Genomic DNA, 57671 nt, shown 5'->3' with positions numbered 1-57671 from the left:
ATTGGGGCATTTGTCATGACCATGCTGGCCTCAGCAGTGTTGTTTTTATTCGCTTCTTTAAAGCAATTCGCCGCCGCTACTTTGATACTAGTGGGCATTGCCCTGTTGTTTATTTTTCAATCGCTGTTATCGCTGGTGCAATTTATCGCCTCCCCTGAAGTATCCCAGCAAGTTCTATTTTGGTTATTTGGTAACCTTAACAAAGCCACGTGGACAAATCTTGCTGTGGTTGCGGTGGTCAGTACGGTTTGCATTACCTTGTTGATGCGAGATGGTTGGCAATTAACCGCTTTACGTCTAGGCGAAGACAGAGCCGCTGCCCTCGGCGTGAATTTAACAAGATTACGTATTAGAACGCTAATTTTGGTCGCTATGATGACGGCAACGGCGATTAGTTTTGTGGGGGTCATTGGCTTTATTGGCTTGGTTGCCCCGCATGTTGCTCGGCTATTGGTGGGAGAAGACCAACGCTATTTTTTACCCGCAACCATGCTCGCTGGAGCGGCTTTTTTATCATTTTCATCGGTGTTGTCAAAGGTCATTATTCCCGGGGCATTATTTCCTGTGGGGATTGTGACCTCATTTGTGGGCGTGCCCTTTCTATTTTGGATTATTTGGAGTAAACGATGAGATCGGTTATTCGTGCCACATTTGCGACAGCAGTATTAATGACCGCGATGAGTGCACAAGCTGAAATAAAGACGATTCATGATGTGTTAGGGCGTGACGTTAAAGTTGACGTGCCGGCCAAACGGGTAGTGTTGGGGTTTTATTATCCGGATTATATTGCGGCAACGGGCGCTGAAAATTTTGGACATGTGGTGGGTATTTCCCGAGAGTTCTGGGAAAGTTTTAACCCTGGTAGCTGGCAATTATATAGTCAAAAACTAGCCAATTTACAAGGCATTGGCGATATTGGAAATATCGATAGGGGCACATTCTCGCTTGAAAAAACCTTGGCAATGAAACCTGATGTGGTGATATTGGCAAAGTGGCAATACGATACGCTAAAAGCCGAAATGCCGCGTTTTGAGGCGTCAAATATCCCTGTGGTGGTGGTCGATTATAATGACCAAAGTATCACAAATCATACCAATAGTACCAAAATATTTGGGCAAATTGCAGGGACAGAGGAGCGCGCTGACCAAGCCGCGCAAGAGTACGCTGATGGGATTGCCGATATCCAAAAACGGGTTCAAGCCGCAGGGTCAGCCAAGCCAAAAATCTATATTGAATTTGGTGATAAAGGACCAAAAGAGCATAGTTTTACCTTTGGCAAAAATATGTGGGGTGCGATTGCCGATACTGTGGGTGGTAATAATATTAGTAAACTGTTTGTCGAAAATTGGGGGCCTATCAACCCCGAGCAACTATTGGTAAGTAAACCGGATGTTATTATCATCTCGGGCACAGAAGTGGGTACGAAACAGACCGATGCTATGGCAATGGGTATTGATATCAGTGCCGATGAAGCCCAACGTCGGCTCAAAGGCTTTACTACCCGTAACGGCTGGGCAAATCTACCGGCGGTAAAAAATAACCGTGTGTATGGCATTTATCACACTGCTTCTCGCTCGTTGTCTGATTTGGCGTCGGCTCAGTTTATGGCAAAGGCCTTATATCCTCAAGCCTTTACCGATATCGATCCTGAAAAAACCTACATGGATTTTCATGAAAAATACTTGCCAGTCAAACCCAACGGTACGTTTTTTATCCAGCTAGGCTGCGGCGCAAGTGTTTGTAAAGACGACGTATCAACGACAGCCATAGCGCCCGACTCAGTAAAAGCTACAGCTGACTCTACGCCACCCACGTCAGCACCTGAAACGATGTCATGGTGGGATAAGCTAGGTAATTGGCTGCGTAACCTGTTTGCTTAATTTTTGCTATTAACCTTATAAAGATATAATAATGCTTGAACTTGATCATTTAACCGTACAGCGTGGCTCGCTCACCGTTGTCAAAGCTATCAATGCCCAGTTCCACGCAGGCAAAATATATACGTTGCTTGGGGCAAATGGGGCAGGCAAATCGAGCTTATTAAAGGCGATTTTTGGTGAATTAGCGTTTTCGGGCAATATCCGTTATCAAGATACCGTGCAACGTAAAGCCCATCTGATGGCATGGCGTAAGCCCATTGCCTATATGCCGCAAGATAGTCATACCGATTCCGAGCTTAACACGCTTGAGGTCGTGTTACTGGGGCGTATGGACGCGTTGGGTCGGCATATTAGCGATGACTTGATGCGTGAAGCCATTGACCTGATGGCACAATTAAATATTGCCGAACTGGCCCATCGCCCTATCCGTGCGTTAAGTGGGGGACAGCGTCAGCTTGCCATGTTTGCCCAAGCCTTGCTACGTCGTCCCAAAATTTTACTCCTTGATGAGCCGGTGTCGGCACTAGACATAGCACATCAAATTAATTTATTACAAAAGGTGAGCCATTATACTCAAGAACATCAACTTATCTGCTTGATGGTATTGCATGATTTAAGTCTTGCCGCTCAGTTTTCTGATGAATTATTGCTGTTGGCAGATGGTAAAATCCAAGCACAAGGTACGCCTCAAGAAGTGTTACAGCCGCAAATCTTACAGCAAGTATATCAAGTAGACATCGAGATTTTAACCAGTAGCCGAGGGTTGCCGGTTGTGCATCCTTACCGAAAAACTGCTTAAATTATTGATAATGATTAAGATAATTTCAATTCTTTTTTCTTCTCAGGCACGCTACTGGCTATCCCTGCCAAAATCACTGCCACAATACCTAAAATCTCTAATGAGCCGATGGTTTCGCCCGCAAAAACTACCCCATAAATGGACGCAAATACCACGGTTAAATAAGACAATGCTGCCACCGTAAATTTCTGTCCCACATGATACGCGTGGGTCATGGCCAGCTGTGCCAACAACCCAGCGCCACCAATACCGACGATATAAGGTAAGCTTGCCATAGTCAGTGGATGCCATCCCACCCACGTTGCCAATGCTGCCGAAATGACCGCCGCCACTGCCGAAAAGTAAAACACAATCCGCCAAGCAGGCTCGCCCATCAGCGATAACGCTCGCACTTGTAATAGGGCAAAAGCGGTAAAAATTCCGCCACTCAGCGTAATCAATGTTGGAATTAACCGGTCTGACTCAAAGGCAGGTTGCAACATCAAACAAATACCGCCCAAGCCCATTAACAGCGCTACCCATGTTTTTAACGAGGGCGTTTCTTTTAACCAAACAATGGATAAAATGGCAATGAATACGACTGAGGTATAGTTAAGAGTTACAGACGTTGCCAAAGGCAGCTGACTTAACCCATAAAACGCCAGTAATAAAGCGGTTGTGCCTGCGACGCTACGCTGCATATGACCCCAAAAAAATGGGGTTTTGAGGGTTTTCTGACGCACGAGCGTCCCACAAAAAATCATCAATGCTGGCAAAACTGACCGCCAAAATGCTAACTCATAAGGGTTCATATCAAGCTGGGTGACGGCATTTTTTACCAAAATGCTCATTAAGGCGAATAAAAATGCTGCCACAATCATCCACGCTGAACCTAAAGCATACTTTATTTTTATCATCTTAATTTATTGAATAATGAAAAAGCGCTATTGTAGCATTCTGTCTCCCTATAATAGGTATAATCCCTGCCGTCAATCACGCAAAAAATACTTGGTAGATTATGGGCTATGTTGAATGTCTACGGAATTGACAGTATAGATCAACCGTTTATACTTGTGATTAAAGATAACCAAATCGATGCGATATTGTTCCAACAGCAATGTGATAACCTTTGATTGGAAACCATTTAATTAGGGTATATTTTCCTCTGTTACATCTGATGTGATAATCAATTAGAATAATCTACTACTCTAATGATTCGTTGTATGACAATAAACTAAAAATTTATTAGTTTATGAATGATCTCCTGCTCAGTACTCAAATAGCTATGAACCCGTATCGAAACTTATTTAAAACGCTGCAACTTATTAATAATAATTGAACTAAATAAGGAGAGTAGTCGTGTTTAATTTACTTAAAAAATCAGCCTTCGCCAGTGTGCTTTTAGTTTTAGCATCAACAAGTTTTGCTACCACATGGACGGCAGGTAGCAATCATAAAGGCAAAGTGACCGTACCCATTGAAAGTGGCCCTGTTATTAGCTGGCAATGTAATGGAAAAAGTTGCCAGTTAACAGGTCCTTGGGGTAATAATTTATCTATGGATTCTTGCCAGAGTTTAGTGACACGTATTGGTAAAATTAGTTATTACAAAAATACAGCGGGTGAAGCATGGACAGCTAAGTCGAGCGAACTGGCTGAATGCAATAAAGCAGCACGTTAAGGTCTTTGCTCAGCTTCTAAACCTGAATGAATACTGTAATTGATTTTATAATGTACAAGCTGTATCCACTCTGGATGTTTGGTTTTAACTGCTCCTTGACTCATGTAAATCAGCTTCCAATGTACTCGAGGCAGTTCACGTTGCCTATTGGTTACGGTCTTGCAAACCGTAACCTAATGCCGCGGTATTCAACGGTGATGACTTCTCTATTTGTAGAACTATTATTTTTACCATTGATGCTAGAGATATTTATCTTACCGCTAATGGTTCGCTAATCTACGCTGAAAGTCAGTATTTTTTATTTCTACCGACTATTTAGATCCATGTGCTCATTGCCGTATCTAATGAGATGCAAGAGAGTTGCGTCAAATCATAAGGGGATTCAACGTTACGATGCTCATTTAAAAACTGCTGGCTTGTACAAGTGACTATACGCATACTGCCTAAAAGTCACTCTTCAAGCAAGAACTAGCCCTGAGGTGTAATTAAGTACTTCTCACCAGTGGCTTGTTTACCATAAGCGGCGATTGACTGTCCACGCAAAACCAAAGTTACGATTTAGGGTGATAGGGCCACGGTTTAATGCACCATAAATATACGCTTGTTTGAACGTGCTTGAGCCGTAAACGTTGTATTCTTCTACATCAGCAGTGATGGCCGCTTCCATACAGTTCAGAATATCGCTGGATAATTGACCGCCGCCGATAGGGTCGAATGAAATCGTGGCACCTGTTTCGACAATCGCTGCCGTTAAATCCGCAATAAACGTATCACTGCTTGAGTTGACCACATATTTTGCGCCCATATCACGCAACAGTTTTTCTTGTTCTTCCTTACGCACGATATTGATCAAATCAATACCATCAGCCATACAAATGCGGTTAAGCATTTGACCAAGGCTAGACGCCGCTGCTGCATGAATGATGGCTTTGTGACCCTCAGCACGCATGGTTTCAACCATTGCTAGTGCGGTAAGTGGATTCACAAAAGAAGAAGCGCCTTCTTTAGCGGTGGTACCTTCTTTTAATTCTAAGCAGCTTTTTACATTGACACAGTGGTATTGACGATACGTACCGCCGCCAATCACAGCAACCATTTTGCCCATTAGTGCTTGTGCGGCTGCCGATGAGCCCGCTGCGACCACGGTGCCAGCGCCTTCGTTACCCACGGGCGTGTCTTTATTAACACGTGTTTTTAGTGCTGGCATGAACTTTGCGGGAACATCAGCGGTAACGATAGGGTCTTGCTCAGTACCTGATTGTACGGCAGTTGACATATCAGCTGCGCTAAACATCACCCCAAAGTCAGAGGGGTTCAATGGTGCTGCTTCAATGCGAACGACGACTTCATCGGCACCAGGCTGTGGCATCTCGATATCTTGTAAGGATAGCGTTAATTTATTGTCGTCACTGATGGTTGAAACTAGTTGGATATTTTTATCGGTCATAGTTTTTGCTCCTGCAAATGATGCGTGGCATCACTGCTTTTATTGATATGGGCTGTATTTTATTCTTAGCTACATTATTTAGATTGGGTAGCTTGTATTTGAGCTTTCACGTGTTGCATAAATTTGGGCATATTTGCTAAGCGATCTGCCTCTATTTTTTGGGCAATGTCAGATTGACTCATCGTATCATTCCATTCTTTCATGCCGGGTATCTCTGCCAGCACATCCCAGTCAAGTTGGGTTGAGGCAAAGGCATTGACGATTGTGTTTACATAATGAACATAAATGTCAGCCATCGTGAACTGTTCGCCTGCAATCCAAGGTGAAAATTGACATAAGCGATTTAAAGCAATAATGCCTCGATTTAATAATTGGCGTACTTCTTCTTTGACGGCGTCAGGTGCGTTGGTACCTGAAAACACATAAGGAATCAGGCGGCGGCTTGGCAGTTCAAAATAGAGCTCCGATATTTTCATGATTTGACGGACAGTTGCACGCTCTGCCGCAGATTCAGGATAGAGCGGTATAGCAGGGTAGGTCTCTTCAATAAAATCACAAATAACACTCGATTCTGAAAGAGTAATGCCCTCATCTGTTGTGATAGCGGGTACTTTGCCCACTGGGCTGACGCGTAGTAATTCATCGCTACCAGCGAAAATAAGGTTTTCTTGGAATGGCAGTTCTTTATACAAAAGAGCATGTTTGACTATATTGTAATAGTTGCTCGCAGCAAAACCGTGCAAAGTAATCATAAATTATTATTCCGTTGTTAACGTGAAGGTTGTTTTTAGTTGTAATGCTCAAGCTAAACATATTATTCCTGTTTTTAATAGGGTGATATATAGCGTAAAATGTGGATCACTATTGCTTTTAAGACAATAATAGAGTCAAAATATCCAAATATTTATGTTTATATAATAATAATTGAATATTTATTGAATGGAGACAAGGATTGGATCAACTGCGTGCGATACGGTATTTTAGTAAAGTCGTCGAAACAGGCAGCTTTACTAAAGCGGCGAAGGTGTTCGATGTACCGCCATCCTCATTATCAAGACGCGTGTCGGATTTAGAAAAGAGTTTGGGTGCGACACTATTAAAGCGTTCGACTCGACTCGTTAAATTGACCGAAGTGGGTCAAGTTTACTATAACGATGTGCAGCACATATTGAATCAACTAGAGCAAAGCAAAGAGACGGTTCGTAGCTATCAGACAACACCAATAGGGCGTTTACGCATCAGCGCAATGGTGGGTTTTGGCGAGAAGATATTGCTGCCTTTGTTGGATGATTTTAGTGCGTTATATCCTCAAATTGTGCTCGATGTCAGTTTAAGTGATGAGCTATCAACACTTGGACGCGATGATGTCGATATTGCGATTCGCGGTGGCTACGCACCAAATGAGCGGGTAATTGCAAAACGTCTTATGGACAACAGTTTTATTCCTGTCGCGTCACCACATTATTTGGAAGCACATGGCGTGCCGAGTCATGCATTAGAATTAAGAGAACATAAGGGTCTTTATTTTAAGACGCCATTAGGAGTGACACCGTGGTTATGTCTTATGGATGATCAGTGGCATGACGTCTCAGGACCAGCGGTAGCGATTTCAAACAATGGACCATGGCTGGCAAGAAAAGCCTGCGCTGGCGACGGTATTTTAATGTCCACGAGATGGGCGTTGGCTGAATATCTTGAATCGGGCGCATTACAAGAGCTCAAGTTTGAGCATCCATTAGCAATCACTCAGAATTCTGACATGGCTGTTTATCTGTTATACCAAAAACAGCGTTACTCAGTGCCCAAAGTAAAAGCAGCAGTAGACTTTTTGTTAGAGAGAATAAAAGTAACCAATGAGTGTTAAAGGATAAAGTTATAAGATAGACCTTATTTAACATAATATACATTATGCGAAAACAAACCAGCGGTCTTAAGAGTTGAGTACGCAATATTTTTAATCTGTGAATCTTTCCATTCGTTTCTAGTAGAACTTAAATATCTATATCATTTATACCAACATTGAACCTCAATACTTTAAATATCAATACCAACATCTCAGATTTCAACTAACGACAATTCTTTAGCAAATACTCGCGTAAAGATTTGCCGTCTTCATCTAGAATGACATCTGTCACTTGGCAAGCCACTTCATTATCAATGCTCTTACATGACAATTCATAATATACAGCATTGCCTTGCGTTAAGCTGACTTGCACCAATCCTTGCGTGGTTACTGAAAACTGCTTATCTTGCTCATAGTCAGGATCTTGCGAACTCCATAACACATCATAACCAATGTGACATGACATTTGCTCTCTAGCAAAATAATCCTGCTCAAGTTGCATTGCCGCCTGTAACTCTTGGCTGCCATATTGCTGCAAAACCACCGGATAGTCCTGACCTTGATTATCCACATCTTGCTGGTACATATCAGCGATTGTCTTGACTTTCATGGCAAACGTCGTCTGCAAAGTCTCTGTTAGATTGGCGGTCGCAGCCATAGCAGAAAACCCTATGATTAATATCATGATAGAAAATACTGTTTTCTGCATGGCACTCTCCATCGGCTACGATATATTATGTATTATATTCACAAAAAGTCATATAAACTACTATCTTACTGCATAATTATGTGGATTAAGCTTTTCAAACAAAAAATCCGTTTACACAGCACCATTGTTAACTTTGAACAGTTATTAGTACTATTCATAAATAATCGCTATTTATAAGCAAACACCGATGTAAACCAGTAATTACCTAGGTTTCAAGTTATTCTAATTTTAATAAGCTACGATAAGGATATTTTTATGATGTCATCATCTCGTTTTAATATTTTTCAGTCAGGTTTGTATAAATTAACGACTGTTGCGTGCTTTGCTTCCATACTTGTTGCGACTGGCTGCTCATCTTCTGCTGATTCTAATGTCAGAATACCCAATCAGCAAAATGGTAGTACCTCAGCGCCCGTCATCTCTGACACCAGCCAGCAAACGCTCAGACAGCAGGCGTTGCGTATTCAGCGTGCGCTGGCAACTAATGACTTTGCTCGCATAACCAATGATATCCACCCGACTCGCGGCGTTCGTTTTTCCATGTATGCGTATGTGCGACCTGAGACTGATAAGGTCTTTAGCCGTGAACAATTCGCCCAATACCTACAACAGTCCAAAATCCGCTTTACTTGGGGTGATTTGGATGGTACTGGCGAGTTATTGGTCACGCCGCTACCGACGTATTTGGCGACTTGGGTTGATGCTAAAAAGTTTAACGATGCTCGCATAAAAACTAATGATTTTGAGTCTAGAGGTAATATGATTAATAACGTAAAGGATATTTACCCAAAGTCAGACGTGGTTGATTTTTATTATAAGGGTACGGACGAGTATGACGGTATGGATTGGCGTGGCATGCGCTTGGTATTTGATGACTATCAAGGCAAACGTTATTTAGTGGCTATCATCAATGACCAATGGACGGTTTAAAGCCATAAACAACTAGCACAGGGCAGTGTGATTAAATCGATACACTGCCCTTTTTATAACTTTTTTGCTTATATATTCATTATCTGACATAAATTATTAATATTGAAGCGTTTGATTAAAGTGGCGTTTGGCGAAAAAACTTCACCATTATGTCGTAAATATCAGGATAAGCATCGACCAGCTTTTGCGGCGTCTCAAAAAATACTTCACTGAGTACCGCAAAAAATTCCGCTGGATTGGTGGCACCATAACGATCAAGACCTGATTTATGATGGCTTTGAAAATCCTCAAAATCTCGCGTCATAATCTCTGTCCAGCGCGCCGGATCCATATCCGGTTGCAGCGGCGGAAAGCCATTGGCCCGACCATTTAGCATATCAAGCTTATGTACAAACTCATGAATGACAACGTTGTGACCATCGCGCTCACCTGAGTGTTTGGCATCCTTCCACGACAGAATGACGGGACCACGCAACCACGCTTCGCCGCTACGGTGCTGACTGCCCTCATGAACGATACCCAACTCATCCACGGTGGTGGTTTCGCTTTTGTAAGAACCCGGATAAATAATAATGGCCGACCAGCCAGCGTACCACTCAAGGCTTAAGTTTAAAATAGGCAGGCAAGCTTGTAAGGCGATAGATTGCTTGACCGCATCGGTAATCTCGAAACCCTGCGCGCCAGTAATCGACTTGTTAGCCAAAAATAACGTCGCCAGTTCAAACAGGCGTGTTAGCTCATTCTCGTTTAGTCTATCAAGTATCACAATACGCTCAGCGGCTTGCAGCCAGTCAGCCTGGGTAAATTCGCTGTTGTCCAATATGCGCTGCTCGCGCCAGTCTTTTATCATGCTAAACATATTGAATTTCCTTTAATTTTTTGTCGTTATACTGTGCTTTTTATTATTAGCGTTATGAGTATTACGTGGCACGGATGATAAGCCTACTTATTAACTCTCTAAAGACAGCATATTCATAATCAACTTAATCAAAGTTTCTTTTTGGTTGGGGTCAGATTCAGCGACCAATAAGGTTAATGCGGCAAGCCCCGTGTTATTAATAACCATGTCACCTTTATCATTGAGTAGTCGATTATTACGATGCAGAAAATCTACAAACAAAAAAGCGCCGCTGCGTTTATTGCCATCGGTAAAAGGATGGTTTTTGACCATAAAGTACAGCAGATGCGCCGCTTTACTCTCGATGGTTGGGTATGCAGGCTCGCCAAACACCGTTTGCTCTAAATTACCCAGTACACTGTCCAACCCATCACCGCGAGGCTTAGCAAATAGCTCGGTCGCCTCACCCCTATCTATCAGCTGTGCTTTCAAATCCGTCAGCGCTGCCATCGCCTCAGTCGGACTGGGTAAGATACCTCCGTCTTCCCCTGCAGGGTTATCAAGTAAACCTTCATCATAGCGCTGTAACCATAAGAATGTCTGTGTGTAACGGCTGATAATTTCAACCAAGCCGCGTCCTTCATCAGTTTTAAGCTCGGGACTTTGCGCGGTTTTTCTAATTAAATTTAACGCTTGTTGTAGCTCGCTTGAGTTTTTATCAAAGCGCTCTTGATTGAGCGTATAGCCTTGAACTAAGTATTCTCGTAAGCGCTGAGTTGCCCAGCGTCTAAACTGCACACCTTGGGGAGATTTAATGCGATACCCCACTGAGATAACCACATCTAAGTCATAAAAAGTCACAGGGCGATCAGAATTTGCAATATGCATTTTTTGCATATTGCTTTTTTCAGCGATCTCTTCATCATTGATGGCATTGGCAATATGACGCGAAATAACTGACTGGTCACGACCGAAAAGCTCGGTCATTTGTGCTTGTGACAGCCAAACAGTCTCTTGCTCAAAACGTACGTCTACCTGCGCCTTTCCATCAGCGCTTTCATATATCTCTACTTTTGCTGCTTTATCATTCGTAGCATCAGTCATCTTGGTTTTTCCTTAACTTAATATATACGCTTATGCTCACTTCATAAATCATACAGCGCCTGCATGACAGAGTACATAACAATAGCTACCCTGTGCTTGGAGTATCTCGCGGCGAATAACCAAAATGCTGCTTATAAATGCGTGCAAAGTAACCTTGGTCGCCATAACCGACTCTATGCGCCACTTCATCGATGGTATAGAGGTAATATCAGTTATTTACTACTATGCGTGAGCAGCCTTTCTTCCCAGTCCTACCTTCACATTAGCCAATATCAGTCCAGATAAAATGAGTATCATCGCTAGCATCTTCCACCACGTCACCACTTCCCCTAGGAATAGCACTGAAGTTGCCATACCGAATAAGGGCACCAGTAGAGCAAAAGGCATAACCTTGGAGGCGATATTTTGACTAAGCAGATGCGCCCACAGTCCAAAACCAATCAAGGTTGAGACATACACAATAAACCCAAGTGATAGCCAAGACTTGAAAGACGCCTGTGTGAATGTTGCAAGCGCCCATGCATCATTTTCAAATAGTAGAGAAGATAGAGTCAAAATCACGCAAGCGATTAGACCACCCCATACCACCAGTGCTAGCGCAGACAGCGCCGATGTTTTATTTGAAGCTTTGTTGTTGCTATTAACGGGCGCGGCAGTAGAGATTTTACTGGTACTCTGCTGCGTTGAGGCTTGTTTTGAAGCAATATTGCCAAAGCTCCAACCTATCGCTGCAATCAATATGCAGATAAAGCCAACAAAGGGCATATCACCACCAAGGTTTAGCGCAATCACACCCAGACCTAGCACACCGACCAGCATACCGATAATCTGCATGCGACTCACCGCTTCACCTAATATGACATACGCTAGCAAGACGGTGATGAAAATCTGGACTTGCAACAACAGCGCTGTCAATCCTGCCGATGCACCTAGGTGCATAGCGGTAAATACAAAGGCATACTGCATAACAAAAGTACCGATAGCATAGATAAATAAGGTACGGTTGAATTTGGGCGGTTTAAGGAATAAAACCAACGGCACAGCAGTAAAGAAAAAACGTAGAGCGGTTAACATCAATGGTGGAAAGCTTTCAAGCGCCCATGCAATAAAGGTAAAGTTTACACCCCATATAAAGGTAACCAATACGGCTAAAGCAATGTGGATTGGAGTCATAGGATTATCCTAAATAATGATTATTTATTGACATTAAATTGTTGTATTTGGACGTGATGGAATTGACCAGTATAAATACAACCTATGCCGTTATGCTGCCGTCAAAGTTTGCGGTTAAATTCATTCTGTCTACCATTCGTATGATTCTAACTATTGTTGATACACTCAACTATAGTTTAAATAGCCATAACAGACCCGATACAGTTTCACTAATGGTGAACAAAGTGTATAGTCGCTTTTAACGTTACAATTAATCATTACATTGAAGAGATAAGCACATTCATTATGGTCGAAACCTATACGCTTAATCCCAATTTAACCAAGACTGCCGCCGTCGCTGAATGGCTGCAGCAGCGTATTGACTGGCAGATTTACCTACCCAACCAACGCGTGCCCTCGGTGAGAAAGTTAGCGAAATTATTACATGTATCAAGCTTTACGGTGGTACAAGCTTATGAGCAATTGGTGGCTACCAGTGTGCTAATCGCTAAGCCCAGCTCGGGCTATTATGTCAATACGCAGGCAAATTTAGTTCAGCCGAATGATGATAAAAGAACGGTATTTAAGTACCCAGTAATAGATACGCGCTGGCTGATACAGCAAGTTTTTAGTGATATCCCGCATAATCGTTCGCCAGGGGTGGGAACATTACCGAGAGACTGGGTACGTAATGAGAAGATGGAATGGGCCATACGGCAGGTAACTCAGCAAGCTGATAGCTTTATTTATGATTATGGTAGTGTTCACGGCTATCTGCCGCTACGTCAGCAGCTGGTTCAACACCTGCATACACTGGGTATGCAAACTCATACTGACCATGTGATTACTACAGCTGGGGTATCGCAAGCTGTGACCATGGTTGCGCGGCTGCTTACTCAAGCTGGGGATACGGTGGTCGTTGATGGGCCGGGCTGGTATTGGCTATCGAGCTGCTTGCAACAACAAGGATTAAACGTCGTCTCTGTAGAACGTGACCATCAAGGGCCTAATATTGAGCAGATGCAAAAGCTGTTTGCGATGCATCGTCCTAAGCTCTATTTAACCAATAGCGTGCTGCATAATCCGACCTCTTGTAACCTGCATCCTGCGCGTGCGCACCAAGTACTTAACCTTATTCATGAGTACGATGCTTATATTTTTGAGGACGATTTATACGCTGCATTCGTACCGGGTGGTCAAGTGCTGCGTTATGCCAGCCTTGATCAGTTTGAACGGGTGTTTTATGCGACTGGGTTTTCAAAGTCAATGGCGTCAGGCTGGCGCGTCGGCATGTTGGTCTGTCCTGATAACTATATCGACGATGTATTGCGTATTAAAACCTTAAGCAATTCAAACACGCCAGAATTTGGCGAACGGGTTTGTCATCATTTATGGACGCATGGTGAATATCGCCGGCAGATTAAAAAAGTACAGCAGCATTTATATAGCGCTCATGAACGAATGCGCCAATCATTACCAAAGATAGGACTTACCTATCCTGAGCATACACAAGCAGGTATCTTTGTTTGGGTAGATACGGGGCAGGATACCAGCCAGCTGGCATTAGATGCCTATAACGAAGGTTGGCTGGTCGCACCAGGACAATTATTTTATCCCGATGCCCGCGCCTCAACCCATGTGCGCCTAAATGTATCAACAACTGGCGATGAGTTTTTGAAGTGGTTGGGTGATTATCTGAATAAAAGCTGTCAATACTGATAAAAATGCTATCACCCCACTACTAGCCGCATCATCTGCGTACTGATATAACCGCCAAAGGTGCCTACCGCATAGCCTAAAATACCCAAAAACACGCCAACTGGCGCGAGTGACGGGTGAAATGCAGTCGCGACAATCGGTGCCGATGACGCGCCGCCGGTATTGGCGTTGGAGCCGACCGCCAAAAAGAAAAACGGTGCACGGATCATTCTAGCTACCGCAAAAATAATCACGACGTGGATACTCATCCATAATAGACCAATTAATAGCAATCGCCACTGTGAGACAATACCGGCGAGATTGATTTGCATACCGATAGCAGCAATCAATATAAAGATAAATACCGTACCGAATTTGGAGGCACCAACATGGTCAAGACGGCGAATTTTGGTGAAAGAGAATATGACACCTATGATAGTAATAATCACCACCATCCAAAAGAATGCGCTGGCAAAGCTGTATTGTACGGCCCAACTATAAGGTGCAAAGAAACCTGCAATTTGCCCACCCACAAAATGTGCCACCCCAACCATGGCAAAACACAAGCCAAACATCACCATCAAATCATTTAAGGTCGCTGGACGCGCATGGTCACGCTCATAGCTTTCGACCGCGGCAATCACTTTATCAATACTACTGCTATCCGCCCGTAAAAACTTATCTATCTTAGCGCTATGCTTGGCCATGACCAAGATAGCTAGCAGCCATAACGACGCATTAGTGGTATCGACCAAGATCATCATGCCAAATAAATCATCGCTGACGCCAAATAGTTCTTTCATCGCCGCTTGGTTGGCGGCGCCGCCAATCCAACTACCCGCGACCGCTGAAAATCCGCGCCACAGGGTATCGTCGGTAAACATCTCAGGCGATATCCACTTAGCGATACCTAAACTGATTGGACCACTAATGATGATAGCGATACTGGCAGCAAAAAACATCGCAATGGCTTTCCAACCTAAGCCTAAGATTTTAGGGACATCCATCGATAAGGTCATTAGTAGCAAACTGGCGGGCAACAGATAGGTAGCGGTAAAGCCATAAATCTGTGAGCCGATCCCATCAGCAAAGACACCTAAACTATTGAGGGTTGCCGGTATAAAGCAGCACAGCACAATACCCGGCAATACCGCATAAGAACGGCGCCAAAACTTACCTGGCAATGCTTGGGTATAAAAAACCAAGCCGATAATAGCCATAATGATGCCAAACGCTAATGGCAGACTGTCAATTGCTAAATGAGAGATGTCGGGCATCAGATGGCTCCGCAGCACACGATGAATAAAAGCCTGTCAGTATAGACAAGGCGAAAAAGACGTGCAAGCAACGATCTTGCATTGTTGATTTTTTATCGATGTTTTATTATTGAAATGAAATAGAGCCGCCTTACTATAAAACCATGACGCACAAAAAAGCCAGATAACAAGTATCTGGCTTTTTAATGCTAAGTTAATTGGTTAGATCAATGATTTTAATAAAACATCATTATTAACCAGTAACAATAACAATATTACGAGTTGTTACTACGGTTACCGCCGCTTGAACGACCTTGACCACGGCTGTCAGCACGACCAGCTGGGCGACCTTGGCTGCCACTTGGACGACCACGACCCGTTGCAGCACGCTCACCGCGTGGAACGCCAGTGCTATCACCACGGCTAGGAGCACCAGTGCGTTTGCCTTGGTATGGCTTGCCACCTGAACGCTCATTTGGTTTGCCAGATGAATCACGTGGCTTACCTTGATAACCGCTATCATTGCTAGCGCGTTGACCAGTCGGTGCGCTGTCGCTTGAACGACCACGAGCATTAGCAGGATTGCCTTGATAGCCACCGCTTGAACGACCACGGCCTTGACCATTACCACCGCCACTTGAGCGACCGCGACCGCGACCACGACCATTACCTTTGTTTTCGCTAGGTACATAAGTCTTCTTAGGCTCCATGCCTTCGATGACCGATACTTCCATTTTGCGATCTAAATAACGGTTGATAGCGTTTAGCTGTGGACGATCATCCATGCTACATAAGCTGATAGCAATACCAGTACGACCGGCACGGCCACAACGACCGATACGATGCACGTAGTCTTCTGTTTGACGTGGCAAGTCATAGTTAATTACGTGCGATAGTGCTGGCACGTCAAGACCACGAGCAGCAACGTCAGTCGCTACTAAGATTTTACATTTACCATTACGCAAGTCTTGAACGATACGGTTACGCTTGCTTTGTGGCAAGTCACCATGTAGGAAGCTGGCTTTATGGCCTTGCTCTTGTAGAGATTTGGCTAATTTTTCAGTACTACGTTTGGTTGCAGCAAAGATGATGACTTGTTCCATCTCTTTATCGCAAACAATTTTGTCAAGCAAACGGTTTTTATGATCAAAATCGTCACAGTAATACACTTTTTCTTCGATGTGTGCTGATTCAACTTTGATTGAAACACGCTCAGGGTTTTTGGTGAAGCTAGCAGCAATCTTGCCAACAGGACCATCCCAAGTTGCTGAACACATAATCGTCTGACGATCAGTCGGTGCAGCACGCAAGATGTCACTGATATCATCAGCAAAACCCATGTCTAGCATACGGTCAGCTTCATCAAGTACCAATATTTCAAGGCTTGATAAATCAACGCGACCGGCATTGATATGGTCAAGTAAACGACCAGGGGTCGCAACAATCACTTGAACGCCTTTTTTCAAAGCCGTAATCTGACCGTTGTAAGGTGCGCCGCCTACTAATGGCACACAGAACAAACCGCGCATGTCTTTAGAATACGTACGCACACTGTCATGTACTTGCTGAGCAAGTTCACGCGTTGGCGTTAGGATAAGAGCTTTGGTTAATTTGTCAAAGCTAGTGGCACGGCTTAAACGGTCAAGTACTGGGATAACAAATGCCGCCGTTTTACCACTACCGGTTTGCGCTGACAATAATAAGTCGCGACCCGCTAGAGCAAAAGGAATGGCTTGTTCTTGAATAGGTGTTGGGTGGGTATAACCACTGCGATCAAGCGCGGTCAAAATTGGCTTGGCAATATTAAGTTCAGCAAAAGTGATTTTGTTTTCTTCAGCAGCGTCAGTAGTAGCCGCTTGATTATTAGTATCGGTATTTGCAGTTGTGTTTGGGGTATCAGTGCTTTCGATGATGCCGTTTTCAGCGGCGATAGCAGATAAGATGTCAGTCATAGTAATCCTTGGTAAGTATAAGCTGCTGTAAATTCAGCAAGCTTGATGCATACCACTGATAACCGTTCACCACGCTGCATTTATAAAATAATTGTCTTACCCTAAAAAGGTTTAACAATCAAAATCCAAGCTTATAAAGCTTGTCAATGTTATAAAGGCGTTCGTGCTGTCTGACGTATTTTGGTGGTAGTGCCGAGTGTCTCATCCTTGTTTGCTAAAAGCGCATTATCTATGCTTTGTCCAAAGCAGATAAAGGCTGGTAACAACCAATCTAGCCCATATATGGGTCAGTAGATAAGATATGAGTCAAAAATAACGTGTTTTTCAATATGTATATGAAGGGTTATTTAAGTACACAAAATCATCGGCAACAATTACTTATGGTCATCCTAGACCCAAAATCGCAGGCGATGTTATCAATCTCATAATTCACGCTAGTCTATGCTAACGTGGCGACGCAGTATAGCACAACAAAACGCTAAGCTGTAGCTATTTTTCTATTTACTAGTAAAATATTCAGTATAAGCGCTAATATATGTTTAAAAGCTGATGTTAAACCTAGCGTTTAAGCAAGCTAAAGCTTTAAGAAAATTTAATGATTAACGTGACACTTTTACTTCCGTTACATAGGTTGGCAATTGCCAAGCACCGCCTGCCTCTATCAAGCGGCACATGCCTGTGGTGCTTTCATGGCTTTTTTCAAAGGCTCGGCCCGTCCATACCCAGTCAGTTTTAGATAAGCAGTCGCCAATCCCGCGGCCTTTTTGCACCGAGGTCAATTTGCCATTGCTATAGTCTGTCGCACTGGTCGTTACCAAGGTTGGCTGATAAGGCTTAGTGTCATTAAGCACCCAAACACCCGTGCCGGCATTATAAGCGCCGGTCCAGCAATCATGCTGAGCGAGCAGCTGCTTATTATTCAGACGACTGACCCGCCAAGATGAGCTATCCGTTAAGTTTGGGCAGTCGCTTTCTACATCTCTCATGGTGCTTTTCATCAGCTCTGATAACTGTGATGAACGCATGGCAAATTTTTTCTTACTGACAGAGATGGCTTTAGGGTTGGGCATTACCATTCTTAATGACAGTGCCGCTTGTGGTGACAAGACATTGCTACTAGATTTGCTAGAACTACCAGTACGGATAAAGGCGCTCGATGTCCCTTCTCGGCCCTGTGCTTCATCGGCTTTAAGCATGACGGCGCTGGCACCTTTGTCCGATAGCTGCCAGCGCGTGTTGCGAATCACTAGCTCAACCTTGCTTGATTTGGTTAACGCCTCAAGTAGCGCGCTTACCTGCGCTGAGGTTAGCTCTGCATGACCTCCTGATACTGAGTAAGGTTTGGTTTCTCCGTAATCTCTATCGTTAATAAACAAGGATATACGATGACGATTGCCAAGCTGCATCAGTGCCTTGGCAGAGCTTTCTTTAGCGCCGCCAAGTTTTACCTTGCCATCGACTGTCGCATTGGCTCCTGCACGGCGTACCAATAATACAGATACGGGTAAATCACTATTGTTCTCTGCTTGGTAACCTGCCAGCCGGCACGTACGGGTATTATCACAAGCTACTTGCCAGTCTTGGTTACTAAAATCAACAGCCGCGCCAGCCAGCGCCGTTGAACTAAATAAAGTCGTGCTAATGGCTGCAAATAAAGGTAATAAAATTTTCTTTGTCATCAATAAGGGTATCTTTTTTGTTTTTATAGGGTTTGTTGTGCGATGAGCGTTATATGTTAAGAGATTGGATTTTTTATGGCGCTGTTGATTGACATTGCTATTGGTACTACCACTATTGCGACTACCACTACCATAGTTAGCATAACCAAAATCAACCAACATCTCACTCGCTAAAGGTGATGATGCATGCGTCGTCTTATTATCATCCTTCATAATCATTACTCATTAATAGAATAAATATCAACACCTGCCCATTAAGGCGGTGGCTGCTATCTTAACGTACCAATGTTTCTATCTGTTATACTAATGTACCATTATGTAAAGATGCAAGTATAGTACCGATTCAATATATGGATATATATATTTGTAATAAAGAATATAACAAGCAAAAGGTTAATAAGCAAATTTCCTATTAAACTTTTTATTGAGCTATATGATGAGCGAGCTATCGTCAATAATCGTTGAGATAGACAGCTTAAAATACAGGCTTAAGTAATGAGATTCAGTAATGGGCTTAAACAATAGGCTCAAGCACTAAATCTACCGCGCGTTTAACCGCTGGACGCTCAGCAATTTTTTGTGCCCAACACTTTACATGCTTATAATCATCTACTTGTAAGAACTCGCCAGCATCATAAAGCTTGCCCAGTACCAGTTGACCATACCATGCCCAGATAATCATATCGGCAATATTATAGTCAGACTCGTCATTGCCACACATATACTCATGGTGTTCGAGATGAGTATCCAAGACATCAAGCTGGCGTTTGACCTCCATGGCATAGCGGTTGATAGGATATTCCATCGGCTCAGGGGCATAGGCGTAAAAATGCCCAAAGCCACCACCTAAGAAAGGCGCACTGCCCATCTGCCACATGAGCCAAGAGAGACACTCTGCCCGCGCTTTGTTTTGCGAGCCATCAGCAGGCGGCACAAACTTGCCAAACTTTTCGGCTAAATATAACAAGATAGCACCCGACTCAAAAAGCGCAATAGGCTCACCGTCTTCAGTGTCAGCATCATAGTCAACCAGCGCAGGGATTTTAGAGTTGGGGTTGATAGCCACAAATCCTGAACCAAACTGATCGCCCTCAGAGATATCGATTTCATAGGCATCGTACTCAGCGCCTTTAATATTAAGCTCGGCAAGCTCTTCTAACAAAATGTTTACTTTAACGCCATTGGGTGTATTCAATGAATACAGCTGTAAAGGCGCATCACCAACAGGCAGTTTCTGCTCATGGCGGGCACCAGCCGTTGGTCTATTGATAGTGGCGAACTTGCCGCCATTTTCTTTATCTTGGGTCCATACTTTAGGTGGGGTATATGCGCTGGTCTTGTTTGATTGATTATTGTCATTACTCATAAGATTACCTGCTTTTTTGTCGTTTTATTATTGGTTGTTTGAGTGCTCTTTAATAACTGAAGTCTTTGCTAGCTGTATTTCCACTTATGTTTCTGCAAAAAACTTCCTATTAAAACCGTTCTGCTTTATCGGTTTTTACTAGATAGCCACCTACTATAGCGAAGATTAAAGCTTTGATTAAAGCCCTGTCTTGTAACCTGTTTTTCAAGAGCGGCTAATTGGCTTAAAGGTAACTTTCTAAGAACTGGGTGCATATCGTTACTTTGCTACTCTTTAACTCAAAGACAGTTGTTTTTATACTACGCACAACTTAGCGTCTCTTTAGACGCTGTAATCGGCTTTTTTAAGCACTCTTAAAAAGACACTTTTAGAAAACCGCTCTTAGCAAAAATGGTCTTAAGATATGGTGATGTCAATATGGTAACCCTAACCCCAACCCAAGATAAATACCTACCCTATGTCCTAGCGGTGGCGTTATTTATGCAAATTTTAGATGCCACCATCTTAAATACCTCTCTGCCGCAAATGGCGCAAGCCTTAGGTGAGTCACCGTTAAAAATGCAATGGGCCGTCATCAGCTACGCGCTGACCTTGGCAATTTTTATTCCTATCAGTGGGTTTTTAGCGGACAAATATGGCACACGGCGCGTATTCTTATACGCCATTATCATATTTTGTATTGGCTCGCTACTGTGTGCCGCCTCACCAACATTAGATTTCTTGATTGGTTCGCGCGTTGTACAAGGCATTGGTGGCGCGATGATGACCCCTGTCGCGCGTTTGATATTGGTCAAGTCCTATCCACGCAATAAGCTTTTGACAGTCATGAACTTCGCGGTAATACCAGCGTTAATCGCGCCCCTAGTTGGACCGGTATTGGGTGGTTATATTGTGCAATATACCAGCTGGCATTGGATATTCTTAATCAATATACCGATGGGTGTTTTTGGTTTTATCATGGGCAAAAAACTGGTGCCGGCATTATTTGAAGATACTAAGCGTCTAGACTGGACAGGATTTGCATTGTTTGCGGCAGCCGCTTGTGGTTTTACCCTTGCTGTGGAATTTGGCTCACAGACAGGTCGTGGGCTTTACGGTCTACTGCTCGCATTAGGGGCTAGTATGCTGATAGGCGCTTATGTTTGGCATGCCAAACGCCGCCTGGCCCCGCTATTTCCGCTGAGCTTATTCAGTATTCGTACTTTTCGCATTGGTATTACTGGCAATTTATTCACGCGTTTAGGTATCAGCGCCGTACCCTTCTTATTGCCGCTGTTGCTACAAGTGGTGTTTGAATATTCACCGTCGCAAGCAGGTTGGCTGCTCGCGCCCATCGCTGTTGGTGCCATCGGTATCAAACCTTGGGTCAGTAAAATCATTCAGCGCTTTACCTACCGTAAGGTTTTGGTGGTCAATACCTTTTTGATAGGTGTGCTGATCATTGTCTTGGCGCAATTTAACGATGCCGCAAATTGGATTTGGTTCATTCCTATCTTGACCATCATGGGCGCTTGTAATTCGATGCAGTTTAGCGCGATGAATACCATTACCATCGGTGATTTAGAAGGCACGCAAACCAGTAGCGGTAATAGTTTGATGGCAGTTAATCAGCAATTGGCGATTAGTTTTGGTATTGCCTTTGGCGCGGCGGTATTAAATCTGCTGCGTGAGCGACTTGATCTTGATATCTTGGTAGCGTTTCAAACCACGTATTGGATACTAGGTATCTTGACCATTCTCTCAGGGCTATACTTTTTACGCCTTAAACCTGAAGATGGTCGCGGCTTGTATTGATGGATTGATTGTTTGCATTAAAAACAAGCGAAAAACGAGCAGCTTTTATCGAAAAAGACAGTTAAACATAAAAATGCCAGCACAGATTAAGATAAGTCTTAACTGACCTTCTTAATATGTGCTGGCAGGTTTGATCTACTTTTTCTGTCTTTAAGGCGCTTTGTCGTCGTCCATTTGCGATTGGATATAGTTTTCGACGCCTACGTCTTTAATCAAATCCTCTTGCGTCTCTAACCAGTCTTGATATTCTTCGTTACCGTCTTTGAGGGTAACGAGTAACTGGCGCGAGACATAGTCACGCTTGCTCTCACATAACGTAATGGCATCGGTGATGATGGCAAATTTCTGTTTCTCTAAACGCAGGTTGCAGTCGATAATCTCTGGCACATCTTCACCGACCAAAACTTTACCCAATTCTTGCAAATTTGGCAGACCGCCTAATAACAAAATCCGCGCAATCAGCTCATCTGACCACTTCATCTCAGCAATCGATTGCTTATATAGCGAGTCGTTCAACGCCTCTAAGCCCCAATGCCTTGCAATACGGGCATGCAAAAAATATTGATTAATGGCTATTAATGACTGACCCAGCACTTTATTGAGTGTGCGAATGATCTCTTTATCCCCTTTCATTTTTATCTCCCTGTATTGATATATTATTTTAATATCGATGACTTTTAATAACGGTTAAAGGCGCTTAGCGAATAAAACACTACACAATATCAGCAAACACTTCCGCCATCTGACTTTGCAAGTAATTGGGTAGACCAATCATGTCAATCAGGCGCAACTGCTGCTCTAGCCAATGAGCATGATCTTCTTCAGTGTCTTTGAGCTGCTCAACCAGCATCTCACGCGTCACATAGTCATGTTCGGCTTCACAAAGCGCAATGCCGTCTTTAAGGTGCTGCTGTACCTGATACTCTAAATTAAGATCAAGCTGCAACATTTCAGGGACCGTCGTCCCAATATTAATATCGTTGACGCTCATCTTAGGCGTACCGCTCAACATTAAAATACGGCGGATAATCGCTCGGGCGTGTAGCGTTTCATCTTGCATCTCATGGCTAATACGGTCATACAGTTTGCCGTAATGCCATTCTGCGTACATCTCAGAGTGAATAAAATATTGGTCGCGAGCCGCAAGCTCACCACCTAATAAAAAATTTAAATAATCAATGACCTTTGGGCTGCCTATCATCACCTATACTCCTGTATTTTATTTATTTACCGATACATTCACAATAATACATATATAGAAAGTACTATTCGTAAACTACTCAGTAAGGACTAAAACCAACGAAATGTCTTACAAAGTTAGGCAGATATAGTAGCATACAGACGTTATATCGCTTGTAACGATATTAACTAAGAATAAGATGCTAATTGAGAACTATAATTAGCTCGCCTTATGAGTCGTCACAGCCTATAGACAAAATCACTGATGGCGCTGCTAAATATGCTTGCAGTCGGTGGATGACTGAAGTTATATGGACGCTCACAACTTATCCTTTGGGTATAATGAAAGGATAAGTGCGCAATAGTGAATATAATTGGTGTTAGGGCGTATTAACGATCTGGTCGTTAATAATAGAGAATATGATTTGAGACGCTAGAGGTCTGAATCGAACCCAGTTAAACGGCGTAGGCTAAAACATTAAGTTTGGCATGATGTTCATCAAGATAATCATTGACCATAGGTTCGCAGCAGCCACAGCAAGTCGCTACATCAAGGGTATTTTTTAAACCGTCTAACGTATCAATGCCTGAGGCAATAGCGGTTTTAATTTGTTTTTCTTTGACGTCGTTACAGATACATACGTACATGTGCTGGCTCCTACTATGAATGTCTAACTTGTTATTCGTTATAATAACGATAATTATTACCATTTACAATAGTATTTAAAATATTCATCAGTCATAGCAGTTACCTCTAAATAGTTATATTGCGCTTACTTAATCCATGTAACTGCATATAGCGTTAGGTGTAACCACAAAGTATCAAAGGTAGTAAAATGGCGACGAACTGTAAATTTGCTCATTTTTTAATCGATTTTACCGATGACTGCTGTTATATTGACCCCCTATTAATTAAATCTATATTGGAATTGTTCTATGTCTAATAATAATTCTACGATACAGCCGCTTGAGTTATTTAAAGTACTGTCTGACCCAACGCGCTTAAAGATTTTTCAAATCTTATTTAACAAAGAGTCGCGCTGTGTTGGTGAGCTGGTAGAAATACTGGATCAACCGCAACCGACCATCTCGCGTCACTTGAATCATTTGAAAAAATTGGGTATCTTGAGCTGTGTTCGTGATGGGACATGGATGTGGTACGAGGTGTCTGATAATCTGCCAGAATGGTGCCAAGATATTTTGGAAATCACCTATAAACAGATATCGACCAAAGACATCAATATGCCAAAGCCTGCTTAATTTAATGCTAAAAGCATGGACTTAAGAGATATTTATAACAAATACTTCAGCGCATAAAAAAAGACCTATTATCTATAGGTCTTTTTTTTGTTTTCAAACTTTGTCTTAAAATACGCCTTTAATTCGGGATTATACCAAGTCTAAAAAATCACTCACAAAAGCATTGGCTGGCTGGTGTATCAGCTCCTCTGACGTCCCTACTTGCTCGACGCGACCATGATTCATCACCACAATCTCATCAGATACCGCCCGCGCCTCTTCTTGATCGTGGGTTACCATAATGCTAGTAATACCAAGCTCGTGGTGGATATTCTTTAGCCAAGTACGCAGCTCTTTACGTACCTTGGCATCTAGCGCCCCAAATGGTTCATCGAGTAATAGTAGTTTTGGCTTTACTGCCAAAGCACGTGCCAGTGCAATACGTTGACGCTGACCACCTGATAATTGGTGCGGATAAGCATTAGCAACTTGCGGCAACTGCACCAAATCTAACAGCTCAGCAACGCGCTTATTGATATCTGCTTTACTTGGGCGCTCATTTTTTGGCAGTAAAGTTAAGCCAAAGCCGACATTATCGGCGATGTTTTTGTGGCGAAATAAGGCATAATGCTGAAACATAAAGCCGATATGGCGCTTTTGCACCGGCGTATTAGTGACATCTAACTCATCAAACAATATTTGCCCAGAGTCCGCGTATTCTAGACCAGCAATGATACGCAGCAAGGTAGTTTTACCGCAGCCTGACGGACCAAGCAAAGTCGTCAACTTGCCTGTTGGCACGGTGATATTAATATCATCTAAGGCGGTAAAATTACCGAATTTTTTATTAACGTTGCGAATCTCAATGCTCATAGTGGGTTCTCTTATTATATTTTTGGCTTAACGTCTTAATACGGGCGGCAGATGGTTTTATGATGCCTGCTTTGTGAAGCGATTTCTTATAGACGACCTGTGCTTTCTGCCAAGGTTGCATCTTTAGCATTTGATGCATTGCTAGCATTGGCACTAACCGGCAATTCAGGCGCACTTGCTAAACGCTCAGACTTGGCAAATTTGCGATCTTGCAGCTTGGTCATTACTTGTTGTATCAGCAGCGTTACCAGCGCCAAGCCAGCAAGTAAACTGGATAAAGCAAAAGCGGCGGTAAAGTTATAATCGTTATAAGCAATCTCAACCAATAGCGGCATAGTATTGGTTTCACCGCGAATATGACCGGATACCACGCTGACCGCGCCAAACTCACCCATCGCCCGCGCATTGGTCAAAATAAGGCCATACAGCAGCGCCCATTTGATATTGGGTAGCGTCACATGCCAAAAGGTCTGCCAGCCTGTAGCGCCTAGGGTTAATGCCGCTTGCTCTTCACTATCACCTTGGGTTTGCATCAGTGGTATCAGCTCACGTGCCACAAACGGAAAGGTGACAAATAACGTGGCTAAAATAATACCGGGTACGGCGTAGATTACTTGAAAGCCCATGCTTTCAAGCCAGCCACCAATCGTAGAGTTCAGCCCGAACAATAGGACAAACATCAAACCGGCGACCACCGGCGATACCGAAAACGGTAAATCAAGCAAGGTCGTTACCAGCTGCTTACCTTTAAACTGATAGCGGGTCACTAGCCAAGCTATCGCAATACCCATCACCATGTTAATCGGCAATACAATCGCCGCAGTAATTAAAGTGAGTTTAATCGCTTGCAAGGCTTCAGGGTCAACCAGTGATGCAATATATAACTGCCAACCGTTTTTAAAGGCTTCATAGAATACCGCCAGCAGTGGCACGACCAACATGATGACCATAAATAACACCGCGATGGTAATAAAGGTACGGCGTATCCATGGCGTGTCTTTAGTCGCTGGGTTGCTTTGGTAGTCGTAGCTATTAGAGATTTGCATTAGCGGGCTCCTACGCGGCGCGACAGCTTCCACTGTACGATATTAATGGTCAGTAAAATCACAAATGAAATCAGTAGCATAAAGAGTGCAACGGCTGATGCGCCTTGAACATCAAACTGTTCAAGCTTACTGATAATGATTAATGGCAAAATCTCAGACTGCATTGGAATATTACCCGCGATAAAAATTACCGAGCCATACTCGCCAGTGGCACGGGCAAACATCATGCCAGCGCCCATTAATAATGCGGGCAATAGCTCAGGTAAAATGACTTTACGAAAGGTCGTAAAACGATTGGCACCCAGTACTGCCGCTGCCTCTTCAAATTCAACGGACAATTCTGCCAATACTGGCTGTACCGCACGGACGATAAATGGAAAACTCACGACTACTAAAGCGAGCCAAATACCTAATGGCGTAAAGGCGACTTGAATATCAAACTTGGCAAACCACTGACCAATCAAGCCATTAGGTGCATAAAGGGTCGCCAGTGAAATACCTGTCACGGCTGTCGGTAGCGCAAACGGCAAATCAACCAAGGCATTAATCAACGATTTACCCCAAAACTCGTAGCGCACGAGCACCCAAGCGACTAGCGTACCAAATACCATATTGGTGAGCATCGCTAAAAACGACATCCATAAACTGAGTTTGATAGCAGCGGTAACTTGCGGCTGAGTAATGGTTTCCCAAAAGCCCGTCCAGCCCATCTGTGTGGTGGTATAGGCCATCATGGCAAACGGTAGCACCACCAGTAATGATAAGCTAAAGACAGTGATGCCCATGCTTAGTCCAAACCCTGGTAGCACATTGCGCTGGCGCAAACGCGTCAGCCAACCTTTTTTATTAACAGGTTTGCTGGCAGGAGAAGTTGTTGCACTCATAGTGATGTCCTATTGCCTAACTGATGGCACTTAACTACTGATCATAAGTGCCACGTGATATCAAATGTATTTATTATTGGTCTGCTTAAGCGCTAAAGGACACAGCGTGGGTAGCCATGTCCTTTATGTGCTCGGACGTTACTCTAAAACTGACTGCTTAAACGCTATTTAATATCAAGCTCATAAAAACTTTATAAATGGGCTACGCAGTCAGCGTACTAGCGGCTTACTTTGGTGCATTAACGGCTAACTGATCGAACACACCGCCATCGCTGAAGTAAGTAGCCATGATTTCATCCCAAGTACCAAAAGCGTCATTGGGACGGAAAGTATCGATAGGTGGCAATTTATCACTGTTTTTATCAAGCACACTTTTCACGCTTGGGCGTAAGTATAGGTTAGCTGCCAATTGCTGCGCAGGCTCGCTCCATAAGTAATCAAGATATGCTTTTGCCGCATCGGTGGTGCCTTTTTTATCTGTGACTGTCTTCACGACAGCTACCGGACTTTCAGACTTGATAGAGTATTTAGGATAAACGATATCCACTTTACCCAAGCCAAAATCAGTTGCTGCAAGGTTGGCTTCGTTTTCAAAGGTCACTAGAACATCACCGATACCGCGCTGAACAAAGGTAGTCGTCGCTGCACGTCCGCCATTCTCATAGACTTTGACGTTTTTAAGCATGTCTTTCACATAGTTTTTGGCTTGCGTTTCATCTTTATTAAACGCATGCAAGCCATAACCATAAGCGCCTAAGAAAGCATAGCGACCATTACCCGTGACTTTTGGATTGGCCATGACAATCTCAACGCCTTCTTTGGTCAAATCCTGCCAGTCGTTAATGCCTTTTGGATTGTCTTTACGCACTAGGAATACAATGGTACTGGTAAAAGGTACGGCGTTATCAGGGAACTTGCTTTGCCAATCCGCCTCAACCAAGCCCTTTTTCTCAAGCAGCTCAATATCAGAGCCTTGGTTCATGGTCGCGACATCGGCTTGCAAACCATTAGCGACAGATAAGGCTTGCTTACTTGAGCCACCATGTGACTGTTTGATTAAGATCTTACTGTTTGGGTTTTCCGCTTTATAATGCTCAACGAATAATGGGTTGTAGTCTTTATAAAAATCGCGTGCCACATCGTAAGAGACGTTTAACAGTTCAATGTCTTGCCCCTCGGTAGCGGCTGGTGTGCCTTCGGCATTGGTCGCTGGCTCAGCTTTTTCGCTATTGCTACAACCTGCCATACCCAAAGTGAGCGCCACACCGGCGATACTGAGAGCGCTAAGCGTTTTATTTTTATATTTATAACCTGTGGTATATGATGTCATGGCTGCCTCAAAAGGGATTGGTTAGTTAATGCAAGTATGCTAACAGCGCAAGCTTATTATGTTTAATGATGAATATGCGTATGTTATTGCCAAAATGGAATATAGTATTTATAAAGATAAGGTTATCAATAGTTTAAATGCCATAACTTATGGGTCACCTTAAATATTTTATAAATTAAGCATTTAACCCAAAGACTTTGGCTTATAAATGGCTTCGGCGCTACCTGTTACTTAACCTGTGCCAGCTGGTCAAAACGCCCACCATCGACAAAGAAGGTCTCCATGATACTGTCCCAATCACCAAATACTGCAACTGGCTCAAAGGTTTGAATATCCTTTAAGGTTCCTGTATGTGCCGCGAGCACCTCTTTGTTGCTCGGTCGCAAATACATCTGCGCCATCAGCTCTTGAGCAGGTTTGTCCCACAGTGCTTTTAGATAAGCGGTTGCCGCGTCAGTCGAGCCTTTTTTCTCAGTGACCGAACTGACGATCGCCACTGGATTATGAATGGTGATGGAATAGCTAGGATAAACAATATCCACTTGATCTTTGGCATGCTGAGTGGCCACCAAATGCGCCTCATTTTCAGTGGTAATGAGTACATCCCCTAATCCGCGCTGGGTAAAGCTGGTGGTCGCGGCGCGCGCGCCATTGTCATAAGTCACAACGTTGGCGAGTATTTTCTTCATAAAAGCATCAGTTTTTTGTGGCTGAGCGACCGATTCTTTAAATTTATGCAATCCTGAGCCATAAGCACCCAAAAAGGCATAGCGCGCCGTACCACTGGTTTTCGGATTGGGCATCACCACGTCAACATCCGCACGCGCCAAATCTTCCCAATCTTTGATATTTTTTGGGTTGCCACTACGTACCAGCAATATCATGGTGGTGCTATAAGGAACGGCATTGTCAGGAAACGCCTCGCGCCAATCCGTTTTTACCAGCCCTTTTTTAACCAACATATTCATATCACTTTCTTGGTTTAAGGTCACCACGTCCGCTTGTAGACCATTGGCGACGGATAGCGCCTGCTTACTAGCGCCGCCGTGTGATTGCTGAATGCTGACCTTACTATCAGTATGTTGCCCCTGATAGATACTGGTAAATAGCGAGTTATAGTCTTTATAAAAATCACGCGATACATCATAAGAGACGTTAAGCAGGCTGATATTTTGCTTATCTTTTGTTTCACTATTCGTGCCATCATTCGTACTGTTTTGGGTAGCTTCGGTAGGACTACAGGCTGTCATCAGCATGGCAACGGCTAGCACACCGGCCAACTTAAAACTGAAATGAATATGGTTAGGAGCACCCTGTGATGGCCTGCTTTTATTCTCAATAAATGAGGTGGCATTGCTAAATTCAAGCTTATTAGATACTTTTTGAATGCTTTGATTCGTGGCTTGCATAACGGCTCTCGATAATGTTGATAGAAGCGTTTCTTAAAGCATTGGCAACCTTATTAGGGTCTACAATCCTTTAGATTCGGTTCTATGGATGATGAGAGTTATGCTAACAGCCTGAAAGGGAAACGCTTAGTGACAAATGTGCTTATCGAGTGATTAACTTGGCATAAGTAAGTTTGTTAGTTATTCTACACTGCTTGTTTTTTCCGAGTATTTTTGCGATATAGTGATAAGCAGACACTTTTGAGTAAGTTATGGCATTGCTTAGTATGTAGACGAGCCTTTAGGTAAACGATACTATCCCTTACACCCATGCCCGTCAGGTGATTCACTTAGATAGGCAACTACCATCCCTCTTAATCACTCCTTTATCAAAGGTAACTAAATGATCATGTCTCCACCTCGTTACGTTCATTACCCGCGTTTTTTTGCAGTACTTTTAATGACTTCTGCGGCTTTATTTACCTTAAGTGGCTGTAATGATATGACGCCCAGTATGAACAACCAAACCATTAAGCAACCGATCGCTGCCGTCACGCCAGCGGTACAAGCAGTCGTCGGAGATTACGCTTCTGAAGGGTATGCCAAACGCGCGCAAGGCTATGATTGGGTTGGGGTGAGCGTTCAAGCAGACGGGAATGAGCAGATTGCTATTAAGGTGCGTGCGCGTAGCGATGTAAAAAAACCAACATGCCAATTCGATGCTAAAGCCACTCTTATGGGTCAAGACGATGCGCATGGTGTTATTTTTCAAAGTAAGGTCAATGACAGTACGGCTTTTTTTCAATTTAAGGACAATGTCCTAACTATTGATAGCCAAGATAAATATGCATTAAACTATTTTTGTTCGGGTGGTGGCTCGATCGTTGGAGAGTATCAGAAGCTGGCAGGACATCTAGAGTTGAATTAAAGACTTAAATATTAGAAAAAAACTAGGCACATCTCAGAAGAATAAAAAAAGGGCGTCAGATTTATTGTCTGATCCCTTTTTTATGTAGCTGTTATTCAAGTTTTCTTATACCGCAGAGGCACCGACTAACTTGACCTCAGCACGCTCATCAAAAGCGATACCCGCATAATAATCACGCAAAATCTCTAGTACTTCAGGGCGGCTAAAGTTTTCTGGCACCTCTTCATCTTCTGATAGTGCCTTACGTAACTTAGTCCCTGATACTTTGACATGCTCAGAGGCATCATGCGGGCAAGTCTTATCCGAAGCCATGGCATTACAAGCATTACACCAAAACGTCCAGCCAATTTTTAATGGCTGAGTAATGAGATCGTCTTTACCGACATACTCAAAGATAGTTTGCGCATCAAAAGCGCCATAGTAATCACCGACACCGGCATGGTCACGACCGACAATCAGATGGCTACAGCCATAGTTTTGACGGAATACGGCATGTAATAGTGCCTCACGTGGTCCAGCATAACGCATATCTAGCGGATAACCCGCTTGGATAACCGTGTCTTGTCTAAAGTAATTGTCAATCAACGTTTTAATCGCTTCTTGGCGTACTTCGGCTGGGATATCACCTGGCTTTAAGGCACCTAACAATGAATGAATCAATACGCCATCACAAATCTCGATAGCAATCTTGGCTAGGTACTCATGTGAGCGATGCATTGGATTGCGAGTTTGGAAAGCGGCGACTGTTTGCCAACCTTTGGCATCCAAAATTTCACGCGTTTCAGCAGGCGTTTTATAAATCTCAGGATATAAGGTTGGGAACTCACCCTCACTTAATACTTCAACGTGACCTGCGATATTAACATCGCCTTGCTCCAAGACTTGCTGAACACCAGGATGCTCTGGATCTGTAGTCGTGAATACTTGTTGGCACTCATGAGCTTTATCAATGGTATAGGTTTCTTCTACTGTTAAGACACCCATAATCTCGCCATCTTTCGCAACTAACGCGACTTTATCACCTTGCTTTAGGCTGTCGGCAGTCGCTTTTGGCGCGGATAAAGTAATAGGAATCGGCCAAAACAAGCCAGCATTGTCACCACTTTGTAGGCGCATGTTATCAACCACACCCTGCCAATCTGCTTGGTTCATAAACCCATTTAACGGAGTGAAGCCGCCAATACCCAACATAATCAAATCGCCTCGCTCGCGTGAGCTTAACGTAATCGTCGGTAAGCTGCTAGCAAGCTTCAACGCTTGCTTGCGCGCATCGCCTTTTAAGAGTAACGGCTTAAGCTCGCTGCTACCGTGCGGCGGAACAAGTTTTGATAATTTTTGATTAGCTATAGGTGATGTCATATTGATTTAAAACCTTTATAGGTAGTGATGAAATAAGTAGCGATAAATTGTATAAGCATAGGCTACCTAACTTTCGTTATGAAAATTTATGCTGTGTTTGGATATACATATGTCTTAAAGGAATTTATGTTTATAGACGCAAGCTTATATGATGTGAATCTGAATTGTTTACCTTGCGACTGGCAATAAGATCAAGTACACACGCAAATCATTTTCGTCGCAGCTTTTACGTTTTAAAATAACATTGAGATTACGTCATGTATCAATATAATTACGCTGACCAAACCTTGGTAGAAGAACGAGTCGCCCAGTTCCGCGACCAAACCGAACGGTTTTTGGCAGGCGAGCTGCCAGAAGAGCAATTTTTGCCGCTGCGTTTGCAGAACGGTCTCTATATCCAACGTTATGCACCGATGTTGCGTATCGCCATTCCTTATGGGTTACTTGCCAGCTACCAATTGCGTAAATTAGCGGAGATTACCCGTAAATATGACAAAGGTTACGGGCACTTTACTACCCGTACCAATATGCAGCTGAACTGGCCGAAACTCGAAGAAGTACCAGATATTTTGGCAGAATTAGCCTCTGTACAAATGCACTCGATCCAAACGTCAGGTAACTGTATTCGCAATACCACCACTGATCCTTATGCTGGTATTCATAAAGAAGAGATTGCCGATCCACGTCCTTATTGCGAGATTATTCGCCAGTGGTCAACCTTTCACCCTGAGTTCGCTTTTTTACCGCGTAAATTTAAGATTGCGGTTATTGGTACGGCTAATGACCGTGCAGCGACGCAAGTTCATGATATTGGGCTGCATTTAAAAACCAATGACGCAGGTGAGCTTGGTTTTGAAGTCATCGTTGGTGGCGGTCTTGGCCGTACGCCAGTTATTGGCAAAACCATTAACAAGTTCTTACCACGCCAGCACTTGCTCAGCTATTTAGATGCGATTTTGCGTGTTTATAACTTACATGGTCGCCGTGACAATAAGTTCAAAGCCCGTATCAAGATATTGGTTGAGAGTATGGGCGGTCCTGCCTTTGCTAAGTTGGTCGATGCAGAATGGGAAGCACATACCAAAGACGGGCCACTGACATTGACCGATGCCAACTTTGCCACTGCCAGCAGTTTTTTCACTGAACCTGATTATCTTAGCTTCGATGCCTTACAAGTTCAGTCAGAGCTACAACAAACGCTTGATAGCGATAAAGACTTTGCCAATTGGTATCAGCAAAATACCGTCGCACATAAAATCGCCGGTTATCGTGCCGTGGTGATTTCTTTAAAAGCGGGCTTGGTTAATGGTAAATACGTACCTTCAGGTGATATCAGTGAAGCGCAAATGGACGCCCTCGCCGACCTAGCAGATAAACATAGCTTTGGTGAGTTGCGTGGTACTTATCAGCAGAATTTAGTCTTCGCTGATGTGCAAACCAACCAGCTGTACGAGTTATGGCAACAGCTGGTCGAGCTACATTTAGCCCGCCCAAATATCAATACCTTAACCGATATGATCGTCTGCCCAGGCTGGGACTTTTGCTCGCTTGCCAATGCGACGACCCACAATATCGCTGAGCAAATTGAAAAGCAGTTTGATGATCTCGACTACCTTTATGACTTAGGTGATATTCGTCTCAATATGTCTGGCTGTATGAATGCCTGTGCACATCACCATACCGGCGATATCGGTATCCTTGGTGTCGATAAAAAAGGCGAATACTGGTACCAAATCAGCCTGGGCGGTAACTCTAGTAATAACGCCAAACTCGGTAAGATACTAGGCAGAGCCGTACCATCTGATGACGTAGCGACGACGATACAAAAGATAATCGACGTTTATCTAGAGCAACGCGTCAGTAATGAGCATGACGTCGAAGGCTTTGGTGATTTAGTCGACCGTGTTGGCCTTGCACCCTTTAAGGAGAAGGTCTATGGGTAATCATCATCTTTTCAATAGTGATGCTATTGATATCAGTCAAAACGATCACTGGTTGGCGCTTAGCACCAATGAGCTACCAGATGGCATTGCCCTAACTCACATCTCATTGCTTGAGTTATTGCAAAAGCAAGAAAAGCTCGATGTGCTCTTGCCACTTAGCGACTTATTAGATGCTAAAGGCAATATCGCTGGCGGACTATTACAACAAGTACGTGAATTGCTATCCGAACATGCCAGCCGTTTTGGTGTTTGGGTGACATCGGACAGCGACACAGAAGTACTAACGCGTATACCAGAGTTTTTACTACAGCAAGATTTGATTGTGATTCATGTGCCCGCTTTCACTGATGGTCGCGGCTTTAGCTTTGCTCAAACGCTGCGCCAAATTGGTTACCAAGGTGAAATTCGTATGGCTGGCAAGTTTGGTCGTGATCAAATTGCCTACCTACTTCGTGCAGGAGCAGACAGCTTTGTGATAAGCGCACATGACCTGCAATCTATCTCTGATATCAGTCAAGCCTTTAACGCGCTTGCCAGCAGCTACGACGGCCGCAACGCTGCGGACTTACCGATGTTTGCAGGTGCCTAATTTATTATTAAATATTCAATTCACTATTAACGACCTAGCTATTTAAATTATTAACCACCATTAAGGAATATATTATGAGCCAATTACACCCAAATCTAGATATCAACCAAGCCAACCAAGACTTGCAAGGTAAATCCCCAGAGCAAATCGTTGAATGGGCATTAAACCAAGCCAAAAACCCAATCATTACCACTAACTTCCGCCCTTACGAATCAGCGATTTTGCACTTAGTTGCTAAACAGCGTCCTGATATCACCGTGTTGTGGGTAGACTCAGGCTATAACACCGATGCAACGTATCAATTTGCCAATAAAGTTATTCGCGATTTAAACTTAAACGTCATCACCTATATCCCTAAGCAAACGGCAGCGTATCGTGACGCGACCATGAACGGTATTCCAGGCATTGATAATCCTCAGCATGATGAATTCACTGACCAAGTAAAGCTAGAGCCATTTCGCCGTGCGCTAGATGAGCTGAAGCCAGATGTGTGGTTTAATGCCATTCGTAAGGATCAAACGGAGTTCCGCCAAGGACTTGATGTGCTTAGCCTATCAAAAGACGGCGTGTTAAAAGTGGCGCCATTGTTTGAAAAAACAGACGCTGATTTGGATGTTTATCTTGAAGAACATAATCTACCAAACGAGTTTGATTACTTCGATCCAACTAAAGTAGAAGAAAGCCGTGAGTGTGGTTTGCATACGCAGTTATAATATTTTTAATTTAATAAACACCTATTTTTGAACGTAAAAAGCTCTTTTAAAAATAAAAGGGCTTTTTCGATTTAGATAGCTTATAGCTTTTTTAGAGCGTTATTTACGACCAAGCACCCAACCACCATCCATAAAGACGTTCGAGCCATGCATATAGTTCGAATCATCAGACGCTAAAAATACCGCTAGCGCTGCAATCTCTTCTGGCTTGCCGGCGCGCTGGGCTGGGATACGATTTAAACGCTCATCATCAATACCATCGGTCATAGGGGTCTCGATAAAACCTGGCGATAGAATATTCACTTTGACCCCTTGACTGCCAAAATCAAATGCCAACTGCTTAGTGAAGCCTAACACCGCATGCTTGGAGGTCACATAAGCTGAACCACCCGGACCTGCCATTTGCGTCGCTTGTGAGCCAACATTGATAATCGCCCCACGCCCTTGCTTGATAAAATGTGGAATCACCATTTTTGAGGCGAGATATGGTGCTTTAACATTAATCGCCATCAGTTTGTCATATAAATCTTCTTCTAACTCGACGGCATTATCATAACCATCATGGATGCCAGCACCATTATATAAAATGTCAATTCGACCATAAGTTTCTAAGGATTTATCGACCACCGCTTGAATCTCTGCTTTCTTTGTCACATCAGCAAGCACAAAGATAGCCTCTTGACCCTTATCTGTCATGTCTTTGACGATGCGATTGCCGTCTTCTTGATCGCGACCCGTGACGACTACCTTTGCACCTTCGTCGGCATACGCTTTTGCAGTCGCTTCGCCGAGTCCTGAGGTACCGCCAAATATAATAGCTACTCTGTCTTGTAATTTCATAATATTCATCCTTGTTTTTTATATTATAAATTAAGATTTTTTCTATCTGATTGTATCTGGGTTAGATTAACATAGTCACCTAACACTCAATGTTAGCCTATGTTGGATATTTTTTATAAGCTAATAACTGACACATATCCACCCTTTTAGTTGCATAAATAACGTTTTATCGGATAACATTAAGGTATTCTATGGCTTCAAAGCTGGCGTAACATCACATTAAACATTAAGCCAACCTTTTAAAGCTAAACTATGGACGAAGTTGCCCGTCGTTGCGGCTACTTGTGCTCATTTTTATAATCAAGCTCGATCATGGCTTTGCCACACTCATCAATACGGACATTTGATATGCCTTTAATAAAAAAAATTGATTCATTCTATGAAAAGCTGCATGATAAGCTGCCAGTCGTAGGCAAAGCGGTTTCTTTTCTCACGGGCGTTAGCGTCCTTACTGCTAATAGTGCGTTAGTTGGCCTACCAGTCTGGACTATGGGCGCGGCGAAAGTATTGACTGGGTCAAAACTGACCGATGATGCCTTAATTGCGATTACTAAGTATTGGATTAATACTAATAATGCCGTTATCGACCACGCCCTACCTCATAAAGACTGGCGCATCAACCTGCCCGATGATCTAAGCGAAGATAAGCAGTATCTCTTGGTCAGTAACCATCAGTCGTGGGTTGATACGAGTATTGTGCAATATATCAGCCAAGACACCCTGCCTTTAACGCGGTTTTTCACTAAGTTTAATTTAATTTACATTCCCGTTATCGGTCAAGCATTTTACTTTTTAGACTTCCCTATGATGCGCCGCCACTCTAAAGAAGCGATTGCCAAAAATCCTGCCCTCAAAGGTAAGGATATCGAAGAAGCAAAGCGTGCTTGTGCGTTATTAAAAGAAAAGCCCTTTACCCTATTGAACTATTTAGAAGGCACGCGCTTCACCCAAGAAAAACATGATAAGCAAGGCTCACCTTATCAGCATTTATTAAAACCACGGGCTGGCGGTTTGTCATTAGCCATTAATGCGCTAGGGAATGAGTTAGATTCTATTTTAGATATTACAATCGTCTACCCAGACGGTGCGCCTGACTATGATGATTTATGGAAGGGTAATATTCGCCGTTTGGGCGTCGATGTGACTCGCCTACAGATACCAGACGAATTATTTGCTGCCATCATGGACGGCGGCTATGACCGTGATGAAGCCACTAAAAAAATGATGTTTGATTGGCTAGAGGATATTTGGCAACAAAAAGATGCGCGCATTACTAAGATGCTAAGTGAGTTTGAGTAGAATTTGGCAGTCCGTTAAATGACGTCATTGCCAATATCCAATGCAAGTCATCATGTAGCTATTAACCATCAAATATTATCTATCATCCACAAGCTTAAAAGTTAGCTTGTGGTTTTTTATGCCGCGATTCTGCATTTTTATTCCTCAGCTATTCCACATCCTAGCAAAAATCATCAGTAACATGACAAAAAAGAATATGTTAATGCCAATTCACTAGGTGAGCGTCCGCCTGTGATACCTCATAATGGTGATATATTTTATATTGATTGAATCATTGGTGATGCTATGAACACCTTTCCGCTATTTTTTAAATTAGAAGACCGCAAAGTGCTGATCGTTGGTGGCGGTGATGTCGCGCTACGTAAAGCTGACTTACTCATTCGCGCTGGCGCCGCTATTACTATTCTCGCGCCAAGCATTAGCCATGAGCTACAAACTTTGCTCAGCCACACTAAGTACAAAGCCAAGCACGAACTGATTTATGAAAATTATAATAAAGCTTATATGACGGGCGCGCGCGTTATCATCGCCGCCACCGATGATGAAACGCTGAATCATCAAATTCATGCTGACGCCAGCGAGCTGAATATTCCTGTTAACGTCGTTGATACTCCGCATTTATGCGATTTTATTTTCCCTGCCATCGTTGACCGTAATCCAATTGTGATTGGCATCTCATCCAATGGCAAAGCGCCGGTGCTGGCACGTCTATTACGGGCGCGCTTAGAGACTTTAATCCCGCAAGGTTATGGAAAATTGGCAAAGCTTGCTGGCGAGTTTCGTGGCGAGGTAAAGGCCAAAATCCCAACCTTGACAGGACGTCGCCAGTTTTGGGAACGCGCTTTTGAAGGTGAAGTCAGCCAGCTGATGTTTGCGGGTAATGAAAATGAAGCAGCGGCGCAATTGCAAGCGGATTTAGATCATACAGCCGCAGTGATCGCTAGCAGTGGAAAAAATACACTAGATAATGCATTTTCAGAATCTCAATCTGTAAAAAATGTAATGGGCGAAGTTTATATCGTTGGTGCCGGTCCTGGTGATCCAGAGCTGCTGACCTTTAAAGCGCTGCGTCTCATGCAGCAAGCAGATATCGTCTATTATGATGCGTTGGTATCACCGCAAGTATTAGACCTATGCCGCCGAGATGCCGATAAAGTGTTTGTCGGTAAAAAACGTAGCAACCATGCCGTAGCGCAGCTCGGTATTAATGAGCTGTTGGTAAATAGCGCAAAAGAAGGTCGGCGTGTAGTACGTTTAAAAGGCGGCGACCCCTTTATCTTTGGGCGCGGCGGTGAAGAAATTGAGAGCTTACGTGCGCACGGCGTGCCTTACCAAGTTGTGCCGGGTATCACTGCTGCCAATGCCGCTGCAAGCTATGCTGGTATTCCGCTCACTCACCGTGATCATTCGCAGTCAGTACGTTTTGTGACAGGGTTTTTAAAGGCTGGCGCGCCCAACAGTAACTTTAAGAGCTTCTTAAATACAGACGAAACTGTCGTGTTTTATATGGGTCTACATTCACTGCCGCGTTTGACTGAGGGCTTGACTGAGGCTGGTCGTAGTAGCGACACCCCAATTGCCATCGTCTCTAATGCTAGCATGCCCAATCAGCAAGTATTGACTGGTACGCTTGCCGATATCGTTGAATTGCAAGAAAAAAACCAGCTACCAACACCTGCTCTGCTTATCATGGGTGATGTCGTCAGTTTACATCATGATTTGGCTTGGTATAACCTACAAAATCAGCAAAATAATCAAGACACAGATGGCAACTGGCTACGTGAAGGATCAGCTACTATGAACAAAGATTCAAAACAACCTATAGACCAGCAAGCACATGCGCTATCGATGGTAGCCAATTTAGCGACCGCTGATGATGTGGAACAATTGGTGATTGGCTAAAACACAACCTCAAAAATCCTTTAAAAGTCCTTCTAATTTCTAGCCTTACCAACTTATTGGTAGGGCTTTTTTAAGACTTATGCTTTCGTTCTTTTCTTCTCAATTATCTTTATAAGCTTACTATGAATGGACGATGTATCAGCAGGTGGATTGGCGATTGTTGTATTCTTGATAAGCAAGGTGTACTCGTAATGCGGCTCATAATCAAAACCTTCTATACCACTATATCGATACTCCCAACCTGTTTGGCTATTCGTCTGTCCAGCAAGTTTCGTTAGCAAGCATGATTGCGGCCCAACGCCAATGCAATCTTCTTGATGATCAGCGACGATAATTTTACGTAACACATAAGGCATAGCACGGACCGTAATCTGGCTTTTATTATCTACCCCTGCTAGTAATGTCGATTGCTCTCCCATTACTTCTACAACGTCACCGATAGCCAATTTTTGTATTTGATAGGCATTTTCTTTACCGAAATTAGCTTTACTAATAAAGGCTTTATAAGTGCGCCCATCTTTAGCCATCAAAGTGATTGTTTGCTGCTCTCTATCTTTCGTTATTACCTCCGTCACTTCACCTATAATAGCCTCAGAAGCTTGCACAACATGCGCTTTATTATTAAGACTTACTTTTTCATAACTATTGCAAGCCCCTAAAGAAGCGCTGACAATCAAAGCCAATGTGCATAATCTAATAAATGACATAACATACCCTTATTAATGATGGCTTAGATATTACTAAATATTGGATCTTTTAATATCATCCATTACGTTACCGCTACCAATCTGCTTTGCAAGAAGTTTATAAGCACAGCAAACCACAGTAATTCTTGCTAGAATAATCGCTGTCTTTTATTTACCATTAAGCCTCACTATGTCCGTATCTGCTATTAAACCGCTTACTATTCTTCATACCTCCGATTGGCATTTAGGACGCAGGCTTTATGGGCGCATGCGCTACGAGGAATTTGAAGCGTTTTTGCGCTGGTTACAAGACACTATTAGCGCGCAGCAAGTGGATGTACTGATTGTCGCTGGTGACATCTTTGACACCATGACCCCCAGTAACAGAGCCCAAGCGCTGTATTATGAATTTTTAGGCAAGGTGTCGAAGTCATGCTGTCAACATATCGTCATCGTCGCGGGCAACCATGACTCCCCTACTTTTTTAGATGCACCAAGCAATGTATTAAAGTTTTTAAACGTCCATGTTATCGGTACCGCTTGTGAAGACTTGAATGATGAAGTAATGGTGTTAGACGATACAGACGGCAACCCGCATTGTATTATCGCCGCTGTACCCTACCTGCGTGACCGTGACGTGCGTGGTAGTCAGGCTGGCGAGTCTGCGGATAGCAAAGATGCCAATGTTATCAAAGGCATTCGCGCCCATTACGATGGTGTTGCAGAGATTGCCAGAGCCAAACAAGCTGAACTAGCGAAAACCCATCAACGGCAGATTCCTATCATCGCCACTGGTCATTTATTTGCCGCTGGCAGTAAGACCACGGAAGACGATGGTGTGCGAGATCTATATGTGGGCAATTTAGGTCAAATCTCTGCTGATATGTTCAATAATGGCTTTGACTATGTGGCACTTGGGCATCTGCATGTACCGCAGCGTGTTGGTGGTCGTGAAAATATTCGTTATTCAGGTTCACCTATCGCCATGGGCTTTGGCGAGGCTAAGCAACAAAAACAAGTATTGCTGGTAAAATTTGGTACAGTAGAAAACGGTTTTAAGGATAAAACATCAACCGATTTTACTGAGCATCCTTTACCACCAATCAAGCAAGTGACTAAAAAGGCAGCCACTCAAACGACTGGTTTTATAGATGATTTATTTGGTTTTCCTGATTCAGCAGAAATCATAGCAAAACCAAATGGTGTGGATAAAGAACTTTCTAACCAAACAGCTGCTATACATCACACTCACTCTACTTCCAATGTTACATCTAACTCAACCTCTCTGTTATTGCATCATGATGAGTCACGTCAGATGCAGGTTGTCTCGCTTCCTATTCCTTGTTTTCAAAAATTGGCACAAATAACAGGTGATTTGACCGCTATTGCTGCTGCGATAAAATCATTAAAGCCCTCAGAGTTCATTTGGCTAGAAGTGGTTTATGACGGTGACGAAATCGTCAATGAGCTGCGTGAAGAAGTGAACGTCATGATAGAGGGCTTAAATTGTGAAGTGTTACTAACAAAGAATCCGCGTAACTATAATAAAGTTCTCAATCAACAGCAAGCCTCTGAAAATCTACAAGACTTAAATGAGTTGGATGTGTTTGATAAGTGCCTAGAAATTAATGGTATTGCCGATACGCAAAAATCGTCATTGCGCACGGCTTATCAGCAGATACTCCATAATATTTATCATAATGATAGTCGGGCTGAGTAAAAAAGACTCAGTAAAAATGCTTATTTAGTATCTAATCAGCCTCTCTTTTCTTTTTCTTATTGAAACCATCCATTAAAAATACAAAGACCTATACATGCGCCTAATTGAACTACGACTCAAAAACTTAAATTCCTTAAAGGGCGAATGGCATATCGATTTTGCTGATTCCGCTTTTATCAATGAAGGAATATTTGCCATTACTGGTCAAACAGGCGCTGGCAAGACGACGATTTTGGATGCCATATGTCTTGCGCTATATGGTGAGACACCGCGGATTAATAGCATCAGCAAAAGCAGTAATGAGGTCATGACGCGGCAAACGGCGGAGTGTTTCGCTGAAGTGGTGATTGATTTAAATGGCACCCAATATCGCTGCCGCTGGGGTCAGCGCCGCGCTTATGGTAAAGCGGATGGTAACTTGCAAGATGCTACCCACGAGATAGCTTTGGTGAAGCCCGAAACTGGCAATCTAGACAACGCAGACGTGCCAGCGGGCGATGAAATATTAGAAAGCAAGCTGTCACGCACCAAAGATAAAATCATTGAGCTGACACGGATGGATTTCCAACAGTTCACCCGCTCAATCTTATTGGCTCAAGGGAGTTTTTCCGCGTTTTTAAAAGCCAAAGCCGATGAACGTGCTGACATCTTAGAAAAAATAACTGGCACTGATATCTACGCGACAATATCAACCCATGTCTTTGAAAAAAAACGTCATGAAGAAGAAATATTGAGCAAGTTGCAGTTTGGCTTAGATGGCTTAACGTTGTTAGAAGCAGATGAAGAAGCGCTGATTGGCGAAAAATTAACAGCGCATCAAACCGCACAAACCGAGCAGCAGCAATACTATCAGCATCTTAACGAGCAAATCAATTGGCTCGATGCCGTGACGGAGTTAGAACAAAACGTCGTCAGTTATCAAAAGGATGTTACGTCGGCAAAGCAAGCGCAGGCAGATTTTATTCCTCATGCTAAGCGCCTTATCGCCGCCAATAAAGCGCTGGAGATTGACAGTCAATACAGCCAACTTGTTCATAACCGTGACACTGTCAAGCGCTTACAAGATGAACAGCAGTCGCTAAATCATCAACTGCCGCAGCAAGAAAATCAACTCACGCAAGCCACGAGCGCTCTACAAGCGGCTAAGGCTCGTACGCAGACAGCAAGTAATGAGCTACAAACCACTTTGCCCAAAATTGCACAAGCCCGCAAGCTGGATGCGACTATCGCCCAACACAGGCATGTGTTAGACGACCATCGCCAAAGAAAGCAAGCCATAGCAGCCAATATACAGCGCTTATGTCAAGAGATAGATTATCACAAAGACCAATTGAATCATGATAGCGCCCAGCTGGCGAGTATAGAGGCGTACCTTAGTGAGGCTGACGCTCTGCACGATATCGATACTGATGCGGCAAACTTTGACAGTCATTGCAGCCGTCTAAAGGTGCTGCTACAAGACAATGCCGTTCTAGTAAATGAAAAATATAACCATCATCATAAAACCAGCGACTATCAAGCCAACCTTGGTAAATGTCAGCAGCAGCAAGACACCACTAAATCTTTGATTGCCAAGGCGCGTGAGGAATCAACGGCTTTACAAGAAAAGCAGGCTGGCTTAACCCAAGAGCAGTCATTGGCTGATATACGTGGCGAGCAAGAACAGATTGACCACACTAACAGCCAGATTGAGCAAGTGATCTTTAAAGCACAGCAAATGGCTGCGCTTACGACACAAATTAATAAGATAAACACCACCCTGCCCACTCTCAATGAGACATTGGTCAAACTGGCAACGGCTATTACTGATAACGAATCGGTTCAAAAAGTGTCAAAAGACCGTCGTCAAGATAAGCAAAAGCTGTTGGACTCATGGCAACACGTCGCAAGTTTAGAGCGTTATATTAGCCAATTAAAAGAGGGCGACCCTTGCCCGCTTTGCGGCGCGCTTGAGCATCCTTACGGCGAGCATCACCCTGTGTTAGATAAGGAGCCATCCGAAGTTGCCCAAACGCAGCAGCAGATAAAGGATCTGGATACGACGATAAATGCGATAGAACAAACCTTATCTAAGCAGCGTATTGAGTATGCCACTACTCAAAGTCAGATTGACCAGTGGCAAGAACAAAAAAGCCCACTATATGAGCAGATAAAAACATTGTGCGCAGACAGCGGTCGCTTAATACAGCCACTTTTGCATAAAACCTATTCTGATTCTCACGCCCTCACCACCATCATGAATCCAATTGGGCAGCTTGGCGCAGATATGGATTTGCTAAATAGGCAGATAACGACTGATTCAGCGGATTTTAACCTTATAAAAGATACGCTATTAGCGCTGGGTACGATTAAGGACCAGCTTACCGAGCACAGGTATTCTTTAAAAAACACCCTTGTCCAATATGAAGCACTGAGCGATGAGCTTGCTAAAATCAGCAAAACCATTGAGACGTTGGAACAACAGCAGTACGCGCTTGCTAGTGATATGCACGAGATTAAAACTAATATTAAAATAGGTTTGTTGGCTATAGAAGGTATCGATAAAAAAACTTGCGCGAATTTTATTGAATTAACCACGCTTAAAGGCGCTATATCAGCGATATTAAATAAGTATCTGGCTTATGCATTAGATGCCGTCGCAAAGCCTGCCACCTTACAGCCGCTGATAACGAGTATAGATGAGAAAATTGTATTAAACGAGGCGGACTATGACGCTCATATCCATACACTTCGTCAGCAGCGTAGTAACTTGGTGCAATTAAAACAGCAGTTCAATGCCTATAAGAGTGAGCAACAAACCCTGATGACTGCGCTTGGCAGCGTAACGGTGCAAATCAAAACCAAGCAAGCACAATTAGATAAAGACCAGGCTGAGCTTGATCACCTGACTCAAGCGGTTGCTGATAAAACTGAAATGCTTGAACAGTTAACGGCTGAACGGCGCGAGATTTTTACGGACAACGCACGTAATACCGGTGCTGATCATAGCAATAACATCACTATTAATCCTGATGAAGAAGACACACGATTACGCGCTTTAGTAGAACAGGCAAATACTGAACAGGTCTCGGCACAAAGACAGTTAGACAGTGCTGAGCATGTCCTTCAGCAATTACAGGAGAAACAGCAACAGCTTACCGACCAATTAACCACTGCTACTACTGCCCTCACCATGCAAGAAGATATCTTTAAAGCGGCGCTCGCCAGCTCTGATTTTATTGATGAAGCAGACTTCATGCGCTCGCGCCTACCTACCGCCGAGCGCCATAGCCTAACGGAGCAGCAGCAGCAGATAAGTGATACGCTCAAGCAAGCGCAATCGCTATTGGCTCAAACCATGCAAGCACTTACTAAGAAAAAGTCTGAATCCTTAACCACTGAAGAAAGAGAAACGTTGGTTCAGCAGCAGCATCTGGCGCAAAATGAGCTGCACGGCTTGATTGAGGCGATTGGCGCCATGAGTCAACAGCTCAAAGACAATGAAGAGAAAAAAGGCAATCAACAAGCCCAACGTCAAGCTATTGCTCAGCAAAAAGAGACCCTGCAAGTATGGCGACAACTCAATGAATTGATAGGGTCAAGTAGTGGTAAGAAGTATCGTACTTTTGCACAGGGTTTAACCTTTGATATTATGGTGACACATGCCAATGCCCAACTGCACAAAATGAGCGATCGCTATTTGCTGGCTCGTGATGACAATAATCCACTTGAGCTCAATGTCATTGACAACTATCAAGGTGGCGAGATACGCAGTACCAAAAATCTATCCGGTGGTGAAGGGTTTATTATCAGTTTGGCGCTTGCACTTGGATTATCGCAGATGGCCAGTCACAATATCCGCGTCGATTCATTATTTTTGGACGAAGGCTTTGGCACTCTAGATGAAGAGTCACTTGATATTGCTTTAGATACCTTGACCAGTTTGCAACAAGAAGGCAAGTTGATTGGTGTCATCTCACACGTACAAGCCCTAAAAGAGCGTATTTTAACCCAAATTCAAGTTGATAAGCTGTCAGGAGGCTTTAGTAAAATTACTGGTCCAGGCTGCTATCATATAGCCAGTTAATGCTAAAGAAATTTTGGAGTGGTCAATGTTATGCACATTATGATTCAGCTTACTCATATGAATGCGCGACCGATGATGGTAGGTATCTTCACAATCATCGCTGTTATTTTAAATTTTACCCCTGCTTATGCAACAATTAGCTGCGCCGGTTATTTACCCAGTAGTTATTTTGAGCGTATCGAAAATAATAAGCCTTTTGCTGGCAAGTTAATCGAATTAACAGATGGCACGCAGCAGCTACACGATCTAAATGGCAATATCATCACGGATAATTTGTCTGATGCTTATATAGTGATGGATAGATATGTATTAGCTCAGCAAAATGGTAAATACGGCGTCGTTAATGCGGCTGGCAAGATAATTGTGCCTTTTACATATGATGAGATTCAAACCGAAACGGATATTGCCACCAGCTTTATTGTCAGCGTTAAGTCATCAGATGGTAAGACCAAACAGGGTATTATCAATCGCCATGGCGGCTGGGTTTATCCGTTAGACAATGCTCATATCGAGCATGCGCATTACGATTCTGATTATGACCAAGATTATTTTATAGTGGCTAAAAATAGTGGTCTGACAGGATTGCTTGATGATAGAGGCTACTGGGCTGTAATGCCACAATACGATGCGATTCATCCGTTAAATGCCTGTACAGGCGAGCCATTATACCTACAAGTCAGCTTTAAAAATGAAACGGCGCTTATTGACCAAAACAATGATGTCATCATTCCACTCGCTGCCAACCAACATATCGAATCTTTTAATAACTCTGCCAAGCCGATACTATTTTTACGCAGCACGTTAGTTGCTGGTAGCACCGCTACTGGCATGAGTGAAGATATTCAAGACGATATTATTAGCGCTCAAATTATCGACGCTAATGGTAAGTTAATCCTCGCATCAGACGCACCGATTAGAAAACTGCTATATCATCAGCTCTATACTTATAAGCAAGCGGGTAAGTTTGGGATTATTAACGATAAAAGTGACGTGATACTAAAACCCCAATTTGACAGTTATCGTGATGATGCAGATAAAGTATGGCTTGAAAAGAATGGTAAAATGCGGCGTTTAAATACTTTCGTAAAGGTAGATTAGCGCTTTTATCATTTTTATTGCTTCTATTTATTATTTGAGCATTAGAGAATAAAAAACCACCGTTAACTCATAACGGTGGTTTTTTTAATCAAAAGATGTGCTTATTGTATATAAACACTTAGCCAGCCTTCTATTTGCTCGCTATTTAGTTACGAGACCACTAAGCTCACTCATTAACACTGATAACGTCGATAAGCTGGTAGTACTCTCATCATTGCTATCGATTTTTTGCATCTCTGCAGTGACGGCGTCAAGCTGGCTGGCATGACGTGATTTCCAGTCATTAAAGGCTTGCTTAGCATCAGATTGTGTCAACAAGGTATCCATAAGCATACGTAAGCTGCGCGAGACTTCGTTGACGAGGGCGTGACGCGCGCGGCGATCCCAGTGGTCTTGCTGCGGTAACGTGGCAATATTGTCCATCATCCAATCTAACTGCAGGACGTGATAGGCCTCAAAGTATAAGGTCGCAATCTCATCGACTGGGCGCTCATACTGCTCAGCCAATAGCGCGGCATCAAGCGCATCGACATGATAAGGCAGCATCGCAAACATCGCCGCATCATTAGCAGAGAGATTATTTGCCATTAAGCTTGTGGTGTCTTCTTGCAAGTATTCTGAGAATTGCTGCTCGATAAAACCACCGGATTTGGTCAATTTCTCGACACTGTCTTCAAAGCGATTGATCATATCAGCAACTTGCAAATCTTGACCAAAGGCATTGATAAACCAAACCACTCCATTTTCGAGGGCATCACGCAGACGCAGCTCAAGCTCGAGCAGCAAGGTCGCATCGACTTGATTGTCCAGCGACTCAAGTAGATCCCATGCTTTTGACACATGGAAGACGTCACGTGCAATCGCATAACCACGTGCAATAGTGGCGAGCGTTTGTCCCGTTTCTTCATGCAGTCGGAATATCGCTTCGATACCCAGACGATTGACGATGCTATTGGTTAAATAGGTACTGATAATTTCACGATGCAGACGATGTTCTTTCATCTCATCAAAGAAGCGCGATGCCAGCTCATCAGGGAAGTATTGACGCAGCTCATTGACGAAGTATAGTGCATCAGGTAAATCTGACGATAATAAATTATCATAAACCCACATTTTTCCGTAAGCCATCACGACTGCCAGCTCAGGATTGGTAAGACCTGTGCCCGCTTTTTGGCGTTTAGCAATTTCTTCATCGGATGGCAGATACTCAATGGCGCGGTCCAAACGACCTTCGGCTTCTAACATTTGAATAAAGCGTTGATGATCGCTTAAGTTTGCTGCGGCACGCAGATGGCTAAGCTCTAGCGCTTGCGGTTGTAGATAATTTTGGCGCAGTACCAATTCAGCGACCGTGTCGGTCATAGACTCTAACAACTCGTTACGCTGCTTTAAGGTCATATCGCCTTGCTCGACCACTTTGCCAAGTAAAATCTTGATATTCACTTCATGATCTGAGCAATTGACGCCGCCCGAGTTATCGATAGCATCAGTATAAATGCGCCCACCCGTTTGTGCGTATTCAATACGCCCCTGTTGAGTAAAGCCTAAGTTACCACCTTCGCCAACGACTGCTGTACGCAGCTCACCACCATTGACGCGCACGGCGTCATTGGCACGGTCACCAACATCAGCATGACTCTCATTCGCGCTTTTCACATAGGTACCGATACCACCATTCCAAATCAGATCAACAGGCGACTTTAATAAGGCACTGATTAACTCATTGGGCGCAAGGCTATCTTCACTGATATCAAATAATGCTTTCATTTCAGGACTGATCGCAATGGTCTTATCTTGACGGGAGAAGACGCCACCACCTTGACTGATGAGCGATTTTTCATAATCGTCCCACGTTGATCGCGGCATTTCAAACAAGCGTTCACGCTCGGCATAAGACACTATAGTATCTGGGTTTGGATCGATAAAGATATGCAGATGGTTAAAGGCAGCAACCAGCTTGGTATGAGTGGATCTGAGCATCCCATTACCAAAGACGTCACCGCTCATATCACCGATACCAACGACGGTAAAATCATCGCGGTTTTGGATGTCCATGCCGCGCATACGGAAGTGGCGTTTTACCGACTCCCAGCCACCGCGTGCGGTGATACCCATCGCTTTATGGTCATAACCAACCGAGCCTCCTGAAGCAAAAGCATCATCAAGCCAAAAGTTATACTCGCTTGATAAAGCATTGGCGATATCTGAGAAAGTAGCGGTGCCTTTATCAGCGGCAACGACTAAGTACGGATCATCCTCATCATGGCGCACAGTATTGGCTGGCGGAATGATTTCGCCATCAACAATATTGTCAGTGACGTCAAGCATACCGCGGAGGAATGCTTGATAACAGGCAATACCTTCTGCTTGGAAGGCGTCACGACCATCGGCCATGGTTTTGGTCTTAACGATAAAACCACCTTTGGAACCTACTGGGACAATCACCGCGTTTTTGACCATTTGTGCTTTGACCAGACCTAGTACTTCGGTACGGAAATCTTCCATACGGTCCGACCAGCGCAGACCGCCACGCGCTACTTTGCCGCCGCGCAAATGCACCGCTTCCACACGTGGCGAATAGACAAATATCTCAAACATCGGTTTAGGTTTGGGTAAGTTTGGAATGTCTGCTGCCAAGAACTTAAACGACAAACGGTCTTTACGTTTCCCATCCGCCTCTCTTTGGTAAAAGTTGGTGCGTACCATGGCGTTAATTAAATCCAAATACCAACGGAAGATACGATCTTCATCCAGGCTACTAACTCCTGCTAGAGCTTTGTTAATTTGCGCCTGAATCTGACTGGTTTTGGTTGCACGTTCACTTTCATCGTATTTAGGATTCATACGCGCATCAAACAGATCAGCCAACGCCACGCTGATATCACTGTTTTTTATCATGGTTTGTTGAATATAAACACTAGAGAATGGCGCTTTTGCTTGCATCATATAACGTGACAAGGCTCGCAAGACCACCACATCATAAGTGTCTAGCTTGGTAATCAATACCAATTCGTTAAAGGAGTCACTCTCAACACGCCCAGCCCAAATTTGCTTAAGACTGTCTTCGAACTGTGTGCGTACCACTTTCATATCGATAGTATCAACATGCTCTAATAACAGCTCATACTCCTGCATCCAGATAGGCTGCTCTGATAAATCAAACTCATAGGTTTGCGCAGAAATAACCGATACACCGAAATTTTCTAATACCGGTAATACTTTGGATAAAATGACTGGCTGCTGACGACCATATAGCTTGAGATGCAGCTGATTGCTCGCATCACCCGTTGACTGGTATAAATGCCAGATCATCGGTTGCTCGTCCGTCAAGTTAGCCAAACGCTTGGTGTCTTCAACCGCTGTACGCGCATCAAAGCGCTCTTGATAGGCCGCAGGAATGTAGTTTAGAAATCGGCGCATTAAGGCATTGGCCTGCTGCTCGCCCACATTATCCAAGAGCATTCTTTGGTAGTTATCGCTCCATGACTGCATAAGAGCCGACAGCTTATCTTGCAATGCCGCCGTATCTACCTCGTTCACTTGACCGGGCACAGTGCGTACATGCACATGGACGCGGGCGTGTTCAGACTCGTTAAATTCCGTCGTGAAGCCGGATGACGTACCGCCATAAGCGTTTTTTAGGACATTTTGTACTTTAATACGCAGTTCGGTATTGAACTTATCACGCGGGATGTAGACCAAGCAGGAGACAAAGCGCTGATAATGATCGACGCGGCTAAATAAACGTAAGCTCTTCTTGTCTTGAAGCTGGCTAATGCCAGATACGATAGGATATAACTCTTCGACGCTGGCTTGAAACAGATCATCACGTGGTAAAGAATTAATAACGTGCATCATTTTATGATAGGCATGTCCGTCACGTGGTAAATCCGCCATCGCCATGATTTTATTGGCTTTTTCACGCAGTAGCGGAATCTGTTGTACGCTTAGCTGATAGGCTTGCGCAGTAAATAGTCCAATAAAGCGATATTCACCGATCAGTTTGCCATTGTCATCAAACTTATGAATCCCCAAAAAATCCATGTATACCGGACGGTGGACTGGCGACACACGGCTTGATTTAGACAGCATCAACACCTGAGGCTCAGTTAATAGCTTTTTAAGGTTACTCGGCAGCTCATCAAAGCTCTTTGAAAGCGCATCCTCGCTACTGCCACGCAATAGACCAAGACCACTATTACCAATTGAAAATAAGTCTAAATCCCTGTTGGCTGCTTGATTAGTCGTGCTATTAACGTCAACGTCACTTCCATCTTCCAAGCGATATTCTCGGTAGCCTAAAAATATAAAATGCTCATCCAATATCCAATCCAAAAATGCTTGAATCTCTTGCTGAGAGTAAAATACTTCAGGTAGCGGCTTAGTAGCCAGCTCCGCTTTTACGTCCATCAATTTAGTACGTATTTGTTGCCAATCGCCAACAACGATATCGAGTGTATCAATTTTTGCGAGCAGCATTTTCTTTAAGGCCGCCAACTCATCATTGTTTTGATAAGCAATTTCACAATGAATCAAAGACATGTGTGAAGTGCCACTTTCCTCTGCGCCTTCGATATGAGTAATACCACCATTTTCATCACGTTCGATATTCATAATGATGTTGTAGGTGCGATGGACGTCAATACCTTCCGCTTCTAGGCTCATCAAAAGGGTGTCTACTAAAAATGGTCTATCGTAAGCGACTATTTGAATAACCGTATGCGAGCTATGAAAATGCTGCTCTTCGGCAATAGGATTTAAAATAGCAAGCTGCGGTTGACTACCATCATAGGCTTTGAGAAGGGTAAAGTGATGCAGCGCCATCCCCGCTAAGTCAGTATTACTGATATTTTTTGCGGCTTCTTGATGCAGCGGCTGATAATAGCTATGAATAAAATGGTCAAATAATGATTTGTCCTTTTGTACATAACTGGTGGCAATATCGCTTATTTGGCTAATCCGCTCTTTTGCGATATTTAGGGTGTTAGGCATATCCATTGTCCTTTGTTATAAGTTTGTTGTTCTAGTTTCTTCTGTGACTGACCTATTTTTGCTTGATGCCGATTGTTTGCAGCCATTCATCCATGCTATTTATTAGCAGTATTTTTGTACCTCGCTTCCATATAACCATGCTTCTCTACAAACGTAGTTCTGTATCATCGTGCTTATTTAGTATACGTATCGGGTCTGTAATTAATCTCCCTTTTTTAAATAATCGTTAAATTTTACTGGCATTCAATGGCTCAAATTGTGTATCTCATAAATAGCCATTCGCGGGTCTTTCCTGCTGCCAATCTATTAAAGTGTAACGCACCTAAGCGCATAGCTAAAGCGTACAACATCATTTCATGAATCATCAATATGTCGATAACCTTTAATAATGAGACAATAACATCCTAATGTAGTCTAATACTTGCTGGCAGGTGGATACTCATGACAATCACGGCGTTTTTTTGTTAGAATACCGCAGTATATTGAACCGTGTTCTACTGGCTCAGTACTCACTCACACATTATGAATTTTAATGCTAAGGGCAAGACGTATGATGAATATTTTGGTGATTGGCTCAGGTGGTCGCGAACATGCGCTAGCATGGCAGTGTGCAAAAGACGACAACGTACAAAACATCTATGTTGCGCCCGGTAATGCTGGCACTGCCCTTGAACCTAAATGCCAAAACGTCACGTTAGAGGATTCAGCCAATACTAACGAACACAGTGCAGTCATCGAATTTTGCCAAAATAATGCCATAGACATGGTTATTGTTGGTCCAGAAGCACCCTTGGTGACGGGTATTATCGATGCTTGCCGTGATGCTGGTATCAAAGCGTGGGGGCCAACTGCTTATTGTGCGCAGCTCGAAGGCTCAAAAACCTTTGCGAAAGAATTTATGGAACAAAACAGTATTCCTACGGCTGCTTATCAAGGATTCACAGACGCTGCTGCTGCTAAAGCTTATATTGATGAGCAAGGTGCACCGATTGTTATTAAAGCCGACGGTCTGGCTGCGGGTAAAGGCGTTATCGTTGCTGAAACCATCGAACAAGCACATGAAGCAATTGACGATATGCTTGCCGACAATAAATTTGGTGATGCTGGTAGCCGCGTGGTCGTTGAGCAGTTCTTGCAAGGTGAGGAAGCCAGCTTTATTTGTATGGTAGATGGTGAAAACATCTTACCGATGGCAACCAGTCAAGACCATAAGCGTGCTTTTGAAGGGGATACTGGTCCAAATACAGGCGGCATGGGTGCTTACTCTCCTGCGCCAGTCGTCACTCAAGACGTTCATGACAAGGTGATGACCCAAGTCATCCAACCTGTCGTTGAGGCGATGAAAGCCGCCGGTCATCCTTATACGGGATTTTTATACGCGGGGCTTATGATTGATGATGCGGGCGACCCATATGTGATTGAATTTAACTGCCGTTTTGGCGACCCAGAAACGCAGCCGATTTTGATGCGTTTGCAATCATCGATGGTTGATTTGGTCGCACAAGGATTGGAAGGTAAATTACCGACCGAAGCCAAATGGGATGATCGCCCTGCTCTTGGTATTGTCGTTGCTTCAAAAGGCTATCCTGAAACTTCATCAAAAGGTGATGTAATTGCAGGCTTACCAGAGTTAGATGCAGACAATCAAAATGCGGTAAAAGTCTTCCACGCAGGTACTGCATTTAGTCATGCTGAGTTGGATAATATCAATCCTGATGTAACAACTCACAGCAAAAAAGAAATTGTTACCAATGGTGGGCGCGTATTATGTGTGACTGCGCTAGCAGATACTATCTCAGGAGCGCAGCAAGCAGCATTGGCAGTCACTGCTGCCATTAGTTTTGATGGTGCACATTATCGCCGTGATATCGGACATCATGCGATTGCTCGCGAAAACCTTTAATACCGTTAAGCTGACGTAAAGGTTCTATCTTAGAAGCTCCGTTTTTTAAAAGTTCTGTTTTAAAACTTGTATCGTTTTTGTCATAATCCGACCTAGTGTAATGCTAGGTCGGATTTTTTGACTGCGCATTTTTTATCATCTTATTTCTAAAAATTTATCTTTGACGGCTTAGTGTTAGAATAAAGATCATTATTGTGGTGCTTAATTTTTAGCGCTTTAATGCTTAGTAGTAGCTTGTTACTTAGCAATTAATAGGCGTGCTTTTAATAAGCATATTTTAACTTACAAAGTAACTGTTCATGCTAAGCTCAGGCATCTCAAACTACCTCCCGTTATGTGATACAATTTTGTACCAGTACGTCGCATCTCCTTGTATTGTCGGTTTTAAGCCCGCAAATCAATAGCAACCGGATGAATGATTATATTTATGGCAAATGATACCTCTAGACCTCCTAGCAATAAACCGTCTAATAACAAGCAATCTATCGATAACTTAAAAACCTCGGGTTTTGAGCGCCGGATGTCCATTGCGAAAACTTCCTTAAATATCGGACGTCGTTGGGCAGGTAATAGTGTGTCTGGTATGTTCTTAAACAAAGAAGCACGTACGGCGCGTAACCAAATATTTATGGAAGAACAGGCACATTATTTGGCAGAAGAGCTGGGTAAATTAAAAGGGTCGGTGGTAAAAATTGGTCAAATGCTAGCGATTTATGGCGAGCATATATTACCGCCCGAAATCACACGTGCCCTACAAACACTTAATGATGATACTGCAACCTTAGCATGGCCAAAAATTGAACTGACATTACGACAGTTATTGGGCGCTAAGTTAAATGAGCTTGAGGTTGATCCAGTTCCTATCGGCACTGCTTCCCTCGCCCAAGTGCATCGAGCAACCGTATTGGCAACTGGCGAACAAGTGGTGTTAAAAATTCAATATCCCGGTGTAGCGGATGCCATCAATTCTGACTTGGCTTTATTTAAACGTTTATTAAAGGTCAGTAATATCGTTCCGCAAACACGCGCACTCGATGCATGGTTTGAAGAGATACGTGACCTACTCCATCACGAAGTCGACTATGAAGCGGAAGCGGCGACTACAGAGCGTTTTTATGAGCGCTTATTTGACGACCCGCGTTATATCGTTCCCAAAATCAATCGTACTTACTCAACCAAACGCTTGTTATGCATGTCTTATGAGCCGGGTATTACCGTTGTCTCTGAAGCGCTGCAATTATTACCGCATGAGCGCCGCAGCGCCATTGGTCAGGCGGCTATCGAAATCATGATGCAAGAGATTTTTGTTTGGGGAGAGATGCAGACGGATCCAAATTTTGGTAATTACCTCGTTCGCGTCGCTCCTGATGAACATGAAATCGATAAACTGGTCTTGCTAGATTTTGGTGCCATTCGCCAGTTTGACAATACCTTATTGACGATTGCGCACGGGTTATTACGAGCGGGATATCGTCATGATCATCAGGCAATGGAACGAGCTATGATCGGTTATGATTTTTTCGATAGCATGAGCGATAAAGTACGCTCCGATATCGCTTCTTTGTTTTTATTGGCCACAGAACCTTTTAGTGACCCTACCTTAAATCCTGACATACCTGATAACTGTTTAGATGAACAGCAGCGTTACATTTGGGCCAACAGTAAATTACATACTCGCCTCTCGAACAATGCTTCGCAAGCGATGCAATCTTTTGAGTTTAACCTACCACCTAAAGAGTTTATGTTTATCAGCAGGAAGTTTATTGGTGCTTATACATTCTTGACAGTGTTAGATGCATATACTGACTCTAATAAATTGGTAAAACCTTTTCTATAATTCGTAAATATTGATATTTTTTTGGACCGCTCTTTTGTAGCGGTCTTTTTTATTATTTACATTTTTTTGCTTAGGCTATTTTATATAAGTATATTAGAAATACATTCTAATTTTTTGAACTATTATTTTTGTTATTTTATTCGCTTAGGCTATTTACCCTGTGATTCAAGGTTTGCTTGCTATGTATCAAATCTGGTTTGATACCCTTCAGGCTTACGCATGTTTAGCTGCCAACATGTCTCACCACGCGCCAAGTATTTAACTTCAAAGTGTGTGCGTTGACTATCGCTTGCCACTTTATGGCGCGTGTTCGGTAAGCACCAAAGCTCATTGGCCTGCTGTTCTGCATTATCCATATAGGCTTCTATATTAGTCGCCAGTACCACTTCCCCACCTACCTGCAAACGAGAGAGTAAGAACTCAAAGAAAGGCATGTTCAACCATTGCTGATTAGGATTATGTTGCTCAGGATTGGGATATAATATAAAGATACGCTCGATACTGTTTGGCGCAATGGCATAAACAATCCATGCGATGGCATCCGCATGAATTGCGCTTAGATTGCTTGATTTTTGCTGTCCTGCCAATTTAGCAAAGGCCTCGAACTTATTGCGCGTGCGCTCGATGGCTATCAGGCGCCTATCAGGATTTTGTTGTGCAAAGCTAAGCGCATGTTTACCCTTCCCTGCCCCAATCTCTAACACTAAAGGCAGCTCAGCGTCGACCAATACCTGTGGCATGATAAAATCGCGTGGGGCTGAGAGTTTTTGTGGTTGAAAAGCACGCTGCTGCTGATGTGAAAGCTCAAGATAATGAGTCATCTACTATCCTTAAGGTATTTGTCATTTGTCATTATTCGACCACATGCTATTATATAGTCAATCCAGCACGATAGTAAGGCAACTACGTTGCTCATCGAACGACAATCGCGAATTGATCAGTGCAATTGACCATTAGTTTGTCGTTTTAATGCCATCGTGATTTTGAAACCTCTAAATAAATCAATCGTACCAATTTATCTGTTTAGAAAACACCCATTATTCATACTCGCTGTTGATTATAAGCGCTGTTTTGCATAACCGCATTTACTAATATGCCTCTAGGATATACCCACTTTTATTATGACTGAATCTACTTCTAGCACCAATCCCTTACCTAAAACCTATCCTTGTCCAGAGTGCGGCAATCAAACCGCCTGGCAAGACAATAAATATAAGCCGTTTTGTAGTCATCACTGCAAGCTTATCGACTTAGGCGCATGGGCAAACGAAGAATATACCTTACCTGCTGAATCGACGCCGTTTTCTGATGAGCTCTAACCAATCCCTTTAACCTTTCATTATCCCAAGGATGTTTTACATGTCTGCTACTTACCTGATGCCCACTTATAATCGTCAACCAATCAGCTTCACACGCGGTTCAGGCAGTTGGCTTTATACCAAAGATGACACGCCTTACTTAGATGCCTTGACGGGTATCGCAGTATGCGGCTTAGGGCACTGTCACCCAAAGGTTACGGAGGCTATTCAGCAGCAGGCAGCGACCTTGGTACATACCAGTAATTTATTTGGCATCGATTGGCAAGAGCGCGCTGGCGAAGCCTTATGTCATGCCGCGCAAATGGATAGCGTATTCTTTGCTAATAGTGGTGCTGAAGCCAATGAAGCGGCACTAAAATTGGCGCGACTGTATGCGTATCAGCAGGATTTTAAACGCCCAAAAGTTATCGTCATGGAACAATCATTTCATGG

47 protein-coding genes (2 of these 47 cut by a window edge) are annotated in these 57671 nt (G+C 43.4%); 22 read left to right on the top strand and 25 right to left on the bottom strand.

Annotation, left to right across the window (positions count from 1 at the left end; genetic code table 11):
* The 3 genes in view from JMW39_RS10845 to JMW39_RS10835 are tightly spaced (at most 31 nt apart) and all read left to right on the top strand, a layout consistent with a single transcriptional unit that may run on beyond the window.
* On the top strand, positions 1-630 hold the 3' portion of the coding sequence (locus JMW39_RS10845) for a FecCD family ABC transporter permease (RefSeq protein ID WP_201546473.1). 408 nt of this gene lie to the left of the window's left edge; the window shows 630 of its 1038 coding nt (coding positions 409-1038); the start codon falls outside the window, past its left edge; it ends in the stop codon at positions 628-630.
* A complete protein-coding gene (locus JMW39_RS10840) occupies positions 627-1880 on the top strand; it encodes an ABC transporter substrate-binding protein (protein WP_201546472.1) in 1254 nt (417 codons plus the stop codon). The genes JMW39_RS10845 and JMW39_RS10840 overlap by 4 nt, the downstream gene beginning before the upstream one ends.
* Positions 1881-1911: 31 nt before the next feature.
* A complete protein-coding gene (locus tag JMW39_RS10835) occupies positions 1912-2679 on the top strand; it encodes an ABC transporter ATP-binding protein (RefSeq protein WP_201546471.1) in 768 nt (255 codons plus the stop codon).
* A 14-nt stretch (positions 2680-2693) separates the two neighbouring features.
* Here the strand turns inward: JMW39_RS10835 and JMW39_RS10830 are convergent, their stop codons facing one another.
* On the bottom strand, positions 2694-3539 hold the full coding sequence (locus tag JMW39_RS10830; RefSeq protein ID WP_227679494.1) for a DMT family transporter: 846 nt from the start codon (positions 3537-3539) through the stop codon (positions 2694-2696).
* Positions 3540-4053: 514 nt separating this feature from the next.
* On the opposite strand from JMW39_RS10830, the gene JMW39_RS10825 reads away from it, so the two are divergent.
* A complete protein-coding gene (locus JMW39_RS10825; RefSeq protein WP_201546487.1) occupies positions 4054-4338 on the top strand; it encodes a hypothetical protein in 285 nt (94 codons plus the stop codon).
* A 511-nt stretch (positions 4339-4849) separates the two neighbouring features.
* On the opposite strand, the gene JMW39_RS10820 is transcribed toward JMW39_RS10825, so the two are convergent.
* Positions 4850-5785, bottom strand: a complete 936-nt coding sequence (locus JMW39_RS10820; RefSeq protein WP_265088455.1) for a zinc-binding dehydrogenase — start codon at positions 5783-5785, stop codon at positions 4850-4852.
* Positions 5786-5859: 74 nt separating this feature from the next.
* Positions 5860-6537: a glutathione S-transferase family protein gene (locus tag JMW39_RS10815; RefSeq protein WP_201546469.1), complete on the bottom strand. Its 678-nt coding sequence runs from the start codon at positions 6535-6537 to the stop codon at positions 5860-5862.
* A gap of 200 nt (positions 6538-6737) precedes the next feature.
* Between JMW39_RS10815 and JMW39_RS10810 the strand changes: the two genes are divergently transcribed.
* Positions 6738-7649, top strand: a complete 912-nt coding sequence (locus JMW39_RS10810; protein WP_201546468.1) for a LysR family transcriptional regulator — start codon at positions 6738-6740, stop codon at positions 7647-7649.
* A 202-nt stretch (positions 7650-7851) separates the two neighbouring features.
* On the opposite strand, the gene JMW39_RS10805 is transcribed toward JMW39_RS10810, so the two are convergent.
* Positions 7852-8337 (bottom strand): hypothetical protein, encoded by a 486-nt coding sequence (locus JMW39_RS10805; RefSeq protein ID WP_201546467.1) that lies wholly within the window; start codon positions 8335-8337, stop codon positions 7852-7854.
* A gap of 255 nt (positions 8338-8592) precedes the next feature.
* Between JMW39_RS10805 and JMW39_RS10800 the strand changes: the two genes are divergently transcribed.
* A complete protein-coding gene (locus JMW39_RS10800) occupies positions 8593-9267 on the top strand; it encodes a hypothetical protein (protein ID WP_201546466.1) in 675 nt (224 codons plus the stop codon).
* 115 nt (positions 9268-9382) lie between these two features.
* Here JMW39_RS10800 and JMW39_RS10795 read toward each other — a convergent pair whose 3' ends face one another.
* The 4 genes from JMW39_RS10795 to JMW39_RS10780 form a co-directional block, all read right to left on the bottom strand.
* Positions 9383-10126, bottom strand: coding sequence for a zinc-dependent peptidase (locus JMW39_RS10795; RefSeq protein ID WP_201546465.1), 744 nt, complete (start codon positions 10124-10126; stop codon positions 9383-9385).
* Between the two features lie 90 nt (positions 10127-10216).
* Positions 10217-11209: a RhuM family protein gene (rhuM, locus tag JMW39_RS10790; RefSeq protein WP_201546464.1), complete on the bottom strand. Its 993-nt coding sequence runs from the start codon at positions 11207-11209 to the stop codon at positions 10217-10219.
* Between the two features lie 85 nt (positions 11210-11294).
* On the bottom strand, positions 11295-11393 hold the full coding sequence (locus JMW39_RS13415) for an AraC family transcriptional regulator (RefSeq protein WP_201546463.1): 99 nt from the start codon (positions 11391-11393) through the stop codon (positions 11295-11297).
* A gap of 38 nt (positions 11394-11431) precedes the next feature.
* Entirely contained in the window at positions 11432-12382 is a 951-nt protein-coding gene (locus JMW39_RS10780) for an EamA family transporter (protein ID WP_201546462.1), read from the bottom strand.
* A gap of 285 nt (positions 12383-12667) precedes the next feature.
* Between JMW39_RS10780 and JMW39_RS10775 the strand changes: the two genes are divergently transcribed.
* Positions 12668-14080, top strand: a complete 1413-nt coding sequence (locus JMW39_RS10775) for a PLP-dependent aminotransferase family protein (protein ID WP_201546461.1) — start codon at positions 12668-12670, stop codon at positions 14078-14080.
* A gap of 11 nt (positions 14081-14091) precedes the next feature.
* Here JMW39_RS10775 and JMW39_RS10770 read toward each other — a convergent pair whose 3' ends face one another.
* The 4 genes from JMW39_RS10770 to yghU all read right to left on the bottom strand — a co-directional run bounded on the left by JMW39_RS10770 (position 14092) and on the right by yghU (position 20312).
* Entirely contained in the window at positions 14092-15336 is a 1245-nt protein-coding gene (locus JMW39_RS10770; protein WP_201546460.1) for a DUF819 domain-containing protein, read from the bottom strand.
* A gap of 254 nt (positions 15337-15590) precedes the next feature.
* Positions 15591-17267, bottom strand: a complete 1677-nt coding sequence (locus JMW39_RS10765) for a DEAD/DEAH box helicase (protein WP_201546459.1) — start codon at positions 17265-17267, stop codon at positions 15591-15593.
* 599 nt (positions 17268-17866) lie between these two features.
* Entirely contained in the window at positions 17867-19159 is a 1293-nt protein-coding gene (locus JMW39_RS10760) for a DUF1176 domain-containing protein (RefSeq protein ID WP_227679493.1), read from the bottom strand.
* A 301-nt stretch (positions 19160-19460) separates the two neighbouring features.
* Positions 19461-20312 (bottom strand): glutathione-dependent disulfide-bond oxidoreductase, encoded by an 852-nt coding sequence (gene yghU, locus JMW39_RS10755; RefSeq protein WP_201546458.1) that lies wholly within the window; start codon positions 20310-20312, stop codon positions 19461-19463.
* Between the two features lie 417 nt (positions 20313-20729).
* On the opposite strand from yghU, the gene JMW39_RS10750 reads away from it, so the two are divergent.
* Positions 20730-22106 carry a DHA2 family efflux MFS transporter permease subunit gene (locus JMW39_RS10750; RefSeq protein WP_149489498.1) on the top strand — a complete coding sequence of 459 codons (1377 nt, stop codon included), beginning with the start codon at positions 20730-20732 and terminating at the stop codon, positions 22104-22106.
* A 150-nt stretch (positions 22107-22256) separates the two neighbouring features.
* On the opposite strand, the gene bfr (JMW39_RS10745) is transcribed toward JMW39_RS10750, so the two are convergent.
* The 3 genes from bfr (JMW39_RS10745) to JMW39_RS10735 form a co-directional block, all read right to left on the bottom strand.
* Entirely contained in the window at positions 22257-22739 is a 483-nt protein-coding gene (gene bfr, locus JMW39_RS10745; protein WP_201546457.1) for a bacterioferritin, read from the bottom strand.
* Positions 22740-22818: 79 nt separating this feature from the next.
* Complete coding sequence (gene bfr, locus JMW39_RS10740; RefSeq protein WP_201546456.1) at positions 22819-23307, bottom strand: bacterioferritin; 489 nt, start codon at positions 23305-23307, stop codon at positions 22819-22821.
* 434 nt (positions 23308-23741) lie between these two features.
* On the bottom strand, positions 23742-23933 hold the full coding sequence (locus tag JMW39_RS10735; protein WP_201546455.1) for a bacterioferritin-associated ferredoxin: 192 nt from the start codon (positions 23931-23933) through the stop codon (positions 23742-23744).
* A gap of 288 nt (positions 23934-24221) precedes the next feature.
* Here JMW39_RS10735 and JMW39_RS10730 point away from each other — a divergent pair, with 288 nt between their 5' ends.
* On the top strand, positions 24222-24545 hold the full coding sequence (locus JMW39_RS10730) for an ArsR/SmtB family transcription factor (RefSeq protein WP_201546454.1): 324 nt from the start codon (positions 24222-24224) through the stop codon (positions 24543-24545).
* Between the two features lie 129 nt (positions 24546-24674).
* Here JMW39_RS10730 and JMW39_RS10725 read toward each other — a convergent pair whose 3' ends face one another.
* From JMW39_RS10725 to JMW39_RS10705, 5 genes are all read right to left on the bottom strand, one after another.
* Positions 24675-25397, bottom strand: coding sequence for a sulfate/molybdate ABC transporter ATP-binding protein (locus JMW39_RS10725; protein WP_183618246.1), 723 nt, complete (start codon positions 25395-25397; stop codon positions 24675-24677).
* 86 nt (positions 25398-25483) lie between these two features.
* Positions 25484-26443 carry a sulfate ABC transporter permease subunit CysW gene (gene cysW / locus JMW39_RS10720; protein WP_201546453.1) on the bottom strand — a complete coding sequence of 320 codons (960 nt, stop codon included), beginning with the start codon at positions 26441-26443 and terminating at the stop codon, positions 25484-25486.
* Entirely contained in the window at positions 26443-27327 is an 885-nt protein-coding gene (gene cysT / locus JMW39_RS10715; RefSeq protein ID WP_183618248.1) for a sulfate ABC transporter permease subunit CysT, read from the bottom strand. Before cysT ends, cysW begins: the two co-directional genes overlap by 1 nt.
* 226 nt (positions 27328-27553) lie before the next feature.
* Entirely contained in the window at positions 27554-28657 is a 1104-nt protein-coding gene (locus JMW39_RS10710) for a sulfate ABC transporter substrate-binding protein (RefSeq protein WP_149489490.1), read from the bottom strand.
* Between the two features lie 227 nt (positions 28658-28884).
* Entirely contained in the window at positions 28885-30066 is a 1182-nt protein-coding gene (locus JMW39_RS10705) for a sulfate ABC transporter substrate-binding protein (RefSeq protein WP_201546452.1), read from the bottom strand.
* A 382-nt stretch (positions 30067-30448) separates the two neighbouring features.
* Here JMW39_RS10705 and JMW39_RS10700 point away from each other — a divergent pair, with 382 nt between their 5' ends.
* Complete coding sequence (locus JMW39_RS10700; protein ID WP_201546451.1) at positions 30449-30973, top strand: hypothetical protein; 525 nt, start codon at positions 30449-30451, stop codon at positions 30971-30973.
* 105 nt (positions 30974-31078) lie between these two features.
* On the opposite strand, the gene sat is transcribed toward JMW39_RS10700, so the two are convergent.
* Positions 31079-32332: a sulfate adenylyltransferase gene (sat, locus tag JMW39_RS10695; RefSeq protein WP_149489487.1), complete on the bottom strand. Its 1254-nt coding sequence runs from the start codon at positions 32330-32332 to the stop codon at positions 31079-31081.
* Between the two features lie 257 nt (positions 32333-32589).
* On the opposite strand from sat, the gene JMW39_RS10690 reads away from it, so the two are divergent.
* The 3 genes from JMW39_RS10690 to JMW39_RS10680 all read left to right on the top strand — a co-directional run bounded on the left by JMW39_RS10690 (position 32590) and on the right by JMW39_RS10680 (position 35577).
* Positions 32590-34275 carry a nitrite/sulfite reductase gene (locus tag JMW39_RS10690; protein ID WP_201546450.1) on the top strand — a complete coding sequence of 562 codons (1686 nt, stop codon included), beginning with the start codon at positions 32590-32592 and terminating at the stop codon, positions 34273-34275.
* Positions 34268-34864 (top strand): DUF934 domain-containing protein, encoded by a 597-nt coding sequence (locus JMW39_RS10685; RefSeq protein ID WP_201546449.1) that lies wholly within the window; start codon positions 34268-34270, stop codon positions 34862-34864. Before JMW39_RS10690 ends, JMW39_RS10685 begins: the two co-directional genes overlap by 8 nt.
* A gap of 74 nt (positions 34865-34938) precedes the next feature.
* Entirely contained in the window at positions 34939-35577 is a 639-nt protein-coding gene (locus JMW39_RS10680) for a phosphoadenosine phosphosulfate reductase family protein (protein ID WP_201546448.1), read from the top strand.
* A gap of 99 nt (positions 35578-35676) precedes the next feature.
* Here JMW39_RS10680 and JMW39_RS10675 read toward each other — a convergent pair whose 3' ends face one another.
* Positions 35677-36417, bottom strand: a complete 741-nt coding sequence (locus JMW39_RS10675) for an SDR family NAD(P)-dependent oxidoreductase (RefSeq protein WP_201546447.1) — start codon at positions 36415-36417, stop codon at positions 35677-35679.
* A gap of 348 nt (positions 36418-36765) precedes the next feature.
* Here JMW39_RS10675 and JMW39_RS10670 point away from each other — a divergent pair, with 348 nt between their 5' ends.
* Positions 36766-37716: an acyltransferase gene (locus JMW39_RS10670; RefSeq protein ID WP_201546446.1), complete on the top strand. Its 951-nt coding sequence runs from the start codon at positions 36766-36768 to the stop codon at positions 37714-37716.
* A 285-nt stretch (positions 37717-38001) separates the two neighbouring features.
* Positions 38002-39618, top strand: a complete 1617-nt coding sequence (gene cysG, locus JMW39_RS10665) for a siroheme synthase CysG (protein ID WP_201546445.1) — start codon at positions 38002-38004, stop codon at positions 39616-39618.
* Positions 39619-39695: 77 nt separating this feature from the next.
* Here the strand turns inward: cysG and JMW39_RS10660 are convergent, their stop codons facing one another.
* Positions 39696-40325, bottom strand: coding sequence for a DUF4377 domain-containing protein (locus JMW39_RS10660; RefSeq protein ID WP_201546444.1), 630 nt, complete (start codon positions 40323-40325; stop codon positions 39696-39698).
* A 169-nt stretch (positions 40326-40494) separates the two neighbouring features.
* Here JMW39_RS10660 and JMW39_RS10655 point away from each other — a divergent pair, with 169 nt between their 5' ends.
* From JMW39_RS10655 to JMW39_RS10645, 3 genes are all read left to right on the top strand, one after another.
* Positions 40495-42024 carry an exonuclease SbcCD subunit D C-terminal domain-containing protein gene (locus tag JMW39_RS10655; protein WP_201546443.1) on the top strand — a complete coding sequence of 510 codons (1530 nt, stop codon included), beginning with the start codon at positions 40495-40497 and terminating at the stop codon, positions 42022-42024.
* Positions 42025-42118: 94 nt separating this feature from the next.
* Complete coding sequence (locus JMW39_RS10650; RefSeq protein WP_201546442.1) at positions 42119-46090, top strand: AAA family ATPase; 3972 nt, start codon at positions 42119-42121, stop codon at positions 46088-46090.
* Positions 46091-46120: 30 nt separating this feature from the next.
* Positions 46121-47188, top strand: a complete 1068-nt coding sequence (locus JMW39_RS10645; RefSeq protein ID WP_201546441.1) for a WG repeat-containing protein — start codon at positions 46121-46123, stop codon at positions 47186-47188.
* Positions 47189-47329: 141 nt separating this feature from the next.
* Here JMW39_RS10645 and JMW39_RS10640 read toward each other — a convergent pair whose 3' ends face one another.
* Positions 47330-52180, bottom strand: coding sequence for an NAD-glutamate dehydrogenase (locus JMW39_RS10640; protein WP_201546440.1), 4851 nt, complete (start codon positions 52178-52180; stop codon positions 47330-47332).
* Between the two features lie 553 nt (positions 52181-52733).
* Here JMW39_RS10640 and purD point away from each other — a divergent pair.
* Complete coding sequence (gene purD, locus JMW39_RS10635; RefSeq protein WP_201546485.1) at positions 52734-54083, top strand: phosphoribosylamine--glycine ligase; 1350 nt, start codon at positions 52734-52736, stop codon at positions 54081-54083.
* 427 nt (positions 54084-54510) lie between these two features.
* Positions 54511-55920 carry an ABC1 kinase family protein gene (locus JMW39_RS10630; RefSeq protein WP_201546439.1) on the top strand — a complete coding sequence of 470 codons (1410 nt, stop codon included), beginning with the start codon at positions 54511-54513 and terminating at the stop codon, positions 55918-55920.
* Between the two features lie 179 nt (positions 55921-56099).
* Here the strand turns inward: JMW39_RS10630 and trmB are convergent, their stop codons facing one another.
* Entirely contained in the window at positions 56100-56741 is a 642-nt protein-coding gene (trmB, locus tag JMW39_RS10625) for a tRNA (guanine(46)-N(7))-methyltransferase TrmB (protein WP_201546438.1), read from the bottom strand.
* Positions 56742-57041: 300 nt separating this feature from the next.
* On the opposite strand from trmB, the gene JMW39_RS10620 reads away from it, so the two are divergent.
* Entirely contained in the window at positions 57042-57239 is a 198-nt protein-coding gene (locus JMW39_RS10620; RefSeq protein WP_201546437.1) for a DNA gyrase inhibitor YacG, read from the top strand.
* 40 nt (positions 57240-57279) lie between these two features.
* A protein-coding gene (locus tag JMW39_RS10615) for an aspartate aminotransferase family protein (protein ID WP_201546436.1) crosses the window boundary here: on the top strand, positions 57280-57671 show its 5' portion. 790 nt of this gene lie beyond the right edge of the window; the window shows 392 of its 1182 coding nt (coding positions 1-392); its start codon is at positions 57280-57282; its stop codon lies beyond the right edge, outside the window.

It is taken from the genome of Psychrobacter immobilis, assembly GCF_904846175.1.
GTDB classification, from domain to species: domain Bacteria; phylum Pseudomonadota; class Gammaproteobacteria; order Pseudomonadales; family Moraxellaceae; genus Psychrobacter; species Psychrobacter immobilis_E.
Note: the sequence above shows the minus strand (reverse complement) of the source record. Positions and strands in the feature narration are given on the sequence as shown.

What these genes read in the sequence shown, in the direction of transcription:
- JMW39_RS10840 (WP_201546472.1), top strand. Translation starts at nt 627, where the DNA reads ATGAGATCGGTTATTCGTGCCACATTTGCGACAGCAGTATTAATGACC.
- JMW39_RS10835 (WP_201546471.1), top strand. Translation starts at nt 1,912, where the DNA reads ATGCTTGAACTTGATCATTTAACCGTACAGCGTGGCTCGCTCACCGTT.
- JMW39_RS10830 (WP_227679494.1), bottom strand. Translation starts at nt 3,539, where the DNA reads ATGATTGTGGCAGCATTTTTATTCGCCTTAATGAGCATTTTGGTAAAA.
- JMW39_RS10820 (WP_265088455.1), bottom strand. Translation starts at nt 5,785, where the DNA reads ATGACCGATAAAAATATCCAACTAGTTTCAACCATCAGTGACGACAAT.
- JMW39_RS10815 (WP_201546469.1), bottom strand. Translation starts at nt 6,537, where the DNA reads ATGATTACTTTGCACGGTTTTGCTGCGAGCAACTATTACAATATAGTC.
- JMW39_RS10805 (WP_201546467.1), bottom strand. Translation starts at nt 8,337, where the DNA reads ATGCAGAAAACAGTATTTTCTATCATGATATTAATCATAGGGTTTTCT.
- JMW39_RS10800 (WP_201546466.1), top strand. Translation starts at nt 8,593, where the DNA reads ATGATGTCATCATCTCGTTTTAATATTTTTCAGTCAGGTTTGTATAAA.
- JMW39_RS10795 (WP_201546465.1), bottom strand. Translation starts at nt 10,126, where the DNA reads ATGTTTAGCATGATAAAAGACTGGCGCGAGCAGCGCATATTGGACAAC.
- rhuM (WP_201546464.1), bottom strand. Translation starts at nt 11,209, where the DNA reads ATGACTGATGCTACGAATGATAAAGCAGCAAAAGTAGAGATATATGAA.
- JMW39_RS10780 (WP_201546462.1), bottom strand. Translation starts at nt 12,382, where the DNA reads ATGACTCCAATCCACATTGCTTTAGCCGTATTGGTTACCTTTATATGG.
- JMW39_RS10775 (WP_201546461.1), top strand. Translation starts at nt 12,668, where the DNA reads ATGGTCGAAACCTATACGCTTAATCCCAATTTAACCAAGACTGCCGCC.
- JMW39_RS10770 (WP_201546460.1), bottom strand. Translation starts at nt 15,336, where the DNA reads ATGCCCGACATCTCTCATTTAGCAATTGACAGTCTGCCATTAGCGTTT.
- JMW39_RS10765 (WP_201546459.1), bottom strand. Translation starts at nt 17,267, where the DNA reads ATGACTGACATCTTATCTGCTATCGCCGCTGAAAACGGCATCATCGAA.
- JMW39_RS10760 (WP_227679493.1), bottom strand. Translation starts at nt 19,159, where the DNA reads ATGAAGGATGATAATAAGACGACGCATGCATCATCACCTTTAGCGAGT.
- yghU (WP_201546458.1), bottom strand. Translation starts at nt 20,312, where the DNA reads ATGAGTAATGACAATAATCAATCAAACAAGACCAGCGCATATACCCCA.
- JMW39_RS10750 (WP_149489498.1), top strand. Translation starts at nt 20,730, where the DNA reads ATGGTAACCCTAACCCCAACCCAAGATAAATACCTACCCTATGTCCTA.
- bfr (WP_201546457.1), bottom strand. Translation starts at nt 22,739, where the DNA reads ATGAAAGGGGATAAAGAGATCATTCGCACACTCAATAAAGTGCTGGGT.
- bfr (WP_201546456.1), bottom strand. Translation starts at nt 23,307, where the DNA reads ATGATAGGCAGCCCAAAGGTCATTGATTATTTAAATTTTTTATTAGGT.
- JMW39_RS10735 (WP_201546455.1), bottom strand. Translation starts at nt 23,933, where the DNA reads ATGTACGTATGTATCTGTAACGACGTCAAAGAAAAACAAATTAAAACC.
- JMW39_RS10730 (WP_201546454.1), top strand. Translation starts at nt 24,222, where the DNA reads ATGTCTAATAATAATTCTACGATACAGCCGCTTGAGTTATTTAAAGTA.
- JMW39_RS10725 (WP_183618246.1), bottom strand. Translation starts at nt 25,397, where the DNA reads ATGAGCATTGAGATTCGCAACGTTAATAAAAAATTCGGTAATTTTACC.
- cysW (WP_201546453.1), bottom strand. Translation starts at nt 26,443, where the DNA reads ATGCAAATCTCTAATAGCTACGACTACCAAAGCAACCCAGCGACTAAA.
- cysT (WP_183618248.1), bottom strand. Translation starts at nt 27,327, where the DNA reads ATGAGTGCAACAACTTCTCCTGCCAGCAAACCTGTTAATAAAAAAGGT.
- JMW39_RS10710 (WP_149489490.1), bottom strand. Translation starts at nt 28,657, where the DNA reads ATGACATCATATACCACAGGTTATAAATATAAAAATAAAACGCTTAGC.
- JMW39_RS10705 (WP_201546452.1), bottom strand. Translation starts at nt 30,066, where the DNA reads ATGCAAGCCACGAATCAAAGCATTCAAAAAGTATCTAATAAGCTTGAA.
- JMW39_RS10700 (WP_201546451.1), top strand. Translation starts at nt 30,449, where the DNA reads ATGATCATGTCTCCACCTCGTTACGTTCATTACCCGCGTTTTTTTGCA.
- sat (WP_149489487.1), bottom strand. Translation starts at nt 32,332, where the DNA reads ATGACATCACCTATAGCTAATCAAAAATTATCAAAACTTGTTCCGCCG.
- JMW39_RS10690 (WP_201546450.1), top strand. Translation starts at nt 32,590, where the DNA reads ATGTATCAATATAATTACGCTGACCAAACCTTGGTAGAAGAACGAGTC.
- JMW39_RS10685 (WP_201546449.1), top strand. Translation starts at nt 34,268, where the DNA reads ATGGGTAATCATCATCTTTTCAATAGTGATGCTATTGATATCAGTCAA.
- JMW39_RS10680 (WP_201546448.1), top strand. Translation starts at nt 34,939, where the DNA reads ATGAGCCAATTACACCCAAATCTAGATATCAACCAAGCCAACCAAGAC.
- JMW39_RS10675 (WP_201546447.1), bottom strand. Translation starts at nt 36,417, where the DNA reads ATGAAATTACAAGACAGAGTAGCTATTATATTTGGCGGTACCTCAGGA.
- JMW39_RS10670 (WP_201546446.1), top strand. Translation starts at nt 36,766, where the DNA reads ATGCCTTTAATAAAAAAAATTGATTCATTCTATGAAAAGCTGCATGAT.
- cysG (WP_201546445.1), top strand. Translation starts at nt 38,002, where the DNA reads ATGAACACCTTTCCGCTATTTTTTAAATTAGAAGACCGCAAAGTGCTG.
- JMW39_RS10660 (WP_201546444.1), bottom strand. Translation starts at nt 40,325, where the DNA reads ATGTCATTTATTAGATTATGCACATTGGCTTTGATTGTCAGCGCTTCT.
- JMW39_RS10655 (WP_201546443.1), top strand. Translation starts at nt 40,495, where the DNA reads ATGTCCGTATCTGCTATTAAACCGCTTACTATTCTTCATACCTCCGAT.
- JMW39_RS10650 (WP_201546442.1), top strand. Translation starts at nt 42,119, where the DNA reads ATGCGCCTAATTGAACTACGACTCAAAAACTTAAATTCCTTAAAGGGC.
- JMW39_RS10645 (WP_201546441.1), top strand. Translation starts at nt 46,121, where the DNA reads ATGCACATTATGATTCAGCTTACTCATATGAATGCGCGACCGATGATG.
- JMW39_RS10640 (WP_201546440.1), bottom strand. Translation starts at nt 52,180, where the DNA reads ATGCCTAACACCCTAAATATCGCAAAAGAGCGGATTAGCCAAATAAGC.
- purD (WP_201546485.1), top strand. Translation starts at nt 52,734, where the DNA reads ATGAATATTTTGGTGATTGGCTCAGGTGGTCGCGAACATGCGCTAGCA.
- JMW39_RS10630 (WP_201546439.1), top strand. Translation starts at nt 54,511, where the DNA reads ATGGCAAATGATACCTCTAGACCTCCTAGCAATAAACCGTCTAATAAC.
- trmB (WP_201546438.1), bottom strand. Translation starts at nt 56,741, where the DNA reads ATGACTCATTATCTTGAGCTTTCACATCAGCAGCAGCGTGCTTTTCAA.
- JMW39_RS10620 (WP_201546437.1), top strand. Translation starts at nt 57,042, where the DNA reads ATGACTGAATCTACTTCTAGCACCAATCCCTTACCTAAAACCTATCCT.